This is a genomic window from Marinomonas atlantica, assembly GCF_001639725.1.
Lineage (GTDB): Bacteria > Pseudomonadota > Gammaproteobacteria > Pseudomonadales > Marinomonadaceae > Marinomonas > Marinomonas atlantica.
In genome coordinates this window covers 1-57,671 of the sequence record NZ_LTAW01000009.1, presented here as the reverse complement: position 1 = coordinate 57,671, position 57,671 = coordinate 1, and the positions used below count along the sequence as shown (strand labels likewise).

The window sequence follows — 57,671 nt, the reverse complement described above, 5'->3', positions numbered from 1 at the left end:
ATTTCTTGTGGTGTGCCCAGTTGCTGTACTTCACCGTCTTTCATAACGGCAATGCGGTCGGCCAATGTCATGGCTTCGATTTGGTCGTGGGTCACGTAGACGATGGTGGTGCCCAGTTTTTGGTGTAGCTTTTTGATTTCCGTACGCATTTCTACACGCAGCTTGGCATCAAGGTTCGACAATGGCTCGTCGAAAAGGTACATCTTAGGGCGGCGAGCTAAGGCACGCCCCATGGCAACACGTTGACGCTGACCACCTGACAGTTGAGCGGGCTTACGCTTCAGCAAGTGACCGATTTGCAGCATATCTGCGACACGCTGTACTTCAGCTTCACGCTCGTCTTTTGGCACTTTACGCATTTCTAAACCGAATGAGATGTTCTCGGCAACGGTCATATTTGGATACAGTGCGTAAGACTGGAACACCATCGCGATGTCGCGGTCTTTCGGGCTTGAGTAAGTAACGTCGTCGTCGTCGATTAAGATGCGCCCTTCAGACACGTCTTCAAGGCCAGCAATCGAATTCATTAGTGTGGATTTACCACAGCCAGATGGGCCTACTAGGATCAGAAATTCACCGGCCTCGATGGAAATATTGATGCCTTTTAGAATTTCTGTTTGGCCGTAGCGTTTTTTAACATTTTCAATGACGAGATTTGCCATGTTGTTTCTCCAAATTCTGTAACGGGCCGGCGGATGTTGTCGCCGGCGCACGGTTCAACCTTACAAACTTAACCTTTAACCGCACCGGCTGTGAGGCCGCGTACGAAATACTTACCTGCTAACACATAAACCAATAGGGTCGGTAGGGCGGCGATGATGGCGGCGGCCATGTCGACGTTGTATTCCTTACCACCGAAGCTGGTGTTAACGAGGTTGTTAAGGGCTACCGTCACAGGTTGTGTGTCGAAGCCAGAGAACGCCACGCCAAATAGGAAGTCGTTCCAAATTTGCGTGAACTGCCAAATAACCGTAACGACGATGATCGGCGTCGAAACAGGCAAGATAATACGGTAGAAGATGGTAAAGAAACCGGCACCATCTAAGCGCGCCGCTTTGATCAGCTCTCCCGGGATAGATTGATAGAAGTTACGGAAGAACAAAGTCGTAAACGCCACACCGTATACCACGTGTACCAGCACCAAGCCTGTTGTGGTGTTCGCGATACCTAACCAGCCCAAAGTACGCGCCATTGGCAGCAGGATCACTTGGAATGGAATAAAACAACCCACCAACAGTGCGGCAAAGAAAAAGTCGCTGCCACGGAATTTCCAGTGGGAAATGACGTAACCATTGATCGCACCCAGCAGTGTCGAAATCGCCACAGCAGGAATAACGATCTTGAACGAGTTCATAAAGTACGGCGCCATGCCTTCACATTGGCTGCCGGTACACGCTCCGCTCCACGCTTTTGACCACGCGCTGAAGTCTATGGAACCTGGTAGTGACAACAAGGTGCCGCTGCGAATCTCTTCTACGTCTTTTAAGGACGTAAGCAGCATGACGATGAACGGTGCTAAGTACACGGTCGCCATCGCTAATAAGCAAACATACAGCGCTACACGTAATACCTTGTCTAACCCAGAAGTCTGGCGTTTTGCTACATTACTCATGGCGCTCACCTCGTAGTTCTGAGTACAAGTAAGGGATCAGGATCGCCAAAACACAGCCCAACATGACCATTGCAGAGGCGGCACCTAAACCGATCTGGCTACGGGTAAAGGCGTGTGCATACATGAAGTTGGCCGGTAGATCAGACGAATAGCCTGGACCGCCATTGGTCAACGCGGCGACTAAGTCGAAACTCTTGATGGCAATGTGTGACAGGATCACTAACGCACTGAAAAAGACAGGTTTTAGCGATGGCAAAATAATGCGTCGGTAAGTGGTAATAATGCCCGCGCCATCGAGTTGAGCGGCTTTGATCATTTCACCGTCCACACCACGCAGACCGGCTAAGAAAAGCGCCATGACGAAGCCAGATGCTTGCCATACGGCCGCAATGACCAAACAGTACACAACCATGTCTGGATCAGACAGCCAGTTAAAGCGGAAGTCTTCAAAGCCCAGTTCGATCATCATTTTTTCGATACCGTTGGTCGGGTTAAGCAACCACTTCCATGCGGTACCCGTTACGATGAATGAGATCGCCATTGGGTAAAGGTAAATCGTACGAATCGCGCCTTCTGCTCGAATCTTTTGATCTAGGAATATCGCCAACATGACGCCAAGAAACAAACAAATCAGGATAAACAAACCACCGAATACCCCAAGGTTAGTCAGAGCCACGATCCAGCGGTCATTCATAAATAAACGCTCGTATTGTTCTAGGCCAACGAATTTGTACGAAGGCAGCATACGAGAATTTGTGAAAGAGAGTACGGCAGTCCATATCATGTAGCCGTAGATACACACGACGGCCGCTACGACAGTCGGTGCCATGACGATTTTGGGTATCCAATCGGCTAAACTCAGGCGCGCAGGACGACCTGCTTGAGTCGCTCCAGACCCAGCATTGGCGGCGTTTTTGTTCATAATCGGGGCTTCTACTTTAAAGGAGAGAAGAGAGGCCAACCCTTAGGCTGGCCTCAGATTGTAGCGTGTATTACATGCTTGCTTTAATGGTACGAGCAAGACGATCTACTGCTTCTTCAGCGGTCATGGACTCGCTGTTGTAGAAGTTAGTGACCACATCAAATACTGCACCCTGTACCATTGAGTTTACAGCCATGCCGTGTGCCATACTTGGTACGAGGTTGCCCGTTGTTGAACTTGCTAGGAAGGCATCCATTGAAGAGTGTGCACAGGTATCGAACTTGTCACGAGGCATGTTCAAACGTGCAGGGATAGAACCTTTGTTTAGGTTAAAGGTTTCTTGGAACGTTGGCTCAAGCATTAGTTTTGCAAGATCTTGCTGAGCACTTTGCGCACCTTCATCGTCCACTTGGAACATCGCTAGAGAGTCGATGTTAAACGTAAACTGCCCGCTTGTGCCTGGCGCTGCGTAACAGACGTAATCAATGCCAGCTTTTTTGCCTGCCGCTGTGAACTCACCTTTCGCCCAGTCACCCATGATTTGCATTGCTGCTTCACCGTTGATTACCATTGAGGTAGCAATGTTCCAATCTCGGCCTGAGAAACCTTGGTCTACGTAGTCACGTGTCTTCTTGAACTTTTTAAACACATCAACCATTTCGTCGCCACGCAATGTCGCATCGTCTAGACCGATAAAGGCAGCGCTGTAGAATTGTGAACCTTTAGACAGAGCAATAGCTTCGAATAGTGTCGCGTCTTGCCAAGCTTGACCGCCGTGAGCAAGTGGCGTGAAACCAGCTGCTTTGATTTTGTCTGCCGCTTCGAAGAACTGATCCCAAGTGGTTGGAATGCTTGCGCCCGCTTTTTTGAAGATTTCAGGGTTCGCCCACATCCAGTTTACACGGTGCACGTTAACCGGCGCTGCTACATAGTGGCCGTCGTATTTCATGACATCGCTGACAACTTGAGGAAGGACAACATCCCACTGACCTTGTTCGGCAACTGCATCAAGGTTCGTTAGGAAGCCTAAGTCGCCCCATTCTTGAATAGTAGGGCCTTTGATTTGTGCAGCCGCAGGCGGGTTGCCGGCGATTGCGCGAGATTTTAGAACGGTCATTGCAGATTCACCGCCGCCACCCGCTACAGCAAAGTCTTTCCAAGTGTGGCCTTCTTCTGTCATCAAGTCTTTTAAAACGTTGATCGAAGCGGCTTCACCACCGGATGTCCACCAATGTAGTACTTCTACTTCACCTGCGTGTGCTGTCGCCGCTGCAACAGAAATGGCAAGACTCGATAAACCTAATGCAATCTTTTTCATGGTCAGTAACCCTTGTTATTGTTATGGGACTTTGTAACTAACGTTTTTATCAATCTAGGTCGTCAGCATAAAAAATGCTCACTTAGACATGACAAATGTAGCAAACCTTATGCACGGAGGTAGTAAAGTAGAGCAACCAAATGTATCAAAGTCTTGCAGGGTTGTATTTCGAGAGTCGTAAGGTATTTGATATGTAATAAATTTATCTTATACATTTCATGTTACTGTGCATTAATGATCTTCAACTACACTTAAAAAGTATTTAGGTTTTACCTAATAAGGCAAGGAGACATTGTGAGCACACAAATCTATTTAGGGATGGATGTTTTTTTTCTCGCCACTTACGCCTTAGCGCTTTTTTTTGTTTGGAAACTTTCTCAAAACAAGTCAGACCAAGAGAGGCCAAAAAGCCTACTTGGGCTATCGTTAATATTGATCAGCCTGTCTGTCATTGATCTGGTGTTTGACCATTCACATTATCACCCTGAATCCTTTTCTGGCATGGTGACTATGCTTTCAAGTGTTGTCTATGGCATCGGTGCGACGCTAGCGTTGTTGTATATTTTATTTAATTGGCGTGAAAAAAAGCGATCCAAATCACTGCATTTAAACAATCAACGTTTGCAAGAAGAGATTGATCGTCGACGTAGCGTCGAAGCAGAACTCCGCCGTTTGTCCGACTCTTTAGAGCATGAAGTCGCGCTGCGTACCAGTGAGCTGCAAGAAATCAAAGACAAGTTAGAGCAGGAAGTGCAGGCTACAGAACAAGCCAACAAACGCATGATGAGCATTTTTGAGTCGGCACCCAATGGCATGCTGGTAGTCAATCGAGAAGGCATTATTACTCAAGCAAACAGCATGGTCGCTTCCATTTTTCGTTGTCAGGTGCAAGAGTTAGTCGGACGATCTGTCGACAGTTTAGTACCGAGTGAATTACGGGAGCGTCATGAGGTGGACCGCGATGGGTTTCAGGCCAAACCTTCGAAACGCAAGATGGGAGCTCGACGGGATTTGTATGGCGCACGGTTAGATGGCTCATATGTGCCACTAGAGGTGGGGTTACATCCAGTGGAATTGGATGGTAATACTGAAATTGTAGCCGCCATTGTTGATATTAGTGAGCGTAAAGCCTACGAAAAGCGTATCCATGAACGTAATGAAGCATTAGAGGTATCGAACCGAGAGTTACAGGAATTTGCTTTCATTGCGTCCCACGATTTACGTGAGCCACTGCGTAAAATCATTTCCTTTTCGATCCTGTTACAAGAAGGTGAGTATGGGAAATTTAATGAAGAAGGTCAGGTTTTTTCAGGTTATATTGTCAATGCGGCTCAACGCATGCGAGATTTATTAACGGATTTATTGGCGTACAGCCGTGTGACGTCAAAGGCAAATCCTTTTAAGAGTGTTAGGCTGAATCCTTTATTAGAGGAAGTGCTGGAAGACTTACAGCTGATTATTGAAGAAACTCAAGCTCAAATACACATTGAATCTCTGCCCAGTGCCGAGGTTGACCAAGTACAAATGCGGCAATTGTTTCAGAACTTAATCAGCAACAGCTTGAAATATCATCACCCAGATCGAGCACCCGAAGTGTTTATATCTGGACAGGAAAAAGAAGACAGTATTCATTTGGAATTGCGTGATAATGGGATTGGTTTTGATCCGCAATTCTCCGAACAGGTTTTTGAGATATTTAAGCGGTTACATGATCGTCAGGATTATTCTGGTACCGGTATGGGACTCGCAATTTGTCGCAAGATAGTGTTGCGACATGGCGGAACAATTGTTGCCCAGTCGCAAGAGGGAGAAGGTACAACGATGTTGATTGAATTACCTAAACAGCAGGTGGATCAGCATGTCTCAGGTTAACGCAAAGCCGGTGCGCATCGTGATGCTTGATGATGACCCTGAAGATGCATTGTTGGTCTCAACGGCGATTAAGGGTCTTGAATATGATGTGCCGTTTCAGCATATACAGACGAGCCAAGCGTTTACGTTTTACCTTTCTGAAGACTATATGACGCAGTCTCGGGAATCTGCTGTTATCTTATTATTAGATTTAAATATGCCGTGTAAGACTGGCTTAGAATGGCTGAGAGAGTTGCGTTGCGAAACGCAATATAAAGACCTTATTATTGTTGTGTTTTCTACCTCAGGGATGGCAGAAGAACGCGTGAAAAGTTTGTCTTTAGGGGCCGATGATCATCTTGGTAAACCAGATCGAGTACAAGACCTGACTCATAAACTTGATATTTTGTGCAGGCGCTATGTGGAGCAATAAACTTAGTAAGGAGGCGTCGTGGATAAGACTAACTTATCTGTTCTTGTGATCGAAGACGATTACGAAGATTTTATTCTACTGCGTACGTATCTTTCGCGAGCACATCGTTCTCACTTTGATTTGTACCATGTGGCTAGTTTTGCTGAAGCAGTGAAGGCTTTAGTCGAGCAGGAATTTGATGCCGTTTTGGCGGACTATTTTTTAGATGGCCATACGGCCATAGATTTGTTTAAACACGCTAAATTAATTGGTTTTGAAACGCCAATCATCGTCCTGACTGGAGGGGATCCGTCAGAGTTAGACGATGTACTGATGCAGCTTGGTGCGTCAGATTTTATTCCCAAAGATGAACTGACAACCGCGCTCCTTGAGCGCAGTGTGCGACACTCGATTGAGCGCAAAAAAGCAGAGCAGCAAATCTCAATGTTGATCAAACGAGATCCGCTAACGGGATTGGGAAATCGTTTGATCTTTGAAGAGCATGCGGAGCTGGCCATAGCGCGAGCGCGACGCAATAAAACTCGGTTAGCCGTAGCGTTTCTAGATTTGGACCGCTTTAAAAACGTAAACGATACGTTAGGTCATCATGTGGGCGATATGTTGCTGACATTGGTGGGGAAACGTATTCAAGAGTCGATTCGTTCCAGCGACTTTGTTGCACGTATTGGTGGTGATGAGTTCACATTACTGCTGGACAACGTCCAAGATGTGTCCAGTTTAAACGGTATCGCCAATAAAGTTCTGGCTGAGGTGTCGCGTCACGCAATACTAGACTGTAAGCATCTAGAAGTATCTGCCAGTATGGGCATCGCCTTGTACCCTGACCAAGGTGAGACAGTCTCTGAGCTCATGCGAAAAGCCGACATGGCGCTGTATGAGTGTAAAAAGCTTGAAAGCAATCAACATCATATGGTGTTCAGCGACAGCTTACAGGCACGTTTGCATAAGGAAACACGTGTTGAAAATGGCCTACAGAGAGCCTTAGTTAACAACGAGTTTGAATTACAGTATCAACCTATTATTTCACTCGATACCCACCAAATACATGGCGTAGAAGCGTTGATCCGCTGGCGACTTCCCGATGGCAATTTGCTTATGCCAGGGGAGTTCATTGATGAGGCTAATCGTGTTGGATTGATTGGTGCGTTAGGCGAATGGGTGTTAGAAACCGCCTGTCAGCAACTAAGACGCTGGCTTGATGAAGGCTTAGTTGTCAGCATGTCGGTCAATATATCCCCCCGTCACTTACGCCAAGCAGGTTTTGAAGAAGTGGTGCAGAAAAAGGTAAAAGCCTATCAGATCCCGGCAGGTACTTTAATGTTAGAGTTAACGGAAGAAGTGTTTGTCGACAGCGGCCTCACGAGCTTGTATGCGCTGAATGAAATTCGCAAACTAGGAGTAGGAATCGCAATTGATGATTTTGGTACTGGCTATTCCTCCATGCGTTATCTGAAAACCTTACCGATAGACCGTATCAAGATCGACCGCTGTTTTGTGTCTGGCAGCGGTAGTGAAGACTTGTCTGATCCCATGATCACTCAAGCTATTGTATTTTTAGCGGAAGGCCTAGGTTTCGATTTGGTTGCGGAAGGGATTGAAACCGAGCAGCAATCATTGGCCTTGGCCAACCAAGGTTGTCATAAAGGACAAGGATATTTGTTTGCCAAAGCCCAACCAAGCGATGTCGTGACAGGGTTATTACGTGAACAGATCCTAGTGGCGCGGGAGCCATAAACGGACTTCTAAGCCACCCTGTTCACGGTTTTGCAAAGATACTTCCCCTCCATGAGCGCGAGCAATGTTTCGTGCTATGCTTAAACCAAGGCCAACACTGCCTGTGCGTCCGCCTTGAGAGCTTGATAGCTGAGTGTAAGGTTGGAACACATGGTCCATCTTAGTATCAGGAATTCCTGGGCCTTGATCGCAAATACGGATACACAATTCATTCGCCCCGTCTTCTATGTAGATTTCAGCATGATGACCGTAATACAACGCATTGTCGATCAGGTTTCCTAAGCAACGGCGAATAGCCAAAGGTTTGCCGATGTAGGGGGTCTTTAAGGTGCCGATAATGGTCATCGCTTGCGTCATTTGATTAGCGCTGTGTTGAATGTCTTTAAGGTAGCGCATGATGTCGATTTCGACGCGATTTTCGTGAATATCGGTTTCTTTTACGCTCTGAATCGCGCCTTTTACCAACAAATCAAGGTCTTCAAGATCGCGTACCATGGCTTCGCGGGTGTCCTCGTCGTCTAACATTTCAGCGCGTAAGCGAAGCCGTGTAATCGGGGTTTTCAGGTCATGTGAAATGGCAGCGAATAGCTTCTCTCGATCATTCAGGTAACGCTGAATCCTCGCCTGCATGTCATTAAAAGCATGGGCCGTATGCTTTACTTCTAATGCACCGACTTCTCGTAAGGGTTTAAAGTCTCCTTGACCGAAACGTTCCGCCGCTCTGGCCAGTACTGCCAGTGGTCGTGTCGTACGGCGCAGAATGAGTAGAGTGAGCAGCAGTACTGTTGTCACGGACACGATTAATGAGAAGACCCGGTCACGGCTCAGAGGTGATGTCGTTTCTTCAAGAAAATAAGGATCTGGCATAAGGCTGGCCAAATACAACCAATCTGAGTCGTTGATTGGGATTTGAATGACAATAATCGGTGGTGTGAGGGGTTTGACGAGTAGACTATGGTGCCCCCAGCGTTCAGGTAAATCAATCAATCGCGTCTGGTTGTTGATAACGTGTAAGTCTTCGGGGCTAGAGAAGGCAATCTTGGCATTGCTGATACCGAGCTGTTTGCTCAGCGTGTTTTGAACTTCTGCTTTGACAATGTCTTTAAGCGGTGAATCTTCAATAGGGTTGATTAAAATCTCTTCCCGATTCAAGGTCACAAAAAACCGTGTTCCGCCCATATCTTGCAGTTGATCAATGACAATATGGCGATAATTTTGCGGTAGTGATGTGAAGTAGCTGACGGTCGCAGCGATCCGAAACGCCATATGCTTAGACACTTCACGAACGTTTTCACGGGTATCAGCTTCGACTTGATGCAACCAAATACTTGAGCCGATCAGCTGCACCGCCGCGACACCAAACGTCATGATGATAACGATTTGACCTGTTAAGGACTGGAACCAACGTTTAACTCGATGCAGGGTGGTCATCATCAGTCGCTGTGACTTGTGCAGTGAGAATGTAGCCTTGTCCGCGTACCGTTTTGATCAGTTGTGGTTGGCGTGCGTCTTCTCTAAGGCGCTGGCGTAAGCGGCTGACGTGCACGTCAATAAATCGGTCCAGCGGTGTACTATCGCGACCACGTGTATTTTCTGCAATATAGTCTCGAGTCAGCACCGTACCTGGATTGGTGACGAATAACATCAGTAAATTGTAGTCTGCTCCACTTAACGATTCTTTTACGTCATCAACGGATAATTCACGCGTTAACGTGTCCAGTACAAACTGGGCGAAGCGATAAAAGCGGTGAGCATCCGGCACACTTTCTTCTACTGGTTCGGGCACCTCATTGATGTGTTCCATGCGACGGTGGATAGCTTTGATGCGAGCTAATAATTCGCGCGGATTGAACGGCTTGGCAAGGTAGTCATCTGCGCCAATTTCAAGGCCGATAATACGGTCCATCTCATCCGAGTTGGCGGTTAACATGATGACTGGCACGTTGGACTGAGTGCGTAAGGTTCGACATACTGAAAAGCCATCTGCGCCCGGTAAGCGTACGTCCAGAATCACCAAATCCACGCCATCTGTTGGGCTAAATGCAGCCAAAAAGGATTCGCCCGAATCGGCCGTTCGAACCCGATATTGATTCTTCTCTAGATACGATTTGAGTAAAGAACGAATCTCATCGTCGTCATCCACAACGTAGACGCATTTAGTTTTTGTCATATAAGTATCATTGGATAATAAATAATCAGATAAGGAAAAGAGTCTAGCAAGAAACCGTTTGTTAACCAACGGCCTAGATAATAGAGTCAGTAATTGTCTGTAACGGCTATAGTAACATGTATTCAAGTGTGGCGTTTCAGGCATATTTGCCTTCTGCTTCAAAGCGTAGGCTGATATTAACAATAAGAGAGAGACAACACGATGACGACACAAGTAATGGCTTTTGGTGAAGCCTTAATTGACTTCCTTTCGAATGGCGATACAGCTTTAGATGGACTTGAGTCATTCACTAAATACCCTGGTGGCGCGCCTGCCAATGTGGCGGTCGCAGTAGCCCGTTTAGGGGGAAACAGCCATTTCGCCGGACAAGTGGGTGACGATGCTTTTGGGCACTACTTAAAAGCATCATTGAATCGCTATGGTGTGAATACTAATAGTATGCTGATGACCAAAGAGGCGAAGACTGCACTGGCATTTGTCAGTCTCGATCAAACAGGCGAGCGTAGTTTTGAATTTTACCGCAACCCATCGGCCGACATGTTATTTCGTGGCGAAGACTTTAAAACGGAATGGTTTGCTGATGAAACGGGTGTGTTTCATACCTGTTCGAATACGTTAACTGAAGCAGATATTACGGCCGCGACCATGGCGGGCATTGAATTGGCCAAAGCCGCAAACTGGATTGTCAGTATTGATGTGAACCTGCGTATAAACCTATGGCCAGATCATCAAGTTGATGTTCAGCGAGTGATCAACTGGATGCGTCAAGGGGACGTGATTAAAGCCAGCTTGGAAGAGCTAGAAGTGTTGTCGAACGAGCCATTGGTATTAATCAATGAGTTACTAAGCGACGGTGTGTCACTGTTTGTCTTAACCGATGGCGGCAATCCTGTACATTATTTTGCAGGTGAGCAAGGTTCTGGAGAAGTGATTGCTCCTAAAGTGGATGTAAAAGATACCACGGCGGCAGGGGATGCGTTTGTCGGAGGCTTGCTGTATCAATTAGCAGAGCGTGGCGGTGATCGTGCCTCGTTGCAAAGTTTTACACAGATCGAGCTAGAAGCGTGCATTCGATTTGCTGTGGCGTGTGGTGCAGAAGCCGTAACCAAAACCGGTGCTTATCCGTCGTTGCCGTCGTTAGAACAAGCACAACTTCGACTCGACACAATTTAGCCGCAGATCGCACGTAGGGTGCGCTGGTGAATCAAATACAGGAGTAGGGTAATGGCGTTGAACTGGTGGCAAGGGGGGATCATTTATCAGATTTACCCACGTAGCTTTATGGATGCCAATGGCGATGGTATTGGCGACTTAAAAGGCATTACAGACAAGCTGGATTACGTGGCTTCTTTGGGGGTGAATGCTATTTGGTTATCCCCCATTTTTACCTCACCTATGAAAGATTTCGGCTACGATGTCAGTGATTATCGCGACATTGACCCTATGTTTGGTTCGCTAGCGGACTTTCAGACCTTAATAGACCGAGCCCATGCACTTGGTCTAAAAGTGATGATCGACCAAGTGATCAGTCATTCTTCTGATCAGCATCCTTGGTTTGAAGAAAGCCGTCAAGATCGTACTAACCCGAAGGCGGATTGGTACGTTTGGGCGGACCCTAAAGCAGACGGCACGCCGCCCAACAATTGGCTGGCAATCTTCGGTGGCAGTGCTTGGAAATGGGACAGTCGTCGTTTGCAGTATTATCTGCACAACTTTTTAGAATCTCAGCCGGATTTTAATTTCCATCATCCTGAGGTGCGTAACGTTCATTTGGACAGTATGCGTTTTTGGTTAGAAATGGGAGTCGATGGCTTTCGCTTGGATACGGTGAACTTTTATTTCCACAGCCAAGGGTTAGAAGACAACCCGCCTGTGCCGCCAGGTGAACCGAAAACCAAAGGCGCGCCTGAGGACAATCCCTATACCTATCAGCGTCATGTGTATGACCTAAGCCGGCCAGAAAATCTGATATTTTTACAAGAGCTAAGGGCCTTGATGGACGAATTCCCTGGCACCACCACGGTGGGTGAAATCGGTGATGATTTTCCGCTTAAACGGATGGCGGAATACACGGACGGTGGCGACAAGCTGCATATGGCGTACACCTTTGAGTTACTCAATAAACCTCGTTCTCCAGAATTTCTGCGCGATGTTATTCGTACCACTAATGACAGTGTGCGTGATGGCTGGCCGTGCTGGGCGGTGTCAAACCATGACGTAGTGCGCATGCGGACGCGTTGGGGTGCTGATGAAGATCCGATTCAGTATCCATTGGTGGTTTTAGCGCTAACGCTGTCTTTGCGCGGCAGTGTCTGTTTATACCAAGGTGAAGAGCTTGGGTTGCCGGAAGCTAATGTGCCATTTGAACGTATTCAAGACCCCTATGGCATTCCGTTGTGGCCAGTGTTTAAAGGCCGTGATGGCTGCCGTACACCAATGGTGTGGGAGAATGCTTCGCAAGGTGGTTTCTCGACCAGTGAACCGTGGTTACCAGTAGATGACCAGCACTTACCATTGAGTGTGGCCACTCAAGAAGCCAACCCAGACTCGTTTTTGCATCAGGTTCGTCAATTGATCCACTGGCGACAGTCGCAACCAGCGTTGGTGCGTGGTGAATTAACGTTTACTGACGTTGGCAATGAGGACTTACTGGCGTTCACGCGATGTTATGAAGAGGATACTGTGTTGGTTGTAATCAACGTCACAGGGCAATCTCAGCTAGCGACATTACCGGAAACGGTCGGTGACGTGTTAACAGGGCATGGTTTTGAAAGCGAAATGTTAGGGCAAACACTGACGCTGCCAGCGTATCAAGCTTATTACGCGATGCTAGCGTAATAAGCTTAACTGATTAGACGTCGTATTCTGAGGTAAGGTGCTCTTTGTTTAAGTGATGAGATACTTGAGCTTGGAACAACTCGGCGCAGGACACGGCGTCCATCAAGGCTTGATGAGCGCGATAACGTGGTAGGTTATAGCGCTGGCGACAGGCATCTAAACGCAGCGATGGCTGTCGTCCAAAGCGCTGCCACCAAGGCTTATGAATCGCATTAGCTTCAATGGCCATGGTATCGAGCATCGGAAACAGCAGTGGTTCACCATAATGTTTCATGGCCGCTTCGTATAGAAACGGTCGTTCGATGGCCGCACAATGAATCACGACAATCTTACCGGCTATGGCATCCAATACTTCGTCCAAGAAGCTCGATAAACGTGGCGCATCTTGGATTTCCGAATGGGTAATTTCATGAATCGCAACCGATTCATGAGTCAATGGGCCATGGGGTTTTGCTAACCAGTAACATGCACTGTTTAAGCGAATGCCCTCAAGGTTAAAGTCCACCAGTCCTATGCTGACAATGTCGTCTTTATTCGGGTCTAATCCTGTTGTTTCGATATCAAGGGACACCAAGGGTGTCTCCTCTAATGGCTTATCTAAACCTGGCACGCCCGCGCCATAAAAACGCTTTAAAGCAGGAGATTGGCATTCCTCCGCTAATTTAGCGAACGCTTCTTGCCAGTTGTCCGGTAGCTGTTTTGGGTTCATTGGCAGTGCTTAGCCTTTTCCAGGGTAACGGTATTTTAGGAACTCTTGCTGACGCGAAACAATATTGAATGCATCACGTAAATGGCGGCGCTCAAATTCGGATAAGGTTTCTGGGTTAACGTTGTTATTAGGTGACTCATCTTCTTCGATTTGGTTCTTCTGGTTTTTGATACGTACCATGCCGATCATTTCCAGTGCAAGAATCAAATCGCGCGCTCGGCCATCCGGCATAATACCCGCTTCCTCGATGTCTTCTAAACGCTCAAAAGTGTTTAGTTTATTCGAGCCTAATGCCAATGCATGTACACGTACCAAATCTGCAATGGGTGCAATGCCACGAGATTTTAAGTTAAAAGTACGAGACTGCTTGCCTTCGCCATCTAATACAAACTGTCGGAAGAATCCCAGTGGCGGTGTACGCTGGTTTGCGTTGCGCGCCAGTGCAGACAAGAAGCCTTTATTTTCTTTGGCTAACTCACGGATATAGCTGTTTAGTTGACGAGCAAGGGTCTTATCTCCGTAGATGCCACGTAGATCGAAGAAGATCGATACATGTAGCAAAGCTTCGGCTTTTGGTTTTTCAATCCACTCCGCAAAGGTTTTCTTCCACTCAGATAGTGGGATGCGCCAGCGCGGGTTCATCGCCATGATGTCCCCCGTACAAAGAGGATAGCCACAGCGGTCTAGATTTTTACAGACGTAATCGCTTAGTTCACGGAAATAATCTCCATGCAACGCTTTGTCATAACGGTCGTGCAAAATCAGCGCATTATCTTGGTCTGTACTGATGGTTTGCTCTTCCCGTGCTTGAGATCCAAGCGCTAGGAAGCAATAAGGAATAGGCGGCGGTCCTAATTCACGTTCGGCAAGCTGTAGCAGTCGTTTCACAAAGGCTACGCCAATGTGTGACATGGCATTGCCAATCATTTGTGTGTTGGCATCGGCGTTAACCAGCTGCGTAAAAATGTGGTCCATCTTTTGGCTAATGGCAACTAATCCCTCGACATCTTCTTGTTTGAAAATATCGCTGATGACATAGACCGAACCGTGGCTTTCACGTTGTACCAAATCGCCAGTGCTGATCACACCGAAAGGACGACCGTTTTTTACCACCGGTAAATGGTGAATATTGGTCGCCATCATTTTTAGAACCGCTTCGGAGGCAAAGTCACCGGCATCGACCGTCACTGGGTTTTGCGTCATGATCATATCGACACGAACATCCAATGGTAAACCTTTTGCCACAACACGATTACGTAAATCGCGGTCGGTTAAAATGCCTACTAGGCTGTTGTTTTCGGTAATCAATAGAGAAGAAACGCGCTCGTTCGACATGATATTAGCCGCTGTCTTGATGTCGACATCGTGACTGGCTGTAATCGGTGGACGACGTAAGAGTGAATGCACTGGGCAAGTCATCAGCGATAAATCGGATGATTGGTTGTCCATAGCCGTCTTTAAGCGCACTTCTCGAGAAAGCTCAAAGAAGTCGGAAAAAGAGTCGAACTCACTGTAAAACTGAATAAACCAGCGTGCAGGGATACGGTAAAGCAACGAATCTTCTAACGCCATCATGGTGTGTGACGAGCGGCCACCACGCAATAAAGATGACGAGCCAAACACATCGCCTTCATGCATACGACGTAGTAACTTGCCATTTTTGTTCTTAGCTTCAATCGCACCTGAACGAATAAAGAAAAGCGTTTGGTTGCGCGCTTCTGGTGCTATTGCCCATTCGCCAGCACGCAAGTAGGTGATCTCAATATCCTTCACCATGTCCTGCAAAATTGGCTCATCTTTTAAATCAATAAAAGGGGCATATTCACACAATGTATCCAATATTTCCGAGAGTTCGACGTCCATAAATGTCCTCGCTTATACGGCAGGGTATAAAATGGCAGCGATCCCCATTAAGACAAATAAAACACATGCCGCGATACGTGTTTTCTTGGGATCAATTCGTTGCATTAGCCATTGACCGGCGTATACAACGGGCACATTTGCGATCAGCATACCAATCGTTGAACCAACGGTTACCCATAGCACCGAATGATAGTTAGCACCTAATAATACGGTAGCGATCTGTGTCTTGTCGCCCACTTCCGCAATGAAAAACAAGATAAACGTGGCGAAAAATGCACCAGACTTTAGAAATTTGCTTTCTTCGCTGTCATCTTTATCTGGAATCAGTATCCACAGGCCGACGACTATAAAGCTAGCGCCGATTACCCAGTTTACCCAAGTACCTGGAATCCAGTGAGTAATTTGAACGCCAATCCACGCAGAGATTAAATGATTGATGATGGTCGCGGCAATGATGCCAAGCACTATTTGGAGCTTTGACGAGAATCGAGCGGCAAGAAACAGCGCCAGCAGTTGGGTTTTATCACCCATTTCGGCTAGAGCAACAGTAGAGATTGAGGTAAGAACGGCTTCCATTAGTGGTATCCAATGGTGGGCGATTAAACATAAGACGAATAACCTGTGCCCACCTGGAACAAGTAATCGTCTTAAGTCTCATCAATCCTGCGCGTGATGCGTATGGACTCCATTGCCATGAGCATGAGGCTCAATTATGTTGACAGTGGATCTTCGTGAACGAAGAAGATTACTCCCTTAAGAGGACGGGCAGTATAAACGAAGCCGCCCTATAAAAACAATAAAGGCGGGTTGCCCCGCCTTTATAATTATTAAACGTTATGACTAACGCACAAATTTGAGGTCTGTTTGTAAGCCTTTAAACAAGCTGACACACATGACCAATAGCAACACGGTAAATGGCAAACCAATGGTAATCGCTGCCGCTTGAATGGCGGTTAAGGCTTCAGAGCCACCGCCCACCAGCAATGCGACCGCGATGATACCTTCAAGAATAGCCCAGAACACACGTTGTGACATCGGTGCATCAGTTTTACCGCCTGCAGTAATGCCATCAATAACCAATGAGCCAGAGTCTGAAGACGTCACAAAGAAAACCAGTACTAAGACAATCGCAATGAATGAAATGATCGAAGTAAGTGGTAAGTGCTCAAACATTTGGAACATGGCCAATGAAGCATCGGTAATACCGTTCTCTGCGAGTGAACCAACGCCTTGTTGGACTTGCTCAATCGCTGAGCCACCAAAGATTGCCATCCACACCATAGATACCAATGTAGGTACCAGCAATACAGCCGTAATAAACTCACGAATAGTACGACCGCGTGAAACACGTGCGATAAACATGCCTACGAATGGAGACCAACTGATCCACCAAGCCCAGTAGAAGACAGTCCAGCCGTGATAGAACGTTTCGTCATCACGACCCACCATGTTACTAAGTGGAATAATATTCTCTAGGTAACCGACGAAGATGGTTCCCATCGCACCAAAAATAGCGCCTGTGTGACCGACAATAAGTACAAAAGCCGCTAGCAGTGCTGCAATGATCATGTTGATGTTAGACAGTAATTTCACACCGCCATCTAAACCACGAGCAACGGAAATAATAGCGACCCCTGTTACTACAGCAATGACGATAATCTGCGTCGTCAGAGTGTTCGGGATATCAAATAAGAAATTCAAACCACTGGTGGCTTGTTGTGCACCAAAGCCAAGCGATGTAGCGAGACCAAATATGGTGGCAATAACGGCTAGGATATCAACAAAGTGGCCTAGTACGCCCCAAACACGCTCGCCAAACAGAGGATAGAATGCTGAACGAATGGTAAGCGGCAAACCTTTGTTGTAAGCAAAGAAGGCAAGTGACAGCGCAACAATCGCGTAAATGGCCCAAGGGTGAAGACCCCAGTGAAACATGGTAGCGCCCATGGCAAGTGATTCAGCTTCGGGTGTGTTGGCCACAACATTGAGCGGAGTTCCGTACCAGCCAGTATAGTACGCAACCGGTTCTGCTACACTCCAGAACATTAAGCCGATACCCATGCCTGCTGCGAAAAGCATACAGAACCAGGTAAGAGTAGAGTGCTCTGGTTTAGCTTCTGTACCGCCAAGTCGAATCTTACCCATAGGCAAGACGATCAGAGCTAAACAGAATAGGACGAAGATATTACCCGCCGCCATGAAGAACCAATCGAATTGATTGATCGACCAGCCACGAGCGGCCATCAAGACATCTTTAGCGTTGTCGGGAAAGGCAATAGAGCCAATGACGAAAGCGAAGATAATAAATGCAGAGATGCCAAACACAGGGTTATGCACATCTAATCCGAGAAATTGTACGTTGTCCTGACCTGCTTTATAGGACGTGTCGTACTCTTCCCGGCCTTTTTCCGAGGAACCTTTGCTCATATTGTTTCTCCAAACTGTATTTGGTGGTAACAATTGGAATGAAGGCCGTGCATGAGATGAAATATAACACAACTTTTAAGCAGCCATTCCAATTGTCGCTCAACGAAGCAATCCAACAAGTTGGATGACGTTCGCGTTGATACGATCAGCTCATAACCCCGAGCTGGCAGCTTTTGAATACGCATCGCCACAAACATAAAATAATGGTTGTGGCGTGCGAAGCTGAGAATGGCAGTAAGTTATTTAGATGTCAAATGATTGTAAGGTCGCTATTTACTCGTTAATAAACAGCTCAAGCAGCTCATTAAGGAACAGTTTTCCCTTTTCTGTAGTGCAGATTATTCCTTCATCAAAGCGTTCTTTGTCGAGTAGATTCAACGAGACCGCTCGCTGGCAAGCCTCAAAAAGTTGTGTTGGAACAGTACGATAGGCATATATTTCATAGTCCTTTAGCGGAAACGCTTCAAATAGACGCAAGCGGTTCATCATGAACTCTAAAGGTAAATCCTCTACATTAATAGCTTCTTTGATAGACAGTGCTTCAGGCAGGTTATTGAGATAGTGATTCGGATGTCGGGTCTTTCGTGTACGAAATATTTCCCCATTTTCCAGCGTGATTTTTCCATGTGCGCCAGCTCCAATACCAATGTAATCACCAAAACGCCAATAGTTTAGATTGTGTTGAGCTTGGCAGTTTTGTTTGGCATTGGCAGAAATTTCATACTGGTGATAGCCGTTTTTCTCAAGCAACTCAAGCCCCGTATCTTGAATATTCCAAAGGGTATTGTCCTCTGGCAGGGTCGGCGGACGGCGGTAAAATTCCGTATTTGGCTCAATGGTGAGCTGGTACCAAGAAAGGTGTTCTGGGTTGAGGTCAATGGCAAGTTGTAAGTCTTCTAAGGCCATTTCAAGGCTTTGATCTGGTAAACCATGCATCAAATCTAAGTTGATATTGTCGAAACCGGCTACACGAGACTTATCCACAGCTTGGATGGCTTCTTCGCGGTTGTGGATTCTTCCTAGGGTTTTCAACAGGTTTGGTTGAAAACTTTGGATGCCGATGGATAACCGATTGATGCCCGCTTTGCGAAAGTGGGCGAATTTCTCTTGTTCAAACGTGCCAGGATTAGCTTCCATGGTAATTTCAGCGCCATCCACCCAATCAAGCTTCTCACGCAGCGCATCAAATAGCTGATAGTAGAAATCCGCACTCATTAAGCTTGGTGTGCCACCGCCAATGAACGCTGTTTGAATAGGTCGTCCAGCGACATACGCCAAGTCCACGTCGAGATCCGCCAGCAGTTGATCTAAGTAGGCCTGTTCCGGCAGTTGGCCATTTTCTTCAAAGCGATCAGCTTGGTGCGAATTGAAGTCACAATACGGGCATTTTCGTACGCACCAAGGGACATGAATATAAAGGCTTAGAGGCGGTAAATGGCTCATAGCATTTGACGGGTTTTAAACGCCTCGACCAGCTCTTTTAAGGCTTTAGCGCGATGACTTAGCTGGTTTTTGACTTCTTTTGGCAAGCTAGCCGAGCTGCAGCCTTTTTCAGGCACATAAAAGATGGGATCATAGCCAAACCCTTCGACACCTTCAGCGGACTCCAAAATACGACCTTCCCATGTGCCATGGGAAATAATGGGCGTTGGATCGTCTTTATGACGCATAAAAGCGAGCACACAATGGAAACGTGCGCTGCGCTGCTCGGCAGGCACACCATCAAGTTTTTCAAGCAGCAATGCGTTGTTCGCTTCATTGTTGCCGTGATCGCCTGCGAAACGCGCTGAGTAAATCCCCGGCGCACCCTTTAAAAAATCCACTTCGATACCGGAGTCATCGGCTAATGCAGGTAACCCTGTTGCGGCACAGGCGTGACGCGCTTTAAGAATGGCGTTTTCGACGAACGTTAAACCGGTTTCGTCAGCATCCTCGACTTGAAAGTCTCCTTGAGGTTTTACTTCAAAGTTAAATTGACTTAATAGGGCATTAAATTCTTTGATCTTGCCGGCATTGTTGCTGGCGAGCACGATGGTTTGGCTCATCTGAGTACCTTTAGTCCACGTAAACGTGGCGTTGGAATGTGACCGTCATGGGTTGGCTGTCTGCACTGAGTTTCGCCTGGACGGTAAATTTTAAAATTTCGTCATCGGTTTTAGTGAAAGGCGCTAGATAGTAAATCGAGTCGCCTTCTTCAATGGTCATAAACTCTAATGACACGATCTGCCCCAACAGGTTGGTTACCTTAGCGGATACGATTGCGCGTTGAGATTGTGGCAGCGCACCTTGACCTTGAGTGGTCACGGCCACATTTAACAAGCCTCGACCTTTGCTGCGAGTGAGACCGTATTGATTGGCAATTTGAGGCGTTAAAAAAGTGGACTCAAAGGTGTTGTAGTGGAGTTGATATTGACCAAACTCTGTTACTTGGTCTGCGTGAGCAAACGATACCAATAGGGCGGTAAAAACACCTAGAAACCATTTCATAATCACTCTCCGATATTAGCGGCTTACTTTGAAAATAGCAGTCTCGCTAAATAAATTGGGCATTAAACGAGTCCACCAATGATCATGCAATTGTCCATCAACGGCGGCCCAGCGTTGTACTTTTAGACCTTTGTCCTGACATAAGTCGCGAAAATCGTTAAAAGTACAGAAGTGGATGTTGGGAGTGTCGTACCAATTGTAAGGCAAGAACTCGGACACCGGCATATGACCTTTAATGCCTAAGTGTACCCGGTTGCGCCAGTGACCGAAGTTAGGGAAGGTGATGATCGCTTCTTTGCCAATGCGTAACATTTCGTCGAGCAACAAATCTGGTCGACGGAACTGCTGAAGCGCATGTGCCATCACAACCACTTCAAACCCTTGTTCTTCAAAGTTCTGCAGCCCTTGGTCAATGTCCTGCTCTAGAACAGGGATTCCTCTTTCGATACACATATTAATGTTTTCAGCGTCGATCTCTAAACCATAGCCTGCGACATTTTTGTGCTCGCTTAAGTGGGCAAGCAACGCACCATCGCCACAGCCTAAATCTAATACGCGAGAATTGGGTGGAATCCAATCACTAATGAGCTGTAAGTCTGCACGCATTAGGCATTCTCCTTAGGTAAACGTTTAGCAACACGACTTAAAAAACCGCGCAGGGCATTCATGTAGCGTGGAATCGGGAATAAGAATGCATCGTGGCCTTCAATGGCTTCGATTTTGGTGTAGCTCACATGTTTGCCTGAGCGAATCAAAGCATCAACGATCTCTTCGCTGCGAGCAGGGGAAAAACGCCAGTCTGTTGTGAACGAGACCAATAGGAATTCACATTGTGCTTTGCTGAGTACTTTTGCCAAGTCACCGCCTTCACGCGCTGCTGGGTCAAAGTAATCCAGAGCTTTGGTCATCAGCATATAGGTATTGGCATCAAAGCGCTTGGTAAAGGCTTCGCCTTGGTAACGTAGGTAGCTTTCCACCTCAAACTCAACTTCGTAGTTGTATTGGTAGGTATCGTGGCGCATTTGGCGGCCAAATTTATTGCCCATCGAATCATCGGACAAATAGGTAATGTGTCCTAACATGCGGGCTAAGCCTAAACCATTGGTCGGTATGGTGTCTTGTTCGATGTATTGACCGTCATGGAATTGTGGATCACGGCGAATAGATTGACGTGCGACTTCATTAAAGGCGATGTTCTGTGTCGATAGCTTAGGTGCTGAGGCGATAATGGCCGCGGCTTGAAGGCGTTCAGGGTAACGTACGCTCCAGTCTAAGACCTGCATGCCGCCTAGACTGCCACCGACGATGGCCGCAAAGGTTTGAATACCAAAACGATCAGCAAAGCGCGCTTGGGTTTCGACCCAGTCCTCCACGGTTACCATGGGGAACTCAGCACCCCAGACTTTACCTGTAGCGGGATTGACCGTTGTTGGGCCAGTGCTACCTGAGCATCCACCGAGGTTATTCAAACTGATGACGAAGAAGTGGTTGGTATCAATCGGTTTATCTGGGCCGATCGCAGAATCCCACCAGCCTGGTTTACGATCTTCCATGGAATGATACCCTGCCGCATGGTGATCGCCGCTCAGCGCATGGCAAATCAAGATAGCGTTGCTGGCGTCAGCGTTAAGTTCTCCATACGTTTCATAAACAAGCTGATAATTAGGCAGAGTCTGACCACAAGCCAGCACTAACGGTGTATCGAAGTGTGCTACCTGTGGTGTGATAAGCCCCACAGAATCGACAGGAATGGTATCCGGCATAGGTTGTGCGTTTCCTGATGAAAGTAAGCGAAATGCCGCGCTGTGAGCGACCGATAGAATTCTTTTAATGGAGGCACAGTCTAGCGTTTGCGCTACAGGGCATCAAGAGAGGGACGTAAAACCCGACCAGTAATCGTACTGGTCGGGCGCTTTTAGAACGATTAGCGCAGGGTGAAGACGCGGGTTTTGTCCGCCAAGCTACTTGCCATGTCGTGAATCTGATGAGCGCTGTTAACAATCAGTTCTATGGAGTGACTGTCTTCGCTCAGTTGTTGAGCGATTTGATCCATTTCAGTGCTCATTTGTACGGCGGTGCTGGCAACGTCTTGAATAGAGGTCGCCATTTCATCAGAGGCCTGTGAGCTGGTCTGCGCGTTATTTTCGATGGTGCGAATGGCACTTTCTGCTTCACCCCCATTTTGCTCGATAACACGTAGACGTTCTTGGCCTTGTTCCATCGTGTCTATTGCTGTTTTGGTGGACGTCTGTATGGTGCTGACAATGTCTGTGATTTTTGAGGTGGCGTCGACGGTTTTCTCGGCGAGCGAACGGACCTCATCGGCGACAACAGAGAAGCCTCGGCCTGCTTCTCCTGCCCGGGCCGCTTCAATCGCAGCGTTCAATGCAAGCAAGTTGGTTTGGTTCGCTAGATCATTGATCATGCCGATCACGTTATCAATGTCGGAAGACAAACGACCCAGTTCATCGAGTTGCTTACCTGTTAGATTAACTGCATCCACGGTGCCTTTCAGGTTATCCAGTACCACACGAATGGTTTTGGCACCGGCTTTCGCAGATTCATAGGTTTCGCTTGAATGCTCGCGAAGCTCAGCGGTGGTTGAAGATAGGTTGGTGATACGGCCGGATATATCATCCGTTGCAACCGCAAGAGAGCTGGTACGTTCGGTGACGGAGCGATTATTGTCGGCAATATTGGTAATGGCGCCATTTAAATCATTGACCATTGAGCTCACGCTAGAGGTGGTCATGACAACATCACTCAACACGTTGCCTAAACCGCCGGTCATTTCATTAAGTGATTTGCTAAGCGCATCAAACTCGTCATTACGTTTGTTGTTAATAGCGGCTTTGGCGGTCATGTCGCCTTCTTTAACCTTGGTTAAATCTGCGATGACTTGCATGAGTGTATTACGCGCACTACGACCAATGCTCATCATCAATAATAATGAAACAAGAGAGACCGCAATTGAGACGGCTATTAATGTGTAAAGCGATTGATTACTTTGTTTGTCTGAGGCGACTTCCGCTTGTTGGACATAAGAGCTAATCAACTCAGCGAGTGCCATTTGGCTGTCGGAAAATTGGTTCTTTTCTTGATCGAAGCGTTGTTCTGCTTGTCGCAGCGAGTCGAAGGCTGGCCCGTAAGCCAATAGTGCCTCGTAATATTCTGCGGCAACCGGACCGATGCTGTCTTTGAAGCCAAAGTCATTTACTTTGGAAATAAAACGGTCATAGCTTTTTTGCAGATCGGCGAGTACTTCAGCGTCTGGATGGCTAAGATAAGTGGCTTCAAATTTACGGACATTAACAAATTCACGACGCAATAGACTTAGGCGCTCGACATTCGTAGCAATTTGCTCACCTAGCATAGACACTTTGCCTTTCAAACCAGATGTATTACTGAAACCAATAATACTGCGCTGTTTCGCTAACGCTAATAAAGCATTCGCGTAATTTTCTAGTATGGTTTGAGAGGATTTTAAGGCATTGGCCAACTGTGTTTGGTCGGCCTTTTCTATGTCTTGTTGAAAAATTTCAATGTCTTTTTGTTTACGAGCTTCCAATGTAGCGGTGTATGCCGCGTAGTTAGCATCATTAAGGTTGCGTAGCTGATCGGCAGCTTCCAGAATACCAAGACTGACCTTATCGACACCGGAGCCGATGTCCCCATAAACACGCAGTTTTTGGTTGGCCTCTTGTTGGGCATTCATTCCATTGATAGCGACCAGTGTAACAAGCGTAAAACCAACGACAGCACAAACTAGCAAAAACAGTAGCTTGGCCCTAAAGGACAGGTTGTTCAACATACATCACCTTCAACCATTAAATTACGATATCGTTCAAAAATAGAGCATTAGGTATGCAGTATGCAAGCATCGTGCAATTTTAAATGGTAATTTTAAGTTATTACTTTGTATAAGGAGTAAGTGAGCTGTCCAGCGCGCTTTTCTTTTTCGAGCTGCCAGTGGTTTGGTAGGCCGCTTAGGTCACTTTCACTCTCTTTTTCGATGTAAATATAACCATTGGGTTTGAGCCATCCTTCAGAAATCATAGGAATGATTTTTTCGAGCAGCCCTTTTCTAAATGGAGGGTCTAAAAAAATGATATCGAAGGCTGTTGGTGGGGTGTTAAGGTAAGCCATTGCATCGCTGTTAATTACACTTCCATTGCTGGCTTTTAACGTTGAGAGATTATGGGTGATCTGTTGTGCAACGGCTCGGTTAAGTTCTACAAACGTGCATTCTTTTGCACCACGAGAGAGCGCCTCCAATCCCAGTGCACCAGACCCAGCAAACAGGTCTAAACAACTTGCCCCAGGTATGTCGAAGTTTAGCCAGTTAAATACCGTTTCGCGCACACGATCGGTAGTCGGACGTAATCCTTCCAAATCTAAAATGGGTAACTGACGAGAGCGCCAATCACCACCAATGATGCGAAGTTTTGATTGGCCTTTAGCGTTATTTGCCTTAGCAGGTTTTCTCATAGCTTTATTAGAACTTCTTGACGGGATGATTGAATCAGCAGCTGTTCGAGATGCTGTCGGTATTGTTCTATTGTAAAAGAGTTCGCAGCTTCACTGTAGTGCTGAGCAAAATCATTCAGCGATAAAGGTGATTTCGGCATCGCAACACTGGTCGCAATAGCGCGCCACCAATCTGGATTTTGGCTAAGGGCAGGTAATTGCTGCAGAAGCTGATCTTTCAGCGCGTTAAACGCCGCTTGTTCTTGATAGCTCGGTAACTGGTCAGGTGCAATCCAGCTTGTATGCGATTGAGACGATGCTGGGTCGGCTAACAATACAGACTGAGGTGTTTCTATTTGCCAATTCACGAAGGCTTGTGTCGACTCTAAGTGCAGCTGCCATTGTCCTGTTTGGCTGTTAGAACGATTCTTCTGTGCTTGTAAGCTGTCTTTTGCCCAGACTTGAAGCGTGAGCCAATCTGTAACAGAGGTGATTGGAGCAATTCCTAACGCGCCATACACGGCACTGAGTGATTGATCACCAATTTCAGACGTTGATGGTGCGTTAGCAAGTTGCCAATCAATGTTCGAAGACCCTTTTTTCATAGATTGTGTGAGTAAATTGAGCCCCTGCTGCAAAGGTTCAAGTGTCTTGTCGTTCAACGCCCCAGCGATGACGATATGAGACACGTGTTGTTTAATGAAGGCGAAGTGTTCCGACAGTTGTGCTACGGTGATTTGTTGCACAGAAGAGGGTGCTGCAAGCAAAGGTTTAGGGAAAAGTTGTAGCATCAGCTGTTGCTGACCAATATCGTTACGGTGGTGTCGTTGCCAGCTTTGCAGCGCGGTTTCTTTAAATTGCGTTTTGTTTAACCATGCGCTGAGTACATCTAAGGTCGCTGTGAGAAATTGCGGTTGGTTGCTTAGTGAGACGCTAATCTTTTGTTGGCTTACGGAATATCGCGCTTCAGCCGCTGCTGCAATTGGGGTTAAGCGCTGATTAATCGTCGCCGTACTCAGTGGCAGTGTTGGACCCGTGAGCAAAGACATGGTGGCAGCCGTCAACTGAGGTGATTCAGCGTTACTATTAAATACAATGGCAAGTGATAGCTTATCACTGCCTTCCCAGTCATCTTGTGTAAGCCAATACACAGGAATGCCAGAGGTGGTCTGCCACGTTTCAATATTAGGTGTCGCAAGGTCAACGCGCGTACTGGTCAAATTTAGCAGCCAAACGGCAAGAGTAGTGGCCACTATAATGACAGCTAATACGGGACGACTAAATAACGGCTTATCGCGCTTAAACATAAAATTGTCGCTCGAAGAATGAGATAGAGTACATTTTTCCACGAAAGTGGGGCTTTTTGCTAATAGGAATGATGCTAAAATCACCGTTTTTAACGCAACTACGCCTTGGTTTGCTCGGCGTCGCGATTCAATTACCCATCCATTGGGATCAATCTAGAGAGATGTGAATGGAATTTGTAGATCAGATAATCGCTTATTTAACACCATATTTTGGTGAATACGCTCGCTTCGCACCGATTGCTATCGGTGTGATATTGGCCATCTTTGCTTTCATCATTAAACGTTCTGTTATGAAAAGCATGGATGCCGACATTAAAGCGGCGAAACAAAAGCCGCTAGACACGTCTGTCGAGCCACAACCTGAGTCGTCCGAACCTGAAGGCATTAGTGAGCTAATTGTCGAGGCCGAGACAAAAGCGGCTACGGAAACAAAAGATGAGAAGCCTGCGGTTGTTGTGGATGCGCCGGAAGAGTCTGCTCCTGATGCCATTGCTCAACCCGAACCGGCTCCGACTCCAGCACCGGCGCTTTCTTGGTCCCAGCGCATTAAAGCTGGGTTGGCGCGTACTCGTGGTGGCTTTGGCTTGTCTTCTCTTCTCATGGGCAGTAAAAAAGTCGATGACGATTTAATCGAGGAGCTGGAAACGCAACTATTAATGGCGGATGTGGGGGTGGCGGCTACACAGTCATTAATTGACTCCTTAAATGCCAAGCTGAGCCGTAAAGAGCTGAAAGACACCGATGCTCTCATGCGCACCTTAAAAGGTGAGTTGCAGGACATCTTAGTGAACTCCGAAAAACCGTTAGTACCCGAACACAAAGACGGCCCATTTGTTATCTTAATGGTAGGCGTTAATGGCGTGGGTAAAACGACGACCATTGGTAAGTTGGCGAAGAAGTATCAAGCCGAAGGCAAGAGTGTGATGTTGGCCGCAGGTGATACCTTCCGCGCGGCCGCCGTTGAGCAACTTCAAGTATGGGGCGATCGCAATAATGTCCCTGTGGTCGCACAGCATACGGGCGCGGATTCTGCCTCTGTGATTTACGACGCCATCGAATCTGCGAAATCCCGCGGTGTCGATATTGTTATTGCAGATACAGCAGGCCGATTGCAGAACAAAGCAAACTTGATGAGCGAGCTTGAAAAAGTGGTTCGTGTCATGAAGAAGCTCGATGTGGCGGCGCCACATGAAGTGATGTTGGTACTCGACGCGGGGACTGGTCAAAATGCGTTAAGCCAAGCAAAGCTGTTTACCGAAGCCGTCGGTGTGTCCGGTATTACGTTGACAAAATTAGATGGTACCGCGAAAGGCGGCATCATCTTCGCGATTGCAAAGCAATTCAGTTTGCCTATTCGATACATTGGTGTGGGCGAGCAAGCAGACGATTTACGTCCGTTTAAGTCTCAAGAATTTGTTGACGCTTTATTTGAGAGTGAGTAACAGTTAGATTAAACCAGTCAACAACAGGGGATGTCTGCGTGGAAATTGAGTTTCAAAGAGTAGGGAAAAAATATGAGAGCGGTCATGATGCTTTGTCGCAGGTGAGTTTTCACCTACGACAAGGGGAGATGGCCTTTCTCACAGGCCATTCAGGGGCCGGTAAAAGTACCTTGATGAAACTCATTATGATGATTGAACGTCAAACTACTGGGACTATTTTAGTCGATGGCGTCGATCTTCGTACGTTAGGTAAACATGCGATTCCTTACCACCGCCGCCGTGTCGGTGTGGTATTCCAAAATCACCAACTTTTGTTTGATCGTAGCGTGTTTCACAATGTGGCTTTACCGTTGCAAGTGAGCGGAGCGGATGACGATCAAACGGGCAAACGCGTACGCGCGGCATTGGATAAAGTGGGGCTGTTGGGCAAAGAAAAACTCAACCCGATGGCGTTGTCTGGTGGTGAGCAGCAGCGTATCGGCATTGCGCGTGCGGTGGTTAACAAACCTCAATTGCTGCTGGCCGACGAACCAACAGGTAATCTAGACCCCCGGTTGTCTGCTGAAATTATGAACTTATTCCAAGAGTTTAATCGAGTTGGTGTGACGGTTATGGTGGCGAGCCATGACTTGGCGCTGGTGGCGCGCATGCGTCATCGTGTATTGACGTTAAATCAAGGCCGAATGGTCAATGATGGAGGGTTTGCTTAAATGGCAAGACCTCCTCAACAGCGCTCTGCTGCACAACGTGGCGCGACTCGTCAGGCTCATTCAGCAAAGCAAAAACCTGTTTGGCGTGCTCAGGGGTTTGATTTCAAACTGTACCTCCGCCAGCATCAAGCCTTTCTTATTGAAAGTCTGACTCGACTGCTAGGTCATCCTCTTGCCAGCGCTATGACAATTATGGTCATTGCGATCTCGTTATCCTTGCCAGGCGGGTTATTTGTTTTATTGAAAAACGTGCAATCGGTGACCGATCGTTGGGAGCAGCAGTCGGTTATTTCGCTGTATTTATTTTCTCAGTTAGAAGACACCGAAGCGCTTTCGTTGTCTCATCAATTGTCGAGTCGAGCCGATGTATTGTCGGTCGAGTACATTTCTAAAGAAGAAGGCCTACGTTACTTCGAGCAGTCCAGTGGTTATGAGCAGATCATGTCTACGTTGCCTGAAAACCCGTTGCCGATCGTTTTAAAAGTCATCCCCAAAGCGATTGTTGATCTTAATACCTTACCGGATTTACAAGCACTACGAGACCATTTACAAAGCCTGCCGCAAGTTGAATATGCTCAGTTAGATGCAGAGTGGTTGCAGCGTCTTGCGACGATGATCAGCTTTGGTGAGCGCTTTGTATACGCCATTTCTGCTTTGCTGGTGATTGCAGTGCTGTTGATTGTTGGTAATACCATTCGTATGGCGGTTGAAAGTCGTCGTGATGAAGTGCTTGTCATGAAACTTGTCGGGGCAACGAACAGCTATATTCGTCGACCTTTCTTATACATGGGGTTCTGGTTTGGTGTGTTAGGCGGTTTATTTGCCTCAATCTGCATACTTATGTTGTCGTGGTGGGTGAGCTCGCCTGCTGAGCAGTTGATTGAGCTTTATCACGCAGGATTCGAGCTGCAAAGTTTTAATGCAGTTGAAATTATAATGTGTTTAACTATCAGCGCAGTGATTGGCGTGATCGGCTCTTGGGTCGCAGTAAGTCGCCATATCCGTGATATTGAGTTGCAGTAATTGAGGAAGAATCTCCCTCGTAATATTGACAAATTGAGGTCAATTCTCCACATTTACCGCACACACAGTGTGAACTTTGTTGCTAGTATTTGCTCATACTTAGTATGAACACGAAGAGGTAAAATAGAAATGGGTCAAGCTCTCCAGCCAATCGACATGATGACTCCAGGTCAAAATCTTGAGTCGTATGTTCAGGCCGTTAGTACCATTCCAATTTTGTCAGCGGATGAGGAACGCGAGTTAGCAGAACGTCTTTATTATCAAAGCGATTTAGAGGCTGCACGCTCGTTGGTTATGTCTCACCTGCGTTTTGTCGTACATATTGCTAAAAGTTACTCTGGATACGGCTTAAACCAAGGCGATTTAATCCAAGAAGGTAACGTTGGCTTAATGAAAGCGGTTAAGCGTTTCAACCCAGAAGTGGGCGTGCGCTTGGTATCTTTCGCCGTGCATTGGATTAAAGCCGAAATTCATGAATTCATTCTGAAGAACTGGCGTATCGTGAAAGTCGCGACGACCAAAGCGCAACGAAAAATGTTCTTTAACTTACGCAGTGCTAAGAAAACACTTACGTGGTTAAGTAATTCAGAAGTTGAATCGGTTGCCAGTGATCTAGGTGTTACACCTGATGTTGTGCGTCAAATGGAAGGGCGCATGAGCTCTTCTGATATGGCGTTTGATGCCAGTGGCGATGATGACGATGACAGCGCATACCAAGCACCTGCTAACTATTTAGAAGATTCGAGCTACGATCCAGCGATGGTGCTTGAACATGGCAACTGGGAAGCCGACTCTAACCGTCGTCTTGAAAGTGCGATGCTAGAGCTTGATGACCGCAGCCGAGATATATTGATTAAGCGTTGGTTGAGTGAAAATAAATCTACCTTGCATGATCTTGCCGATGAATATTCGGTATCGGCTGAACGTATCCGCCAGCTTGAAAAGAATGCGATGAAAAAAATTCGATTAGCCATGGGCGAAGCACAGTTCCACTAAGCTTCTGGTCATTGACTAATGAATTAGAAAGCCCTCCGATGTGAGGGCTTTTTTGTGTCTTGTGCTAGCACTTTACATCCACTTGATTAATTCTATTGTTATGCGGAAAGCGTCTTATGTATCAGTTTGGCTTGCGCTATGTCTCATGCTTCGACGCGTCAGCGCCTCCTAGATGCATAAGACGCTTTCTACCTAGGAAGGTTAATGGTCTTAGTTAATGGCGTTGTTGAGAGATTACTGGCTACGTAATCGATTACCTGGCACAAACTGCCAGGTGCGGATGATTTCGAGTTGATCCACTTCTTTTTTTAGCTCAGTAGGGAAAGCATCAAAGGGCTCCGCTAAGCGGACGGTTCGCATTGCAGCATCATCTAACACGCGTATACCGGAGGACTGCAGTACCTCAATACTCTCGACGTAACCATTCGGCATAATCGCGACCGCTAGGCGCAGCTGGCCATAAAGATGGTTTTGTTTGGCTTCGGAGGGGTAGTGGATATTACCGATTCGCTCGATTTTACGGCGCCAGTCATCGAGGTATTTGGCATCAATGGCGGATTTTGCGGACACTGAGGTGAGGCGTCGAATACGTGGGCGTTTGGCATAGGATTGACGTTGCTGATCAAGTAGCGCTTCGAGTGTTGCGATATCGCTCGACAGTCTACTCGGCACTTGAGTCTTGCCCAGAAACTGCTCTTCCAGGGTTTTGTTCTGTTGTTCTGGGTCATCCAGTACCCGAAAGACATCACTCTGATTGCGACTGGCGATGAGTTGCGGGTCTTTGACGGGTTCTGCTGACGCCAATTCGGGTTGGACGGGAGGGGTGATGTCTTGAATCTCGTCTGACCGGAACTGAGCGGTTTCTGTAGTGGTTAGCTTCTGTTTGCGCAGTTCTGTCCCACTTGCCTGTTGATTGGCTTGGGCGATGAAATCGGCTTCTTTGGGGGCGTCAGACTTATGCTGAACCAGTGTTACTTCGAGTGCTTTCCTAGGAGCAGTTTGTCCCATGGAAAAATCAAAGTTCACCAGTGTGATTGCCATCAAGTGCAGACTGATGGCAATAAACAGAGTAATCGAGAAGCGATCTGCGCTGCGCATAGCGAATTATCGAGCGTTTAAGCGCGCCTCAATGGCGTCCATAAGGGTCATGCCAATGTTCAATCCATATTGATCGTCTAATTGGCGGACACAGGTTGGGCTGGTGACGTTGATTTCCGTTAGATAGTCGCCGATGACGTCTAAACCGACGAACATTAGGTCTTTTTCTTTTAGCGTAGGAATGACTTGATCGCAGATCCAACGGTCTCGTTCACTGAGTTCACGCCCCTCACCACGACCGCCAACAGCTAGGTTTCCCCGTGTTTCACCCGCAGCAGGAATGCGTGCCAAAGCATAAGGAATGGGCTTGCCATCGACGATAAGAATACGCTTGTCGCCTTGTTTGATTTCTGGAATGTATTTTTGCGCCATGATTTGTTCAGTACCCAAGTTTGTCAGGGTTTCAATGATCACCCCAACATTGGAGTCGTCTTCTTTAAGACGGAAGATGGAGCTACCGCCCATGCCATCCAATGGTTTGAAAATCACGTCTTTATGCTTTTTATGGAACGCTTTGAGCAGATCGCCACGGCGAGTAACGAGCACTTCTGGACAGCATTGCGGGAACTGCGTTGCGAACAGCTTTTCATTGCATTCTAAAAGAGATTTTGGGTTGTTGACCACTAATGCACCGTCGCGCTGGGCTTGATCTAGAATCATAGTGCTGTGCATGAATGCACTGTCAAATGGCGGATCTTTGCGCATTAAAATAACATCCAGATCACCCAAAGCTACCATGCTCTCTTCACCGAGTTCATAGAAGTGGTCAGGGTCTTTGAAAACGTTCAGCGGCTTAGTCATAGCAAAGGCACGACCATTGTCGAGAAAGAGATCAGATTGCTCCATGTAATACAAAGACCAACCTTTATCGGCGGCTGCCCATAACATGGCGAGAGAGGTATCTTTTTTATAATTAATGGCTTGGATAGGATCCATTACGATGCCGAGTTTAATGGTCATGATGTACTTTTCCTGTTACAGCGCACAGGCCTCTTGGGCCTATGGCAAAATTTTTATATAGAGAAGAGTATAAGGACTCGGGACAGGAAAGATAAGGGCTGAGTGAGAAAATATCAGACAAGAAAAAGCGGCACAGCAAGGTGCTGTACCGCTAAGTTTGTTTACCAACCGCCAGTGTTGTCGGTTGCATCAATAAAGATAACGCCGTCATCGTTAACAGAGGTGTTACCTTGCGGAAAGTTGCTGTTACTTGGTGCGGCGGTATTGTAACTAGGGCGAACAGGGACTACCTGCTGAACTGGGCTAACAGGCGGTTGATAGCTCTGAACTGGGACTACCGGCTGAGCTGTGCTAACCGGTGGTTGATAGCTCTGAACTGGTGGATTGTACTGCTGTTGTGCTGGCACTTGATAGCTAGATATTCCATCCACTGGCTGCTGAGGAACCTGATAGCTACTTTGCCCCCCTTGGTTGTATTGCTGGGGATTATAAGGTGCTGTTGTTGGTGTGGTTGCTGTAGTAGGTCGATTTACATCTGGTGTAACAGCTTTTGCCATTTTAGCCTCAGCTGTTTGAGCTGTACGCTCTCTGGGCAGGGGCTCTTGATCGTATCCAAGATCTTCGGGTTGATAGATGCGCATCGCACGCATCAAATCACCCTTGGTATTGAATAAGCGGAAAACTGAGTATAGCTCATCGAAGTCAGCATTGACGTAGTCTTGACGCGCTTCAAACAGTTCGTTTTCACTGTCTAATACATCTAGCAAGGTACGTCGGCCAAGATTGAACTGTTGGGCATAAGATAGTTGAGATTCTTTTGTGGCTGTTACGTAACGTTGTAAATGGATTTTGGATCCCAGTGCTGCTTCGTATGATGCCCAAGATAAACGTGCCGATAATTCAGCTTCTCGCACCGCGTTGCGTTGAATTTCTGAAGCTTGAATATTTTGTTGAACCGCAATATTCTGAGCTCGACGATCTGCTCCACCGTTATAAAGGTTATAATTTAAGCGAAGCATTGCTGTCAGGTCTTCACTAGAGCCCTCTCGGCCATCAATATTATTATTGAAAGAGCTTTCAACCACGAAGTTTAATTCTGGGTAAAAGCTTGAGTCTGCGGCATCGATGGAGTGCTCCGTTGCTTCAACATCCCATCTGGCAGAGTCAAGAGCTGGGCTACCTTGCAGTGCCTGATCAATCGCTTCAGCCATACTCGTAGGCAGAAGAGAGCGATCAGGCTCTGGATGAATCAGTTCTTTAGGAGGCAAGTCTCCGACAACAACTTTATAATTTGCTTCTGCTGCATGAAGGTTATCTAGAGCTGATAGTCGATTGGCTTCTGCTTTCGCTAGTCGCGCAGATATTTGACTAAAGTCAGACTGACGACCGACACCAGATTCTGTCGCAGTACGAATTTGCTCGTATATGCGATCATGAGTCTCTAGATTGGACTCAGCCAAAATAACCAATTCGCGATTACGCAGTACATTGGTATACGCTTCCGCAACATCTAAGGCTTTGTTTTCAATTTGGTTGAGAGCATTCCAGCGATTAGCTTCGGCTTCAGCTTTTAACCGCTTTACGTTATTGGTGGAATTGAAGCCATTAAAAATTGGTTGAGTTAATGTTAAACCCAGCTCTCGGCGAGTTAACGAAACATCTTCTCCAGAACCTTGGTAGTCATATGTTGACTCATGACCAATACCGGCATTGAAATCTATTGATGGATAAAAGCCACTGCGACGAGTCACTTCAGTGCTCTCAAGACTTTCTTTGTACAGTGCTATCGATTGGCGAACCTGAGGGTTGTTCTCTATGGCCGTGTAGGTTGCTTCTTCAAGGGTTATAGCCCATGAGGGTAATGCCAAAAGAGACGTTGCCAGCGCTATACTGCTGACGATTAATTTTTGTCGAAACATGGGCTCCACCTAATGTAAAAATGCGTTAGCTGAAATAACGCTCAACTCTGAATGTACACTGTATAAAATTGCCACAGTTGATAACAACATATTAGTGTTAGTGACCATAGCAGAATGTTACAAATCGTAAAATCAAATATCTCCCCAAAGTAAATTCAATGCTGTAAGTGCCACAATCGGAGCGGTTTCTGTGCGTAATACTCGAGGTCCTAAAGCGATAGCAGAAAAACCTTGTTGTTCTGCAAAGTCTATTTCTGTCTCGGAAAGCCCGCCTTCTGGGCCGATTAGTAAGGCGATTTTCTGATTATCTGGTGGGGTAAACTGATTCACTGGGCGTGCACTGTGATGGTGTAGTGCCAACCTTAACATTTCGTTACAATTTATGACCCAGTCTTGCAGAGCAATGGGAAAGCTGACTTCAGGAACAATGCCCCGCCCTGATTGTTCTGCGGCACTGATGGCAACTTGCTGCCAATGTTGTACGCGCTTTTCGAGTCGAGCATCGTTTAAACGGACCTCGCAACGTTCACTGAATAACGGCTGTATTTTATAAACACCTGACTCAACGGCTTTTTGAATCGCATAGTCCATACGTTCACCGCGGGAGATGGATTGACCTATGGTGACCAAAAGAGGTGATTCGTTTTTCAATGCTTCAAAATTATCCACGGCTACTTGAGCATTTCGCTTTTGTACATTGACCAGCTTGGCTTGGTATTGTCCGCCTTGACCATTGAATAAAACGACTGGGTGATCTTCTTTTAATCGCAATACTTTGCAACAGTGTTGAAAAGCACCATCAGGAAAGTCAAATGTAGTGTGTTCTGCGAGTGGTAAATCTACGAAAATACGTGGAATGCGCATAAATTAAAAAGCCCTCTTATAAGAGGGCTTTTATAACGGAAATTGCGGGAATTATAAACCTGCAGCGTTACGTAATGTGTCAGCTTTGTCCGTGCGTTCCCATGTGAAGTTTTCTTCTTCACGACCAAAGTGGCCGTAAGCCGCTGTAGGTAGGTAGATTGGGCGCTTAAGATCGAGCATCTTAATTAAGCCTGCTGGGCGCAGATCGAATTGTTCGCGTACCAGCTGAGAAATCAATTCGTCACTGACTTTACCTGTACCAAAGGTGTTGATACTGATTGACGTAGGCTCGGCCACGCCAATGGCGTAAGACACTTGGATCTCACACTTGTCGGCAAGACCAGCTGCGACGATGTTTTTCGCGACGTAACGCCCTGCATAAGCGGCTGAACGGTCTACTTTTGATGGATCCTTACCAGAGAATGCGCCACCGCCGTGACGTGCCATGCCGCCGTAGGTATCAACGATTATCTTACGACCCGTTAGGCCACAGTCACCCACAGGGCCGCCAATGATAAATTGGCCTGTTGGGTTAATGAAGAATTTAGTCTCTTTCGATAACCACTCTTCTGGAAGAACTGGCTTGATAATTTCTTCCATTACCGCTTCACGCAAATCAGCTTGTTTTACGCTGGCACTGTGTTGTGTCGACAGTACCACCGCATCAATTGCACACGGCTTGCCGCTTTCATCATAGCGGAAGGTGACTTGGCTTTTTGCATCGGGGCGCAGGAAGTCTAGTGTGCCGTTTTTGCGTACTTCGGCTTGGCGTTGAACCAAGCGATGAGCGTATGTGATCGGAGCAGGCATTAAAACGTCTGTTTCATTGGTTGCGAAACCAAACATTAGGCCTTGGTCACCCGCGCCTAGTTCTTTCTCGTTGGCTTCGTCGACGCCGACAGCGATGTCTGCAGATTGCTTGCCAATCGCGTTAAGTACCGCGCAGGACTCCCAGTCAAAGCCCATATCGGAGCTGTTGTAACCAATGTCACGGATAACGCCGCGGGCGATGTCTTCGATATCAACCCAAGCATTGGTGCGTACTTCACCCGCAACCAAGACCATGCCGGTTTTAACAAGTGTCTCACATGCAACACGCGCTTCTGGGTCTTCTTTGATGATGGCATCCAAGATAGCATCGGATACTTGGTCTGCAATTTTATCTGGGTGACCTTCAGAGACTGATTCTGAGGTAAATAGAGAATATTCTGACATGTTTGTGCCTCTATAGATGTAAATTCTAGAGCGCCAAACAGGCATAAAAAAACCCGCTTAGCTGAAATGGTTTGCTAAACAGGCGTATCGTGCTTCTGTTTAGCTGAATTTATATAGCGTCCGCAAGCCGAAACAAATCGACGCTGTACTACGGATAATGAACCAATGACGACTAAAATTCAAGCAATTGCGCATTAAGGGTAGGGTGCTTTCGGTGCTTTTTTGCTATGCTATTGTCCATCTTTGTGCAATTTCATTTTCTTTGCTTAATTAGTAAGCATAAGCCGTCTGATGCCGTTGCAAGGCTTGGGCTTAGCGTGGAGAATGATGCCGACATTTCGTACATTAACCAGGAGTGGATGATCAATGCCGTCTCGTAAACAACTTGCTAATGCTATACGCGTACTGAGCATGGACGCGGTTCAAAAAGCAAAATCTGGACACCCAGGCGCGCCAATGGGCATGGCTGATATTGCAGAAGTGCTTTGGAATGACTTTCTGAAACACAACCCAAGCAATTCTAGCTGGGTCGATCGTGACCGTTTTATTTTGTCAAACGGCCATGGTTCAATGTTGATCTATTCTCTGTTGCATCTTTCTGGCTATAACTTGCCAATGGAAGAGCTAAAGCAATTCCGTCAGCTACACTCGAAAACTCCTGGTCACCCTGAGTATGGCTACACTGATGGCGTTGAGACAACGACAGGCCCTCTAGGCGCTGGTATCAGCAATGCTGTCGGTATGGCGATTGCTGAGAAAACGCTAGCAGCGCAATTTAACCGCGAAGGCCACAATGTAGTTGACCACAACACATACTGCTTCCTTGGTGACGGTTGTATGATGGAAGGTATTTCCCACGAAGCGTGTTCGCTAGCGGGTACGCTTGGTCTAGGCAAACTGGTTGCATTCTGGGATGACAACGGTATCTCTATCGATGGTCATGTAGAAGGTTGGTTCACTGACGACACACCTAAGCGTTTTGAATCTTACGGCTGGCATGTCATTGCGGACGTTGACGGCCATGACCCTGAAGCGATTAAAGCAGCTATTGAAGCCGCGCAAGCTGAAACTTCTAAACCGACACTGATCTGTTGTAAAACCATTATTGGTTTTGGCTCGCCAAATAAGTCAGGCTCGCACGACTGTCATGGTGCGCCACTGGGTGATGACGAGATCGCTGCAGCTCGTGAGTTCCTAGGCTGGTCAGAAGCACCGTTTGAAATCCCTGCAGACGTTTACGCGGGTTGGGATGGTAAAGAGAAAGGTGCAGCAGCTCAGTCTGAGTGGGAAGCGAATTTTGAAGCTTATCAAGCGGCTTACCCAGAACTAGCAGCTGAGTTTGATCGCCGTGTTGTTAAAGGTGAATTACCAGCTGATTTCACAGAAAAAGCAGCAGCTTATATTAAAGAATGCCAAGACAAGGGTGAGAACATTGCCAGCCGTAAAGCATCACAAAATGCGATCGGTACGTTTGGTGCAATGCTTCCTGAGCTACTAGGTGGTTCTGCAGATTTGGCCGGCTCTAACCTAACGTTGTGGTCGGGTTCTAAAGGCATTCAAGAAGACCCTGCGGGTAATTACATTTACTACGGTGTACGCGAATTCGGTATGAGCGGCATTATGAATGGTGTATCGCTACACGGTGGTTTCATCAACTATGGTGCGACGTTCATGATGTTTATGGAATACGCACGTAATGCAGTCCGTATGTCTGCATTGATGGGCATTCAAAACATTTTCGTTTACACCCATGACTCAATTGGTCAGGGTGAAGACGGTCCAACGCACCAGCCTGTTGAGCAGCTTGCTAATCTACGTATGACACCAAACATGTCCGTATGGCGTCCTGCTGATGCTACGGAAACAGCGGTGGCATGGTCAGCGGGTATCCAACGTCGTACAGGCCCTACTGCACTTGTTTTCAGTCGCCAAGGTTTACCTGCGTTGTCTCGTACCGATGCGCAAGTGGCAGATGTCGCGAAAGGTGGTTACGTGCTTTCTGATTGCGAAGGCACACCAGAATTGATTTTGATTGCAACGGGTTCTGAAGTATCTCTAGCCATGGATTCTGCGCAAGCGCTGACTGAAAAAGGCACTAAGGTGCGCGTTGTCTCTATGCCGTCTACCGATGCGTTTGATGCGCAAGATAAAGCGTACCAAGAGTCTGTCCTGCCAAGCAGAGTTACTAAGCGTGTAGCAATTGAAGCTGCGCATGTTGACTACTGGTACAAATACGTTGGCTTTGGCGGTGCGATGGTTGGCATGCGTTCATTCGGCGAATCGGCACCGGGTGGCGACCTATTGAAACACTTCGGTTTCACTGTTGAAAATGTTGTTGAAACAGCAGAGAAACTGCTGAACGCCTAACGGCTTCGCAACGAAAGAGGAGCTTAGCGCTCCTCTTTTTTGTTGGATCAATGTGATAAGAGAACTATGTTGCGAATAGCAATTAATGGCTATGGCCGTATTGGCCGATCTGTTTTACGTGCGATTTATGAAAATGGTTACCAAGACCGTTTACACGTTGTCGCAATTAACGAGTTGTCAGATATCGAAACGATCAGTTACTTGACTCGTTACGATACAACTCATGGTCGCTTTCCGAAACCTGTTTCCGTTGAAGGTCAGAGTCTATTGATCGGTGATGACGAGATTCGGTGTTTTAGTGCTATGTCTCCGGAAGAGCTGGATTGGGCGACTTTAAAAGTAGACCTAGTTTTGGAGTGTTCGGGCACGTTTACCGAACGAGGTGAGATACAGCGCTTTATCGACGCGGGTGTGCCAAGAGTATTGTTATCTCAACCTGCATCTGCCGATGTAGATGCGACGATTGTATTTGGGTTTAACCATGAAAGCAGCATGTCTGCGGATCAGACGATCGTCTCTGCGGCATCTTGTACGACAAACTGTGTTATCCCCGTGTTGGATACGTTACAAGAGTTGGCAGGTGTGGAGCATGGTGCAACGCAAACCATTCATTCCGCTATGAATGACCAACCGATTATAGATGCTTATCACACTAAAGATTTACGACTAACGCGCTCCGCTATGAGCTCGATTATTCCAGTGAACACGGGGCTTGATCGCGGTATTGCGCGTTTAATGCCTGAATTGGAAGGTAAGATCAGTTCCAATGCGGTGCGTGTACCGACGATTAATGTCTCGTTGATCGATATGGTAGTGCGTACCAAGCAAGATGTGACAGCAGAACAAGTAAATGCTGCCCTTCAAATCGCTGCTTCGTCTAAGTACGCGGGATTATTAGGCTACACTCAGGAAGCCCATGCGTCGGTAGACTTTAATCATGATCCGCGCTCGGTCATCATCGATGGAACACAAACCCAAGTGGTCGATGGTCGGTTGGTGAAGCTTCTGTGTTGGTTTGATAATGAATGGGGCTATGCGAATCGCATGTTAGATGTGGCATGCTATTGGCAGCAACAATTGGAAAACAGTGCTCAGCACTGATGATTTTAAAAACGACGAGGAATCGTGCATGACCGTAATTAAAATGACCGATTTGGATCTTGCGAACAAATATGTGTTGATTCGTGAAGACCTTAATGTACCTGTGAAAGAAGGCAAAGTAACCAGTGATGCGCGAATTCGTGCGGCATTGCCAACGCTGAAGCATGCGATCGAAGCAGGAGCTAAAGTGATCGTAATGTCTCACCTTGGTCGTCCAACAGAAGGTGAGTACGAAGAGCAATACTCACTGCAACCTGTTGCCGATCACCTTGCAGGTCTTTTGGGTCAAGATGTCCCTCTAGTAAAAGATTGGTTAGATGGCGTTGAGGTTGAAGCGGGTCAACTGGTGTTGGTTGAAAACGTACGTTTCAACAAAGGCGAGAAAAAAGACGATGAAGCGCTTTCTAAGAAGATGGCCGCCTTATGTGATGTTTATGTGATGGATGCGTTCGGTACGGCTCACCGTGCTCAAGCATCGACTCACGGTGTGGGTAAATTTGCTCCGATCGCTTGTGCTGGTCCATTATTGGCGGCCGAGCTGGAAGCGTTAGAGAAAGCGCTGGCGAAACCTGCTCGTCCAATGGCGGCGATTGTTGGCGGTTCAAAAGTATCGACTAAGCTAACAGTACTGGAGTCATTGTCAGACAAAGTGGATCAGTTGATCGTCGGTGGCGGTATTGCAAATACGTTCCTTGCCGCAGCCGGTTTTCCAGTTGGCAAATCACTTTATGAGAAAGATTTGATTCCACAAGCTAAGGCGTTGATGGAAAAAGTGAACATTCCTTTGCCGGAAGACGTTATTGTCGCAACAGAGTTCTCCGCAAATGCGACCGCGACGGTGAAAGACGCGAAAGATGTAGCAGAAGACGATATGATTTTAGATATCGGTCCGAAAGCTGCATCTAAATTAGCGGGGCTGCTAGAGAGCTCAAAAACGATCATTTGGAACGGCCCCGTCGGCGTATTCGAGTTTGATCAGTTCGGTGAAGGCACAAAAGCGTTGTCGATGGCGATAGCGAACAGTGATGGTTTCTCTATAGCAGGGGGCGGTGATACGCTAGCCGCTGTCGATAAATACGAGATTGCAGACAAAGTGTCTTACATTTCAACAGGCGGTGGCGCTTTCCTTGAATTTGTTGAAGGAAAAGTACTTCCAGCAGTTGCTATGTTGGAGTCACGCACGCAAAATTAGTGTAAAGCTATATGCTTGCACTTGAATAAGACAGGGAATACCCTGCAGGATGAGAAAGTCCAAGGACTTTCTCATCCTTTATAATTATAAACACTTAGAGAGTGACCAGTCTTTCATTAGACAGACTGACAATATAACGATAAGGCGAAACGCCACATGTGACACACATGCGCATGAATATAAAATCACACGGTGTCTCTTGATTGGATGCACTGTTTAGACACCAAAAACTTCATTGTCAGAGGAAACTTTTATGCCTTTAATAAGTATGCGTCAATTGCTGGACCATGCAGCAGAGCATGATTACGGCTTACCTGCGTTTAACGTGAATAACATGGAGCAGGTCAAAGCGATCATGGAAGCAGCGGACGAGGTCAACTCGCCTGTTATCATGCAAGCGTCTGCAGGCGCGCGTAAATACGCCGGCTCTCACTTCCTTCGCCACCTGATTGCAGCGGCGATTGAAGATTACCCACATATCCCGGTAGTCATGCACCAGGATCACGGTACGAGCCCAGCCATTTGTCAGCGTTCTATTCAGCTTGGTTTTTCATCAGTTATGATGGATGGTTCTTTAATGGCCGATGGTAAAACACCCGCAAGCTACGAATACAACGTTGATGTGACGCGTCGTACTGTAGAGTTCGCTCATGCGTGTGGCGTATCTGTAGAGGGTGAGCTGGGTGTACTTGGTTCATTAGAAACAGGTCAAGCGGGTGAAGAAGATGGTGTTGGCGCAGAAGGTATTTTGTCGCACGACCAGATGCTGACAGACCCTCAAGAAGCGGTAGACTTCGTAAACGCAACGGGTATTGATGCGTTAGCAGTAGCCATTGGTACAAGTCACGGTGCGTACAAGTTTACTCGTCCACCAACAGGGGACATCTTAGACATTGAGCGTATTGCGAAGATTGTTGAGTTGCTGCCAAACACTCATATCGTATTGCACGGTTCTTCTTCAGTGCCACAAGACTGGTTAGAAATCATCAACGAATTTGGTGGTGAAATTCCAGAGACATACGGTGTGCCAGTAGAAGAGATCGTAAAAGCGATCCGCTACGGTGTTCGTAAGGTCAACATCGATACTGACCTTCGTCTAGCCGCAACGGGTGCGATCCGTCGTAGTCTTGCTGAGCACAAAGGTAACTTTGATCCACGTAAATACTTAACAGAAAGCATCAAAGCGATGAAGGCTGTGTGTATTGATCGTTACGAAGCCTTTGGTTGTGCAGGCCAAGCGTCTCGCATTCAAACCATCGATCTTGAAGAAATGGCGATTCGCTACGAGCACGGTGAATACTCTAACGGCCGCCGTTTCTAAATAACGTTTTATTTGGCGAGCAGCTTTTTTAGAAGTTTTTTTCAAAAAAGTGTTGACCATGGAAATGGTTTCTCTATAATGCTCGCCATTCCTTGCGGGAGTGGTGGAATTGGTAGACACGCTGGATTTAGGTTCCAGTGCTTCACGGCGTGAGAGTTCGAGTCTCTCCTTCCGCACCATATTTAAAAAAGCCGAGTTACTTTGTAACTCGGCTTTTTTTATGTCTTTTTGGCACGATTGTGTTTCATTCAAAGTAGTTCTCGTTAGAATGTCTTTAATCACTTAAAGATCAACGAAGCCTATGCCTCAGCTACGATTTTTCTTCATCTACTTAACGATTGCTCTTTTGTCTCAAGGAGTAAGTGCATATACGTTTGGCCAGTCTTCATTTAGTTTAAAACGTTTTTTAGACGCTAACCCTAGTCAGCTACCCCTTATTGAGCAATTGTCGGTACGTGTTCGCTCGCAACCTGTCCCTTTATTAGCGAATCGCCCTGATACTCAGAAAATTGCCGTCGTACTGCACAGTGATCCATCGATTGTGTTTAACCAAGCGTGGCTTATGACGTTTAAGCAGCGTATGAAAGAGCTTAGTATTGACTTTCGACTTGATGTTTTCCATATAGATTCTAGTGATGGAATTTACTCTACGCTGAATACTTTTCAAAAAATCGAAGCGGCTAATTTTGACTACATGATTGTCGATCGGGTTGATGATCATAATCGTCCTTTATTGGAACGGATACTGAAAACTGGGCAAATAGAAGTACTGGTGAGGGGCGTCATTGCCCCTTTTTCTGCATGGCGCATGCATCCTCCGCTGCTGTATATTGGTATGGATCGAGCAAAAGCGATGCAAAGTTTGGCAAGCTATTTGGCGCGTATGCTTGATGACGGGACGATAATTGATACATTATCGGTTGATGACCCCTATAGAAATGAAACAGGCTGCCAGATTTTTCTAAATGAGCTTTATAAGGAGGGCTATCAAATACGTCGTCGTTATAAATTGAAAGATAGTGCTGAGTCTGCCGAACGTATTGCTCAGCAGATTGTAAACGAAAGCCAAGCACTAGGTTCGTCGCATTTCATATTTTCTTGTACTCCCAATCTTAATGAAGGCGTTGTTCAGGCTTTGAGCCGTCAGCAAAAAGTACTAGTAAGTACTAATGCTTGGTTAGGCTTGAATGATTGGGAGGATGCGTATCAGCTGGGCATTATTCTGGTTACAGTTGTTGGAAATTTGGATTATAGGGCTATAGCTGCTGCAGAAGCGATTAAAGCAGACATTGAATCGCGTCTTTTACCTGCTGTATATATGGAATCTTTTAGTTTATTGGTGCAAAACATGGATGAACAGACGCGCAACATTATTTTTCAACAAGCACTTCCTTACTCGATGTCTCTATGGCCCCGATAAGTTTACGTAAACGTTTTTCTCGTAAGGTACTCATCCCTCTTATACTTGGAGCATTAGTTCTGTGCGCAGCTGTCTGGGTAATGGACTACTATACTCAGCGAAGTCATACATTGGCTTCCATGCATCAACGTACACAAGCACTCAGCATGAGTTTTTCGTCGTATTTGGATCGAGCAAATTTTGAAGTTAAGTACCTGTCTGAACAAGTGACTAATGGTGAAACCCTAGGTGATATATTTCAGCTTCATGATGTGTTGTTCTTTGGCGGCTTAGATTTTTTCTACGTAGATTTAGAAAATGGCCAAAGTATGGAAGATCCTAGAGTTCGCTTGTATACCCAAAACAGCCCTATCAGCCTTATTCAAGATGCTCAAATAAATGCTTGGCGGCACGTATCCTCTAGCGATCGGAGTGAACTGCTGGTGTTTAAAAAGCCACTTAAGGGCGACAGTGTTGGTCGGAGTCAAGGTTTTTTCTATGGTTTTATTTCACTCAATAACAACCTAGCGTTGGCAAGCGATTTAATTACAGGCGCAGGCGCTGACTTCATACGCATTAAAGACCTTGTGGGCAATGTATTACTGGTAGAGAATCAAAGAAGCTTCTCTGATGGTGTGCCTTATGTTGCCCACGACAGTATTCTTTCAATCCCTGATTTAGAAGACAACCTAACAATAGAGCTGCGCTTTGCTCGACCCTTTACTAAATCGTTTAGTAGCATGGTTCTGATTGGCTGTGCAGTAGTCTTAATATGTTTGCTGCTAATGTATTGGTTGATACAGTTTTATGCGCAGCGGGTCATGTTTGTACCGATCACTGGGCTACCAGCCTTGGATCGCGAGGGAGCGATGAACTATATCGAGCTTCAACCTCTACTTGCTCAGATGAACCGTTTTCAAGTACAGCTCAAGATACGTGAACAGCATTTAGAATTGTTATCCAACTCTCTACAATCCGCCATTCTATTTTGTGATGAGTCGGCCCGTGTAACGAACATTAATAAAGAAGCGAAAGAGCTGTTTCCCAGTTACCCATTCGTCGGTACAGTTTTCGACATGACCCCCATTGCTTGTCATCAACCGATTCAGCGTGCCTTGAAAGGTGAGTATGGTGGAGGGTTCGAATTAGAGTTTTCAGAGTTCGATAAGGTATATGACTTTAATACGTACTCTTTTATCAATGAACAGGGTTTTCGTAGTGTCATGTTAGTTGGGCGAGATGTGAGTGAGGTCCGCCGCTTACGTTGGCACTTAACGCATCGTTTCCCTCGACATACATTGGACCGACCACAGCCGCCATCATCGTTAATATTGCAAGAACTAAAGAATTGTAAGAATGATTTAGAAACGTCACCGCAATCAACGGTACGTTGGCTAAATGTCATCGGAGACTTGCTAATCAAGATTAATCACTTAGATGATGCCGTACCACAAAAAATATCGCTGGGAGAGCTTGTTGTACAACTGCAGGATGAATTGGAACTAAATCTCATGCCAAATTCAAAACAGCGAGACTTTAGTGTGGACCTTTCGCTAAGTGATGCACAGCTTTTTGCGGAATGGACGCAAGATCATCGATCAATGTTAATGGTGGCGTTTTTATTGTGTATAAACAGTTCGATATCCGGGCGATACCTTCATATTGGTTGGGAAAAAAACCGTTTAGTCATTAAGTTGTTTGGTTTAGAGATAATGACACCTGCGTTGCAATGGTTGAGTGATGAATACCCTAAATTGGTGAAAGGTCGTGTGGACGCCTCGGATGCGGGTCGTTTTGTGATGATGGCGACGCTGATGCCTGAAGCTCAGCATAATAGTCCAATAAATGTCATGGGTAAGCGTGTCGTTTTGGTGAAAAATGATTATGCCGAGAGTAATAGGTTGCTTGAACTATTAAAATCGATAGGCATGCGTGTTGAGGTGTACTCATCGTTTGCGGAGTTCTTTGGTGCGGGCACGCCGTATCGCACAAAATACGACGTGATGTTTGTCGGTTTGGGTGATATAGAACTTGCTAAAAGTGGTGTTGATAAGTTGTTGGTGTCAAGCCGAAGCCAAGCGTTACCTATTATTTATGTGGGTACTCAGCGTTCTGACGAATTACCTGGTGAAACGATATTGGCACACCAATTGATACCCTTTCGCTTGGCCTCAATGGTGATTGCTTTAGAGGCGGCCCCCTCGATTAGTATGGGTGATTGGACCTCCCTCGCAACGAATTTTATTATCATTGGTGGTACAAATGTCAGTCAGGTTATTTGGCAGTCTGAGCTTAATGTTAGTGGTTTTGTAGCACGAAGAGAGACAGAAGTTGTTAATTTAGTGGCCGTGCTTGGGCATCATAGCCAAGTGGTGATTGTGGTATTGGATAAAGTAACAGCGGAATTGGCGATGAAATACCACTTGGAGTATCTCGACAACACTAAATGGATTGTGCTGGAAGACTTTTCAGATCGACCTGATACAATGCAATTTATTGACTTAGAAGGGCGACTTCCGAACGATGGTGCCCTTGAAGCCCTGCTGCAAAATTTAAATATTAAAGGCGAATGAATATGAGTGTAATTGGCTTAATCGGTGCGATGGATGAGGAAGTTGCTGTTATAAAAGAGTGGATGACCGATGTTCAGGAAACAAGTGTTGCTGGCTGTGAATTTTATTCTGGACAACTGGATGGCAAAGACGTCGTATTGCTTAAATCAGGGATTGGTAAAGTCAACGCGGCCGTTTCTACAACACTGCTGATGGCCAGCTTTGATCCGTCTGTTGTGATTAATATAGGGTCAGCAGGTGGGTTTGACGCGGAGCTTGAAGTAGGTGATGTGATTATCTCAAATGAGGTGGTTCACCATGATGTTGATGTGACTGCATTTGGTTACGCTATTGGACAGCTGCCCAGTATGCCGGCGACGTTCAGTGCTGATCCAGCGTTGGTTGAGAAAGCTCTGCAAGCGGTCTCCTCTGTGGGTCAAGCAAAAGCAAAAGTTGGCTTAATCGGCACTGGAGATGTGTTTATGTGTGAAGTTGAGCGAGTGGCAAAAGTGCGGGCTGCATTCCCTTCTCTTAAAGCCGTTGAAATGGAAGCGGCTGCAGTGGCGCAAGTGTGTCATAAGTTTTTGGTTCCGTTTGTGGTGGTGCGTTCTTTATCTGATGTGGCGGACAAAGAATCTCCAGCAAGTTTTGAAGAGTACTTAACCGTGGCGGCACAAAATTCGTCTCTTATGATTCGTGCAATGTTGCGAGAAATGTAATGGCTGGGTTGTTTAAGAGCTTGCTTAAAATAGGGAAGGTACTTAGCGGGATTGTGCTTCTGGTCCCTGCTATTTATGCGGATCCTATCAAGACGACTTCTTCTGAATCACAAGAGAGTGAATGGTGGAAGTCGACTCATGAGGCCATGTCTACTAAAGTCGGTGAATGGTCTAATGGGCTTGATGCTTTTTTTTCAGGTCAACGGCATGAAGATGTTTCAACTAGCTTTGTTAGTATGCGTTTTGGCTCGATTATTGAGGGTAAGGAAGGTGTATCTGGCTTCTTTAACTTAGATGCAAAGCTGGATTTACCTTATACAGAAGATCGGTTAGACCTCATTATCGAATCGGATGCTGATCGACTGACACAAGATAATCGTCGTGTTGATAATGAGCCAGGCCAGAATATTTTACAATCGGCTCAAAATACTCGCTTTGCAACGATGTTGCGTTATTTCAAAGAAGAATGGAATGCGAACATTGATATGGGCCTGTTAGTAGAAATGCCTGTTGACCCGTTTGTACGCATTACCTTTGAACAAGACTACGGATTAGGGCAGTGGACTTTTAAACAAGAAGAGTCATTGTTTGATTACTATTCTCTTGGATACGGTGGTCGTTACGGAATTAAAGCATTAAGGCCGATAGGTGATCGTTATGTGTTTGGTGCTGACTTTGGTGTGACTTACTTAGAAGTTGATTCGAAAACATATTGGCGTCAAAACGTGTATTTGAATCATGACTTATCGGATAAAAGTAAGCTGCGCTACCAAGTCAGTTACTTGCAAGAAGGCTCGACGCCACGAGCAGAGAGCTTTTTGTATTACGTTGAATATAAGCGTCTTATGTACGATGACTGGTTAATAGGTCAGTTAAAGCCTCAAGTTACCTACGAGCGTGATAATGATTACAAAGCAGAGGTGTCCTTGAGTGCTTCACTGGAAGTGCTATTAGGCCCAGAGTTTCTTTAATCGGCTAGTTTCAGCGGTCATCGTTCGCAAAGTAAGCAGACTCTTTGTATAATGCCGCGCCCATATTCTCGAACCTTTAGCGGAAAACTGCATGAGACCAGATCAAATTCAACCAGAACATTACGCAGCTCAGTTACAGGCGAAGCAAGACTCGTTGCTTGAGCTGATGGCAGACCTTGATATGCCAGAGCTAGAAGTGTTCGAAAGTGCTCCAAGCCATTATCGGATGCGAGCTGAGTTCCGTATCTGGCACGATGGCGATGACTTGTTCTATGCCATGTTTGACTCCGCTGATCCGCGTACTCCAATTCGAGTCGATCAGTTCTTGGCAGCGTCTAGGCTGATCAATGAACTGATGCCAAAGCTGTTAGATGCCATTAGAGATACTCCAATACTAAGACATAAGTTGTTCCAAGTAGATTTCCTTACGACGACGACGGGCGAGGCACTGATTAGTATGCTGTACCACAAGCCTATTGATGAGGTGTGGCATCAAGCAGCAGTAGAGCTTAATGAGCTGTTCCCAGCATGTCATTTCATTGGTCGTAGTCGTAAGCGTAAACAAATACTCACGCGTGACTTTGTGATGGAGACGCTGACGGTCCATGGACGCAAGTATCACTATCAGCAGGTTGAAAACAGCTTTACGCAACCGAATGCGGGCATCAGTGAGAAAATGCTTGAATGGGCTCTTGATGTGACCAAAGAATGCTCTGGTGATTTGTTGGAAATGTACTGTGGTAATGGGAACTTCTCCATTCCATTAGCGCGTCGCTTTGATCGAGTGATTGGTACTGAAATAGCAAAAGTATCTGTGAACTCTGCAAGCTTGAATGTTGCTATGAACGGTGTCAGTAACGTACAAGTGGTCAAAATGGCGAGTGAAGACGTATCTGATGCACTAAATGGCGATGGAGTTTTACCTAAAGCATTGGCTCAAGCAGGTATGGATACATTAAACCCTTCGGCGGTATTAGTAGATCCACCGCGCGCAGGATTGGACGATGGAACAGTCGAGTTGGTTAGAAAGATCGATCAAATTCTCTACATATCGTGCAACCCAGAAACATTGAGAAGTAACTTAGAAGCGTTGTCTTCGACACATAAGGTGATGCGCTTTGCGATGTTTGATCAATTCCCCTATACCCATCACGTTGAAGCTGGTGTGTTTTTAGAACGACTGTAAGTCGTTCTAATTTCCATGCAGCACTTAAGGCAGCAATACAGCAGGGTTAGGCTGAGAAGTTGATTGTCTGACCTAGAGCAGAATCAGGACTAATATTGTATTGGGACGCCACACTACCACTCTGACTTGAGTTCGAAGGTGTGGCGTTTAATGTGTTACCGGAGTTGCCCGAAACCTGAGCTGCAACAGCGGCGTTGTTAGATGTTGCATTGGCTCCAAACTCAGAGGCAGTGGCCACATCAGCACCAACTTCTATAGCAGACGTTTGAGCAACGGTTCTAGAGGCAACATTATCTTGAGCTAACTGCTGAGCTTCGGGTGAGATACTAACGGACACATCTACAGACTGCGGTGCGGCATTTGCCGTTTGGCTATTGCTCCCGTTACCTGTGTTGGGTTGAACAACAGGTGTATTCGTCAATTCTGGGTCGTTAAACTGACTAACGATACTGTTGTTAATTCCTTCGATGGCCATGGCTCACCTCCCATTGATTATCTTTTGAACATCTTGATTCTAGTGCCGATGGCGCTACCTTGCCAGTTAAAATGCGTAGATAAGATGTAAATTATTGTTCAGTTGAGTATTACTCCATTAAAGATGAAGCTCATTACGGCATCTGCTACTACGACAATTTAGCCAGTGTGGTAACATATCTTTTAAAAATACCCCATAAGAAACCATAGAGATATATAAAAAATCATGAGTAATACTTCTTTAGAAAAAGCAAAAATCAAAATTTTGTTATTAGAAGGTGTTCATCAATCTGCAGTTGAGGCGTTAAATGCCGCAGGATATGAAAACATCGAGTATCATAAAACCGCTTTACCAGAAGACGAACTGATCGAAAAAATTGCCGATGCTCATTTTATCGGTATTCGATCACGCACTCAGCTCACTGAAAAGGTGCTTGAGCACGCGAATAAATTAGTCGCGATTGGTTGTTTCTGTATTGGTACCAATCAAGTAGACCTAGATGCTGCTTCAAGCAAGGGTGTTGTTGTCTTTAACGCGCCGTTTTCCAATACACGAAGTGTTGCTGAGTTAGTTTTAGCCGAGATGATACTGCTGCTTCGTGGCATCCCTGAGAAAAATGCAGTATGTCATCGTGGCGGCTGGTTAAAATCTGCTGTTGGCTCTTTTGAAACTCGTGGTAAGCGTTTAGGTATCGTTGGTTACGGTAGTATTGGTACGCAGCTTAGTGTGTTGGCAGAGTCGTTGGGTATGGAAGTGTGCTTCTATGACATTATTACTAAGCTCCCATTGGGTAATGCTCGCCAAGTTAAATCACTTGAAGAGTTACTATCAACATCCGATGTAATCTCACTGCATGTACCTGAAACACCAAGCACCAAATTGATGATGGGCCCTAATGAGATTGCTCAGATCAAAAAAGGTGCCATTTTCCTAAATGCATCTCGTGGAACGGTCGTTGACCTTGAAGCGCTTGCAGCGTCGGTAAAAGCAGGTGATATTGCTGGCGCTGCGATCGACGTATTCCCAATTGAACCAAAAGGCAATGCAGAGGAATTTGTGTCGCCGCTGCGTGGGTTAGACAATGTTATTTTGACGCCGCATATCGGTGGATCAACAATGGAAGCGCAAGAAAACATTGGTGTTGAAGTCGCAGTTAAATTAATTCAATACTCTGATATTGGTACGACGACTGCGGCAGTTAACTTCCCAGAAGTCGCATTACCTGCTCAAGCTGATAAGCACCGTATCCTGCATATTCATGAAAACCGTCCAGGTGTTCTGACTAAGATCAACTCGATCTTCTCTGACAACGATATTAACATCTCAGGTCAGTTCTTACGTACCACCGAGAAACTTGGTTACATGGTGATGGAGGTCGACTCCGATACTGGTGAGCTAGCACTTGAAAAAGTGAAAGAAGTAGAAGGTACGATTAAAGCGCGCGTTCTGTTTTAAGCGTCCGGCATTATTCTGAATTTAAAAAGCCAGTGCAAAATGCACTGGCTTTTTTATTCGAATGAGCATGTTAAGAACGGATACCTAATGTGCTGGTAATGTCGTCAATTTTTTGGCGGACATTTGTGGTCATGTCCGCTAAGAATTGTTCTGACTCATCTGCTTGAGAACGGACTTTTTCTACGGTTTCTGTCAGCATACTTACGCTGCGTTTTTGATCTTCGGCATACCCTGAGGCTTTACGTGAAAGTACCGTCGACTGATACGACTTCTCTTGTACTTCCTTAGCTGAGTGGCCTAACTCTGTGGTTAATGAACGCTGCTCTGATGTTGCTGACTCAATCAGCCCTAAGTTTTTACGTAAGTTGGAGGTTGAACTGGTCAATGACTCAAAAATGGATGTGATCTCTTCAAGAGAGTGCTGCGTTCGACCTGACAAGGTTCTGACTTCATCGGCGACTACCGCAAAACCTCGGCCTGCTTCACCTGCACGAGCCGCTTCAATAGCAGCATTTAGAGCCAGTAAGTTGGTTTGTTCTGCAATGTCACGAATACCGCTGACAATAGAGTTGGCGCTGGATACAGAATTTTCTAAGCTGCCTAATGCGGTTTTACTTTTCTGTAATCGTTCTACCGTTGTCGCATTGGCGCTTTCAAGTGTTGACACTTGTTTCGAGCTCAACTCCATGGCGTTGCTGGTGTCATGTGCATAGCTTTCTACCTCTTTTGCACGTACTTCTGCTTTATTTGCTAGGACGTCTACATGAGCCGCTTGTTCAACGGTTTGCTCTAGCGCTTCTTTTGAGGCCACACTGATGTCATGAACCTGACCAAAGGCGCTTAGCATCTCATTTAACGATGTGGAAATATTCTTAAGCTCGGTATCACGCTGCTGGCGTTGTACCGCAATTTGCTCAAGATAACGATTTAAATAGCGAGCAACTTCTGATAACTCATTTTTACTGTTGGTGACTTTTAGTGTGTGTATGTCATCGCTGTCGACGAGCGCTTTCACTGCGTTGTATAGGTCTTTTGCGCTTTGGACAACAACGCGACTTTGGAACAAGTGAGTGATGAGAGTAGTTAGCAACATGATGATCACAAATGCGCCGAAAGCGATCAGAGTATTGCGTTCAGTTTTTGCTGTGGCGGCTTGAATCGTCGCAGTGCCTTTATCAAGCTCATCACTTAGGTCATCAATTAGCAGGCGAATGGCTGATTTAGCAAGATTGGCTTGTTCTATGACAGTTAAGCTGCTTTCAATGTCCTTCATATAGCGATTTGCCCAAGTGCTTAGTTCACTCTTGGTCTCTTCAAAAGTATCACTGGTTTCTGCCGTTTCAGAACTTCCCCAGCCCATTAACGCTGATAAATCGTCTGTGTTGTCATCAGTGTCTGTGTCGGATGTTTGCCATGCGGGCAGTTTAGAAAAAAGAATAACCTGATTGATCAGTTTTTGATTGGCTTCGTTTACTAACTTGCGATTATCTGGTGAGGGGCTGTTTAAGTAATCTTTCGCAGACTGCTGTAATGAAGAAAATGTCGCATAGAGGTTGCCTTGAGCTGCAAGGTAGCGCATGACTAAGTCATTATTAATACTGTCGTCGGCATCGTTAATAGTACTGTGCAGGAAATCAAGAGACAGTCGTATTTGTCGTTCGTTGTTTTCAATCAGAGCTAGCGGATTACCTGATAGTTTACCAGATGCTCGAACGTCAGTTTGCAAGCTGGCGACAATTGCGTCTAGACGTTCTTCTAGTGATACCTGTAGATCGATAGGTAGGTGAATCAGCATTGGTTTGATGTCTTCTATGATAAATATTTCTGATTCTTGCAATAGCGATGCTTCGCCAGAAGACAAGTAGCTTTCAATTTTCTGCTCAAGCTGTATCGCAGAGGCTTCCCATACCTTATTAAAAGCGTCATTTTGCTCAAAAGCTGTCCGGTAGCTTTGTGTGCTCCATAGTAGGAGCGCGGCGAGCGCTGCAGCGATCACGAGATAGCTAAATGTTGTGGCGCGTGTCACATGGGAGATTTTCAAAATCGTCTCTCTATAATTCTCGGCAAGGTGATTGATGCGCTAACAATATTATTGAATTGTGACACTTATGTTGCGAGAGACTTAAATGTATCAGAATGTACACAATAAGATGGCTAATGTAGCGTAATGTAAAAGAAAAATTGTCCAAGTGGTTTAAAAACTCTTGACTGTTCATTTTTTCGTCACTAAATTGTAATAACTTTGACCAATACTGATACGGATAAACCAATTTTGGTATGACACTTCCTTTGTTAGGAAGCGTGCGTCTAACACATACAAGGAGTCCATATGTCCATTTCTCGTCGCCAGTTTCTGCAAGGGGCTTCCATTGCAGGAGCGGTTGCTGCAACACCCTTTTCTATCAGTTCTGCAATCGCTGCAAATAAAGAGTTAAAGATTTATGCGTGGGCAGGTTACATCACCGATGAAATGCTGGCTGACTTCAAGGCAAAGACAGGCATCAATGCGACCTTTACGCCTTATGGTACCAATGATGAATTAATGAACTCTCTACGAGCAACCGATGGTACGGGCTTTGATATCATTATGCCGACCGTGGATCGTGTGCCAGGTTATGTGGACTATGAGTTAGTCCAGCCCCTAGATACAACACGTATCAAATGGGATGGGTGCTTAGAGAGTGCTTTATCTGGTTCAGAAGTGGGCGGTGTTGTGGATGGTAAGCGCTATTTTGCACCGTCTGATTGGGGGACTGAGGCTATTACGTATAACAGGGAATATGCGGATGTGGACCCAAATAATCTCAGCTATGGTGATCTTTGGAAGCCAGAGCACGCAGATGGTGTGACAGTTCGCGGCCATTCGGCGCTAGTGGGTATTGGTTTGTGGCTTGAAAAAATGGGCAAGCTACCATTTCCGTTGTTAGAGTCTTATAAAAACGAAAAGGCTATGCGCGCGAACTTTGATGTGATCTTAAAAGAAGCGACTAAGCATAAAGATATGGTGGCACAGTTCTGGTCAACAGAAAATGAAGCGCAAGGTGCGTTTAGAACCAATGGTGCAGTGATTGGCCAAACATGGGACAGCACGGCCTTTAAACTGTCGCAAGAAGGAGAGCCAGTTGTTTACGGCGCACCTAAAGAGGGTGCCTTGGCATGGATGGAAGGCTTTGTGATTCCTAAGAATGCTAATAATGTTGATGCCGTATACGAGTTCATTAACTGGTATTACACCCCAGAAGCAGGCGCGATGTTTGTGAAGGCAACGGGCTATAACTCTACCTCTAAAGGGGCGGCAGAGCTATTGCCTCAAGCAACCAAAAAGTTTTTTAATAACTCCTATTCAGATCAAGACCTTGCCAACCTTTGGTGGTGGCCAATCCAAGAACCTTGGTACGTTGCTCTACGTAACGAGTATCAAGATCGTTACCTGTCTGCATAATACAATTGCCTTTCAAAGGCCCGCCCTGAGCGGGCCTTTATCGTTTAATGAATACCCAGTTAAGAAGGTTATATGGATCGTAGTGTACACCTAAACAATGCCATCATGCGTTTTGGCGAATTTACTGCTGTCGAGAAAATGGACTTGAAAATTGAGTCCGGTGAGTTCTTTAGTTTTCTTGGTCCATCGGGGTGCGGTAAGACGACCATATTGAATATGATCAGTGGATTTTTAGAGCCAAGTGAAGGCGGTGTTTATATTGGTGATCAGCCTATGGCAGGGGTTCCTGCTAACAAACGACCCACATCAATGATCTTTCAGAACTTAGCCCTTTTTCCGTTAATGACGGTTGCAGAAAATATTGAGTTTGGCTTAGAGGTACGTGGTGTATCGAAAGTTGAACGTAAAAAAATATCTGATCGGTTGCTTGAACTGGTGGCGCTAGAGGGGAGTGGGGATAAAAAAGTATCAGAGTTATCTGGTGGGCAGAAACAACGAATCGCGATTGCCCGTGCATTGGCGGTTGAGCCTCAGGTGTTGTTGTTGGATGAGCCTTTATCTGCCCTAGATTTGAAATTACGACAGCATATGCGTACGGAACTGAAAGAGATCCAGCGTAAAACAGGTATTACTTTCATCTATATTACTCATGATCAAGGTGAGGCTCTGACGATGTCTGATCGTGTAGCGGTGATGTCTGCGGGTAAACTGCAACAAGTAGCAGATCCTATTACGTTGTATCGAGAGCCGGAAACAGCGTTTGTTGCGTCGTTTGTTGGGGAGAATAACGCGATTCCTTGCAATGTACTGGAATCAAGCGAGGGTTACGCTGTTGTGGATGCAGGTAACCTTGGATCATTGGCTGGTCGTATAAAGCGATCAATAATGCCCAGTGTAAGCGCTACGTTATTTGTTCGCCCAGAAGGGTTGAGGCTTGGATGTGAAGGCGAGTTTACTCTGTCTGCTACACTGGCCGAAGTCAATTTTGAGGGATCTTATCTGACGTTAACAGCTAGCTTAGTTAATCAGCAAGTGGTTGCGATACAACTACGAGCCAATCAATACAATGAAGCCATGATTGCAGGGAGTGCGTTAACGTTATCTTTTGACCGTCAGGATGCCATTGTTATTGCAGGCGAGGCTAATGATGTTTAATCAGTTAAAGCAGCGCTTTGGGAGTCCGTTATCAGTCTCGATTGTGGCGTTGATTGCAGTATGGCTGATTGGCTTAGTAATACTACCGCAGTTAATTATGGTGAATTATTCATTGAAGCCCAACTTATTGCCAGCGGAGATTGGTGGCATTAAGGATCAGTATACTCTCAGTAACTACGCGACTTTATTCAGTAATACGATCCATTTATCGATTTTCTTTAAAACCATCTGGTCAAGCGTGTTGGTGACCTTTCTCACATTGATTGTGAGTTATCCATTGGCCTTTTATTTAGCGAAAGTGGCTACACCTAGACAGGCAGCCTTATGTTTGTTGTTACTCATTATACCGTTTTGGATTAATGAAATTCTGCGAACGTTTTCGTGGTACATCATTTTGGCCTATAAAGGTCCACTGAATGCATTGTTGTTGGAATTGGGACTGATTAATCGCCCTGTTCGGTTTTTATCGGGTGATGGTGGTGTATTGATCGGCATGGTATACGCCTACATCTTGTTCATGATCTTTCCAATTTATAATGCGATTGAAAGTTTGGATAGTAATCAGGTTAAAGCTGCTCGCAACTTGGGCGCAAGTTGGCTGCGGACTCATTATCGCGTTGTTATTCCTCACTCTAAACCGGGCATCGCTACTGGTTGCATCATGACCTTTATGTTGGCTGCAGGTAGTTATGCGGTGCCGGCATTGCTCGGCTCGCCAGGTAGCCGTTGGTTTACTCAAATTATTTACAATTGGTTCTTTGAAGGTGGAGATTGGAATCAGGGGGCGGCCTATGCCTTCTTGTTGTTGATTATATGTATTGGTTTTATTGCTTTGGTGATGAAGGTGTTTAAAGTGGGATTAGGAGACATCGCCCGATGAATTCAGCTGCAATTCTAAAATTCGGTGTGCGTTTCTATATAGGTGTGTTTTTTCTGTATTTGTTTACCCCGTTAATAATTATGGGGTTAGCTACGTTTAATGATAGTCGCTTTCCTACGGTGTCACCGTGGCGAGGCACTACGTTGAAATGGTTTGAGGCGTTAGGGCAAGATAACGCGATGTGGGAAGCATTGGGTAACAGTGCTTTAGTGGCATTGGGGGTGTTGTTGGTAGCGGTACCTGTTGGCGTTAGTTGCGCGTTATTCTTATCCTCGGTAGAAGGGCGCGGCAAAACATTTCTTTACTCGCTGATGATGTCTCCCTTGTTGACCCCCGGTGTAATTGTCGGTATCTCCACGCTTATCTTTTGGCGCGGGCTTTCTGTAAATGGCGGTATCGTGTTAACGGTCATCGCACAAACAACCTTTATATCAGCTTATATCATGTTAATGGTGCTGGCGCGATTGCAGCGTTTTGATCGCACGTTGGAAAATGCTGCATTGAGTTTAGGTGCTACGCAATGGCAAACGTTTCGCCGTATTCTTTTACCTTATTTAAAACCTGCTATCTATTCAGCTGCTGTAATTGCTTTTTTGCAATCCTTTGAAAACTACAACACGACGCTTTTTGTAAAAGGCTATGACACAACGCTTACTGTCTACATTGCTTCCAAAGTTCGAACCGGACTGACGCCCGCAGTGAATGCATTAGGTTTGGTGCTTATTGCGATTACCATTATTTTAGCTGTTGTTTACGAAATAAAGCGTCGTAGAGAACAGGCTTCAGCATAGATTAAGTCTTCTGAAACATTCGTGTTGATCGTTTCGTGATCTTTTTTGCTTGCCTTTGCCTAAAAAAGCGTCTAAAACTACATACCCCTTGGGTAAATATTACATTTTAGTGGCTTTTTAATTAAATATTATAAAAACCGCTTGCACTGAAAATTAAGATGCGTATTATACGCCTCCACTGACACGGACAACGCTTCACAGCAACGAAGCGGTAACGAAGTCGGACGCTCTTTAAAATAGATAATCAGATAATTTGTGTGGGCGCTCGCTGGAGACTTCTAAAAATTTTGAAGTCTTAAA

Annotated in this window: 48 protein-coding genes and 1 tRNA gene (1 of these 49 running past the window's edge); 24 read left to right on the top strand and 25 right to left on the bottom strand. The window is 46.1% G+C overall.

Annotation, left to right across the window (positions count from 1 at the left end; genetic code table 11):
* The 4 genes from AYW75_RS15335 to AYW75_RS15320 form a co-directional block, all read right to left on the bottom strand.
* On the bottom strand, positions 1-662 hold the 5' portion of the coding sequence (locus AYW75_RS15335; RefSeq protein ID WP_067101275.1) for an ABC transporter ATP-binding protein. 448 nt of this gene lie to the left of the window's left edge; only the first 662 of its 1,110 coding nucleotides appear in the window; its start codon is at positions 660-662; its stop codon lies beyond the left edge, outside the window.
* Positions 663-730: 68 nt separating this feature from the next.
* Positions 731-1,612: a carbohydrate ABC transporter permease gene (locus tag AYW75_RS15330; RefSeq protein ID WP_067034021.1), complete on the bottom strand. Its 882-nt coding sequence runs from the start codon at positions 1,610-1,612 to the stop codon at positions 731-733.
* Positions 1,605-2,534 (bottom strand): carbohydrate ABC transporter permease, encoded by a 930-nt coding sequence (locus tag AYW75_RS15325; RefSeq protein ID WP_067101273.1) that lies wholly within the window; start codon positions 2,532-2,534, stop codon positions 1,605-1,607. Before AYW75_RS15325 ends, AYW75_RS15330 begins: the two co-directional genes overlap by 8 nt.
* Positions 2,535-2,604: 70 nt before the next feature.
* Positions 2,605-3,852 carry an ABC transporter substrate-binding protein gene (locus AYW75_RS15320; protein WP_067101270.1) on the bottom strand — a complete coding sequence of 416 codons (1,248 nt, stop codon included), beginning with the start codon at positions 3,850-3,852 and terminating at the stop codon, positions 2,605-2,607.
* A gap of 294 nt (positions 3,853-4,146) precedes the next feature.
* Here AYW75_RS15320 and AYW75_RS15315 point away from each other — a divergent pair, with 294 nt between their 5' ends.
* The 3 genes from AYW75_RS15315 to AYW75_RS15305 are packed head-to-tail and all read left to right on the top strand — an operon-like array spanning position 4,147 to position 7,870.
* Positions 4,147-5,724 carry a sensor histidine kinase gene (locus AYW75_RS15315; protein WP_156490871.1) on the top strand — a complete coding sequence of 526 codons (1,578 nt, stop codon included), beginning with the start codon at positions 4,147-4,149 and terminating at the stop codon, positions 5,722-5,724.
* Positions 5,711-6,136 (top strand): response regulator, encoded by a 426-nt coding sequence (locus AYW75_RS15310; protein WP_067101267.1) that lies wholly within the window; start codon positions 5,711-5,713, stop codon positions 6,134-6,136. The genes AYW75_RS15315 and AYW75_RS15310 overlap by 14 nt, the downstream gene beginning before the upstream one ends.
* 18 nt (positions 6,137-6,154) lie before the next feature.
* Complete coding sequence (locus AYW75_RS15305) at positions 6,155-7,870, top strand: putative bifunctional diguanylate cyclase/phosphodiesterase (protein WP_067101265.1); 1,716 nt, start codon at positions 6,155-6,157, stop codon at positions 7,868-7,870.
* Here the strand turns inward: AYW75_RS15305 and AYW75_RS15300 are convergent.
* On the bottom strand, positions 7,850-9,304 hold the full coding sequence (locus AYW75_RS15300) for an ATP-binding protein (protein WP_067101262.1): 1,455 nt from the start codon (positions 9,302-9,304) through the stop codon (positions 7,850-7,852). The two genes, AYW75_RS15305 and AYW75_RS15300, sit on opposite strands and share 21 nt — an antisense overlap.
* Positions 9,279-10,040: a response regulator gene (locus AYW75_RS15295; protein ID WP_067101260.1), complete on the bottom strand. Its 762-nt coding sequence runs from the start codon at positions 10,038-10,040 to the stop codon at positions 9,279-9,281. Before AYW75_RS15295 ends, AYW75_RS15300 begins: the two co-directional genes overlap by 26 nt.
* A gap of 201 nt (positions 10,041-10,241) precedes the next feature.
* Here AYW75_RS15295 and AYW75_RS15290 point away from each other — a divergent pair, with 201 nt between their 5' ends.
* The gene (locus AYW75_RS15290; protein ID WP_067101257.1) at positions 10,242-11,213 is read left to right on the top strand and encodes a carbohydrate kinase family protein; all 972 of its coding nucleotides are present in this window, start codon (positions 10,242-10,244) and stop codon (positions 11,211-11,213) included.
* Positions 11,214-11,264: 51 nt separating this feature from the next.
* Positions 11,265-12,878 (top strand): alpha-glucosidase family protein, encoded by a 1,614-nt coding sequence (locus AYW75_RS15285; RefSeq protein ID WP_067101254.1) that lies wholly within the window; start codon positions 11,265-11,267, stop codon positions 12,876-12,878.
* A 13-nt stretch (positions 12,879-12,891) separates the two neighbouring features.
* Here AYW75_RS15285 and AYW75_RS15280 read toward each other — a convergent pair whose 3' ends face one another.
* The 12 genes from AYW75_RS15280 to AYW75_RS15225 all read right to left on the bottom strand — a co-directional run bounded on the left by AYW75_RS15280 (position 12,892) and on the right by AYW75_RS15225 (position 26,138).
* Positions 12,892-13,587, bottom strand: coding sequence for a 3'-5' exonuclease (locus tag AYW75_RS15280; RefSeq protein ID WP_067101251.1), 696 nt, complete (start codon positions 13,585-13,587; stop codon positions 12,892-12,894).
* Positions 13,588-13,596: 9 nt separating this feature from the next.
* Complete coding sequence (locus AYW75_RS15275) at positions 13,597-15,450, bottom strand: DUF294 nucleotidyltransferase-like domain-containing protein (RefSeq protein WP_067101247.1); 1,854 nt, start codon at positions 15,448-15,450, stop codon at positions 13,597-13,599.
* Between the two features lie 12 nt (positions 15,451-15,462).
* Complete coding sequence (locus tag AYW75_RS15270) at positions 15,463-16,026, bottom strand: TMEM165/GDT1 family protein (RefSeq protein ID WP_067101244.1); 564 nt, start codon at positions 16,024-16,026, stop codon at positions 15,463-15,465.
* A gap of 264 nt (positions 16,027-16,290) precedes the next feature.
* Positions 16,291-17,877, bottom strand: coding sequence for a BCCT family transporter (locus AYW75_RS15265; protein WP_067101241.1), 1,587 nt, complete (start codon positions 17,875-17,877; stop codon positions 16,291-16,293).
* Between the two features lie 273 nt (positions 17,878-18,150).
* Positions 18,151-19,320, bottom strand: a complete 1,170-nt coding sequence (hemW, locus tag AYW75_RS15260) for a radical SAM family heme chaperone HemW (RefSeq protein WP_067101237.1) — start codon at positions 19,318-19,320, stop codon at positions 18,151-18,153.
* On the bottom strand, positions 19,317-19,922 hold the full coding sequence (gene rdgB / locus AYW75_RS15255; protein ID WP_067101234.1) for an RdgB/HAM1 family non-canonical purine NTP pyrophosphatase: 606 nt from the start codon (positions 19,920-19,922) through the stop codon (positions 19,317-19,319). Before rdgB ends, hemW begins: the two co-directional genes overlap by 4 nt.
* 10 nt (positions 19,923-19,932) lie before the next feature.
* Positions 19,933-20,364: a DUF4426 domain-containing protein gene (locus AYW75_RS15250; protein WP_067101231.1), complete on the bottom strand. Its 432-nt coding sequence runs from the start codon at positions 20,362-20,364 to the stop codon at positions 19,933-19,935.
* Between the two features lie 15 nt (positions 20,365-20,379).
* Positions 20,380-20,970, bottom strand: coding sequence for a methionine biosynthesis protein MetW (gene metW, locus AYW75_RS15245; RefSeq protein ID WP_067101229.1), 591 nt, complete (start codon positions 20,968-20,970; stop codon positions 20,380-20,382).
* A complete protein-coding gene (gene metX / locus AYW75_RS15240) occupies positions 20,970-22,127 on the bottom strand; it encodes a homoserine O-succinyltransferase MetX (protein ID WP_067101227.1) in 1,158 nt (385 codons plus the stop codon). The genes metW and metX overlap by 1 nt, the downstream gene beginning before the upstream one ends.
* A 161-nt stretch (positions 22,128-22,288) precedes the next feature.
* Complete coding sequence (locus AYW75_RS15235; RefSeq protein WP_067101224.1) at positions 22,289-24,175, bottom strand: methyl-accepting chemotaxis protein; 1,887 nt, start codon at positions 24,173-24,175, stop codon at positions 22,289-22,291.
* 92 nt (positions 24,176-24,267) lie between these two features.
* Positions 24,268-24,852, bottom strand: coding sequence for a 16S rRNA (guanine(966)-N(2))-methyltransferase RsmD (gene rsmD, locus AYW75_RS15230; protein WP_067101221.1), 585 nt, complete (start codon positions 24,850-24,852; stop codon positions 24,268-24,270).
* The gene (locus AYW75_RS15225; protein ID WP_067101219.1) at positions 24,849-26,138 is read right to left on the bottom strand and encodes a peptidase M16 family protein; all 1,290 of its coding nucleotides are present in this window, start codon (positions 26,136-26,138) and stop codon (positions 24,849-24,851) included. Before AYW75_RS15225 ends, rsmD begins: the two co-directional genes overlap by 4 nt.
* 167 nt (positions 26,139-26,305) lie before the next feature.
* Here AYW75_RS15225 and ftsY point away from each other — a divergent pair, with 167 nt between their 5' ends.
* The 4 genes from ftsY to rpoH all read left to right on the top strand — a co-directional run bounded on the left by ftsY (position 26,306) and on the right by rpoH (position 30,309).
* The gene (gene ftsY, locus AYW75_RS15220; RefSeq protein WP_067101216.1) at positions 26,306-27,580 is read left to right on the top strand and encodes a signal recognition particle-docking protein FtsY; all 1,275 of its coding nucleotides are present in this window, start codon (positions 26,306-26,308) and stop codon (positions 27,578-27,580) included.
* Between the two features lie 38 nt (positions 27,581-27,618).
* Positions 27,619-28,290 (top strand): cell division ATP-binding protein FtsE, encoded by a 672-nt coding sequence (ftsE, locus tag AYW75_RS15215; RefSeq protein WP_067033931.1) that lies wholly within the window; start codon positions 27,619-27,621, stop codon positions 28,288-28,290.
* The gene (gene ftsX, locus AYW75_RS15210; RefSeq protein WP_067101213.1) at positions 28,291-29,313 is read left to right on the top strand and encodes a permease-like cell division protein FtsX; all 1,023 of its coding nucleotides are present in this window, start codon (positions 28,291-28,293) and stop codon (positions 29,311-29,313) included.
* Positions 29,314-29,442: 129 nt separating this feature from the next.
* Positions 29,443-30,309 carry an RNA polymerase sigma factor RpoH gene (gene rpoH / locus AYW75_RS15205; RefSeq protein ID WP_067101210.1) on the top strand — a complete coding sequence of 289 codons (867 nt, stop codon included), beginning with the start codon at positions 29,443-29,445 and terminating at the stop codon, positions 30,307-30,309.
* A 234-nt stretch (positions 30,310-30,543) separates the two neighbouring features.
* On the opposite strand, the gene AYW75_RS15200 is transcribed toward rpoH, so the two are convergent.
* From AYW75_RS15200 to metK, 5 genes are all read right to left on the bottom strand, one after another.
* On the bottom strand, positions 30,544-31,407 hold the full coding sequence (locus tag AYW75_RS15200) for an energy transducer TonB (protein ID WP_067101207.1): 864 nt from the start codon (positions 31,405-31,407) through the stop codon (positions 30,544-30,546).
* 6 nt (positions 31,408-31,413) lie between these two features.
* On the bottom strand, positions 31,414-32,367 hold the full coding sequence (gshB, locus tag AYW75_RS15195) for a glutathione synthase (RefSeq protein WP_067101204.1): 954 nt from the start codon (positions 32,365-32,367) through the stop codon (positions 31,414-31,416).
* A gap of 161 nt (positions 32,368-32,528) precedes the next feature.
* A complete protein-coding gene (locus tag AYW75_RS15190) occupies positions 32,529-34,286 on the bottom strand; it encodes a TolC family outer membrane protein (protein ID WP_067101201.1) in 1,758 nt (585 codons plus the stop codon).
* 132 nt (positions 34,287-34,418) lie between these two features.
* Positions 34,419-35,150 (bottom strand): 16S rRNA (uracil(1498)-N(3))-methyltransferase, encoded by a 732-nt coding sequence (locus AYW75_RS15185; protein WP_067101198.1) that lies wholly within the window; start codon positions 35,148-35,150, stop codon positions 34,419-34,421.
* Positions 35,151-35,201: 51 nt separating this feature from the next.
* Positions 35,202-36,365: a methionine adenosyltransferase gene (gene metK, locus AYW75_RS15180; RefSeq protein WP_067101195.1), complete on the bottom strand. Its 1,164-nt coding sequence runs from the start codon at positions 36,363-36,365 to the stop codon at positions 35,202-35,204.
* 366 nt (positions 36,366-36,731) lie between these two features.
* Between metK and tkt the strand changes: the two genes are divergently transcribed.
* The 10 genes from tkt to trmA all read left to right on the top strand — a co-directional run bounded on the left by tkt (position 36,732) and on the right by trmA (position 49,173).
* Positions 36,732-38,732, top strand: a complete 2,001-nt coding sequence (gene tkt / locus AYW75_RS15175) for a transketolase (protein WP_067101192.1) — start codon at positions 36,732-36,734, stop codon at positions 38,730-38,732.
* 66 nt (positions 38,733-38,798) lie between these two features.
* Positions 38,799-39,833: a type I glyceraldehyde-3-phosphate dehydrogenase gene (locus tag AYW75_RS15170; protein ID WP_067101189.1), complete on the top strand. Its 1,035-nt coding sequence runs from the start codon at positions 38,799-38,801 to the stop codon at positions 39,831-39,833.
* Positions 39,834-39,861: 28 nt separating this feature from the next.
* Positions 39,862-41,025 (top strand): phosphoglycerate kinase, encoded by a 1,164-nt coding sequence (locus tag AYW75_RS15165; protein WP_067101186.1) that lies wholly within the window; start codon positions 39,862-39,864, stop codon positions 41,023-41,025.
* Between the two features lie 253 nt (positions 41,026-41,278).
* Positions 41,279-42,346, top strand: coding sequence for a class II fructose-bisphosphate aldolase (fba, locus tag AYW75_RS15160; RefSeq protein WP_067101183.1), 1,068 nt, complete (start codon positions 41,279-41,281; stop codon positions 42,344-42,346).
* Between the two features lie 94 nt (positions 42,347-42,440).
* Positions 42,441-42,525 (top strand) — tRNA-Leu (locus AYW75_RS15155).
* A gap of 122 nt (positions 42,526-42,647) precedes the next feature.
* Entirely contained in the window at positions 42,648-43,766 is a 1,119-nt protein-coding gene (locus AYW75_RS15150) for a type 1 periplasmic-binding domain-containing protein (protein ID WP_067101181.1), read from the top strand.
* The gene (locus tag AYW75_RS15145; protein ID WP_156490870.1) at positions 43,754-46,318 is read left to right on the top strand and encodes a transcriptional regulator; all 2,565 of its coding nucleotides are present in this window, start codon (positions 43,754-43,756) and stop codon (positions 46,316-46,318) included. Before AYW75_RS15150 ends, AYW75_RS15145 begins: the two co-directional genes overlap by 13 nt.
* 2 nt (positions 46,319-46,320) lie before the next feature.
* Positions 46,321-47,016, top strand: a complete 696-nt coding sequence (mtnN, locus tag AYW75_RS15140) for a 5'-methylthioadenosine/S-adenosylhomocysteine nucleosidase (protein WP_067101175.1) — start codon at positions 46,321-46,323, stop codon at positions 47,014-47,016.
* Entirely contained in the window at positions 47,016-47,987 is a 972-nt protein-coding gene (locus tag AYW75_RS15135) for a hypothetical protein (RefSeq protein WP_067101172.1), read from the top strand. Before mtnN ends, AYW75_RS15135 begins: the two co-directional genes overlap by 1 nt.
* 91 nt (positions 47,988-48,078) lie before the next feature.
* On the top strand, positions 48,079-49,173 hold the full coding sequence (gene trmA / locus AYW75_RS15130; RefSeq protein ID WP_067101169.1) for a tRNA (uridine(54)-C5)-methyltransferase TrmA: 1,095 nt from the start codon (positions 48,079-48,081) through the stop codon (positions 49,171-49,173).
* Positions 49,174-49,219: 46 nt separating this feature from the next.
* On the opposite strand, the gene AYW75_RS15125 is transcribed toward trmA, so the two are convergent.
* A complete protein-coding gene (locus AYW75_RS15125; protein WP_067101166.1) occupies positions 49,220-49,648 on the bottom strand; it encodes a hypothetical protein in 429 nt (142 codons plus the stop codon).
* Between the two features lie 225 nt (positions 49,649-49,873).
* On the opposite strand from AYW75_RS15125, the gene serA reads away from it, so the two are divergent.
* Entirely contained in the window at positions 49,874-51,103 is a 1,230-nt protein-coding gene (serA, locus tag AYW75_RS15120; RefSeq protein ID WP_067101163.1) for a phosphoglycerate dehydrogenase, read from the top strand.
* A 70-nt stretch (positions 51,104-51,173) separates the two neighbouring features.
* Here the strand turns inward: serA and AYW75_RS15115 are convergent, their stop codons facing one another.
* Positions 51,174-53,144 (bottom strand): methyl-accepting chemotaxis protein, encoded by a 1,971-nt coding sequence (locus AYW75_RS15115; protein ID WP_067101160.1) that lies wholly within the window; start codon positions 53,142-53,144, stop codon positions 51,174-51,176.
* Positions 53,145-53,432: 288 nt separating this feature from the next.
* Here AYW75_RS15115 and AYW75_RS15110 point away from each other — a divergent pair, with 288 nt between their 5' ends.
* From AYW75_RS15110 to AYW75_RS15095, 4 genes are all read left to right on the top strand, one after another.
* Positions 53,433-54,545 carry a substrate-binding domain-containing protein gene (locus AYW75_RS15110; RefSeq protein WP_067101157.1) on the top strand — a complete coding sequence of 371 codons (1,113 nt, stop codon included), beginning with the start codon at positions 53,433-53,435 and terminating at the stop codon, positions 54,543-54,545.
* A gap of 72 nt (positions 54,546-54,617) precedes the next feature.
* Complete coding sequence (locus AYW75_RS15105; protein ID WP_067101154.1) at positions 54,618-55,700, top strand: ABC transporter ATP-binding protein; 1,083 nt, start codon at positions 54,618-54,620, stop codon at positions 55,698-55,700.
* Positions 55,693-56,580 (top strand): ABC transporter permease, encoded by an 888-nt coding sequence (locus AYW75_RS15100; protein ID WP_067101447.1) that lies wholly within the window; start codon positions 55,693-55,695, stop codon positions 56,578-56,580. Before AYW75_RS15105 ends, AYW75_RS15100 begins: the two co-directional genes overlap by 8 nt.
* A complete protein-coding gene (locus AYW75_RS15095; RefSeq protein WP_067101152.1) occupies positions 56,577-57,371 on the top strand; it encodes an ABC transporter permease in 795 nt (264 codons plus the stop codon). Before AYW75_RS15100 ends, AYW75_RS15095 begins: the two co-directional genes overlap by 4 nt.
* The last annotated feature ends 300 nt before the right edge of the window (positions 57,372-57,671 follow it).

Excerpts from the sequence above, each read along its gene's own strand:
- AYW75_RS15330 (WP_067034021.1), bottom strand. The coding sequence starts at position 1,612 with ATGAGTAATGTAGCAAAACGCCAGACTTCTGGGTTAGACAAGGTATTA.
- AYW75_RS15325 (WP_067101273.1), bottom strand. The coding sequence starts at position 2,534 with ATGAACAAAAACGCCGCCAATGCTGGGTCTGGAGCGACTCAAGCAGGT.
- AYW75_RS15320 (WP_067101270.1), bottom strand. The coding sequence starts at position 3,852 with ATGAAAAAGATTGCATTAGGTTTATCGAGTCTTGCCATTTCTGTTGCA.
- AYW75_RS15310 (WP_067101267.1), top strand. The coding sequence starts at position 5,711 with ATGTCTCAGGTTAACGCAAAGCCGGTGCGCATCGTGATGCTTGATGAT.
- AYW75_RS15300 (WP_067101262.1), bottom strand. The coding sequence starts at position 9,304 with ATGATGACCACCCTGCATCGAGTTAAACGTTGGTTCCAGTCCTTAACA.
- AYW75_RS15295 (WP_067101260.1), bottom strand. The coding sequence starts at position 10,040 with ATGACAAAAACTAAATGCGTCTACGTTGTGGATGACGACGATGAGATT.
- AYW75_RS15290 (WP_067101257.1), top strand. The coding sequence starts at position 10,242 with ATGACGACACAAGTAATGGCTTTTGGTGAAGCCTTAATTGACTTCCTT.
- AYW75_RS15285 (WP_067101254.1), top strand. The coding sequence starts at position 11,265 with ATGGCGTTGAACTGGTGGCAAGGGGGGATCATTTATCAGATTTACCCA.
- AYW75_RS15280 (WP_067101251.1), bottom strand. The coding sequence starts at position 13,587 with ATGAACCCAAAACAGCTACCGGACAACTGGCAAGAAGCGTTCGCTAAA.
- AYW75_RS15275 (WP_067101247.1), bottom strand. The coding sequence starts at position 15,450 with ATGGACGTCGAACTCTCGGAAATATTGGATACATTGTGTGAATATGCC.
- AYW75_RS15270 (WP_067101244.1), bottom strand. The coding sequence starts at position 16,026 with ATGGAAGCCGTTCTTACCTCAATCTCTACTGTTGCTCTAGCCGAAATG.
- AYW75_RS15265 (WP_067101241.1), bottom strand. The coding sequence starts at position 17,877 with ATGAGCAAAGGTTCCTCGGAAAAAGGCCGGGAAGAGTACGACACGTCC.
- hemW (WP_067101237.1), bottom strand. The coding sequence starts at position 19,320 with ATGAGCCATTTACCGCCTCTAAGCCTTTATATTCATGTCCCTTGGTGC.
- rdgB (WP_067101234.1), bottom strand. The coding sequence starts at position 19,922 with ATGAGCCAAACCATCGTGCTCGCCAGCAACAATGCCGGCAAGATCAAA.
- AYW75_RS15250 (WP_067101231.1), bottom strand. The coding sequence starts at position 20,364 with ATGAAATGGTTTCTAGGTGTTTTTACCGCCCTATTGGTATCGTTTGCT.
- metW (WP_067101229.1), bottom strand. The coding sequence starts at position 20,970 with ATGCGTGCAGACTTACAGCTCATTAGTGATTGGATTCCACCCAATTCT.
- metX (WP_067101227.1), bottom strand. The coding sequence starts at position 22,127 with ATGCCGGATACCATTCCTGTCGATTCTGTGGGGCTTATCACACCACAG.
- AYW75_RS15235 (WP_067101224.1), bottom strand. The coding sequence starts at position 24,175 with ATGTTGAACAACCTGTCCTTTAGGGCCAAGCTACTGTTTTTGCTAGTT.
- rsmD (WP_067101221.1), bottom strand. The coding sequence starts at position 24,852 with ATGAGAAAACCTGCTAAGGCAAATAACGCTAAAGGCCAATCAAAACTT.
- AYW75_RS15225 (WP_067101219.1), bottom strand. The coding sequence starts at position 26,138 with ATGTTTAAGCGCGATAAGCCGTTATTTAGTCGTCCCGTATTAGCTGTC.
- ftsY (WP_067101216.1), top strand. The coding sequence starts at position 26,306 with ATGGAATTTGTAGATCAGATAATCGCTTATTTAACACCATATTTTGGT.
- ftsX (WP_067101213.1), top strand. The coding sequence starts at position 28,291 with ATGGCAAGACCTCCTCAACAGCGCTCTGCTGCACAACGTGGCGCGACT.
- rpoH (WP_067101210.1), top strand. The coding sequence starts at position 29,443 with ATGGGTCAAGCTCTCCAGCCAATCGACATGATGACTCCAGGTCAAAAT.
- AYW75_RS15200 (WP_067101207.1), bottom strand. The coding sequence starts at position 31,407 with ATGCGCAGCGCAGATCGCTTCTCGATTACTCTGTTTATTGCCATCAGT.
- gshB (WP_067101204.1), bottom strand. The coding sequence starts at position 32,367 with ATGACCATTAAACTCGGCATCGTAATGGATCCTATCCAAGCCATTAAT.
- AYW75_RS15190 (WP_067101201.1), bottom strand. The coding sequence starts at position 34,286 with ATGTTTCGACAAAAATTAATCGTCAGCAGTATAGCGCTGGCAACGTCT.
- AYW75_RS15185 (WP_067101198.1), bottom strand. The coding sequence starts at position 35,150 with ATGCGCATTCCACGTATTTTCGTAGATTTACCACTCGCAGAACACACT.
- metK (WP_067101195.1), bottom strand. The coding sequence starts at position 36,365 with ATGTCAGAATATTCTCTATTTACCTCAGAATCAGTCTCTGAAGGTCAC.
- tkt (WP_067101192.1), top strand. The coding sequence starts at position 36,732 with ATGCCGTCTCGTAAACAACTTGCTAATGCTATACGCGTACTGAGCATG.
- AYW75_RS15170 (WP_067101189.1), top strand. The coding sequence starts at position 38,799 with ATGTTGCGAATAGCAATTAATGGCTATGGCCGTATTGGCCGATCTGTT.
- AYW75_RS15165 (WP_067101186.1), top strand. The coding sequence starts at position 39,862 with ATGACCGTAATTAAAATGACCGATTTGGATCTTGCGAACAAATATGTG.
- fba (WP_067101183.1), top strand. The coding sequence starts at position 41,279 with ATGCCTTTAATAAGTATGCGTCAATTGCTGGACCATGCAGCAGAGCAT.
- AYW75_RS15150 (WP_067101181.1), top strand. The coding sequence starts at position 42,648 with ATGCCTCAGCTACGATTTTTCTTCATCTACTTAACGATTGCTCTTTTG.
- AYW75_RS15145 (WP_156490870.1), top strand. The coding sequence starts at position 43,754 with ATGGCCCCGATAAGTTTACGTAAACGTTTTTCTCGTAAGGTACTCATC.
- mtnN (WP_067101175.1), top strand. The coding sequence starts at position 46,321 with ATGAGTGTAATTGGCTTAATCGGTGCGATGGATGAGGAAGTTGCTGTT.
- AYW75_RS15135 (WP_067101172.1), top strand. The coding sequence starts at position 47,016 with ATGGCTGGGTTGTTTAAGAGCTTGCTTAAAATAGGGAAGGTACTTAGC.
- trmA (WP_067101169.1), top strand. The coding sequence starts at position 48,079 with ATGAGACCAGATCAAATTCAACCAGAACATTACGCAGCTCAGTTACAG.
- AYW75_RS15125 (WP_067101166.1), bottom strand. The coding sequence starts at position 49,648 with ATGGCCATCGAAGGAATTAACAACAGTATCGTTAGTCAGTTTAACGAC.
- serA (WP_067101163.1), top strand. The coding sequence starts at position 49,874 with ATGAGTAATACTTCTTTAGAAAAAGCAAAAATCAAAATTTTGTTATTA.
- AYW75_RS15110 (WP_067101157.1), top strand. The coding sequence starts at position 53,433 with ATGTCCATTTCTCGTCGCCAGTTTCTGCAAGGGGCTTCCATTGCAGGA.
- AYW75_RS15105 (WP_067101154.1), top strand. The coding sequence starts at position 54,618 with ATGGATCGTAGTGTACACCTAAACAATGCCATCATGCGTTTTGGCGAA.
- AYW75_RS15100 (WP_067101447.1), top strand. The coding sequence starts at position 55,693 with ATGTTTAATCAGTTAAAGCAGCGCTTTGGGAGTCCGTTATCAGTCTCG.
- AYW75_RS15095 (WP_067101152.1), top strand. The coding sequence starts at position 56,577 with ATGAATTCAGCTGCAATTCTAAAATTCGGTGTGCGTTTCTATATAGGT.